Annotated in this window: 53 protein-coding genes; 29 read left to right on the forward strand and 24 right to left on the reverse strand. The window is 65.6% G+C overall.

From position 1 onward, the window contains the following. Nucleotides 1–509: 509 nt before the first annotated feature. Nucleotides 510–1,292: a universal stress protein gene (locus ACI3K3_RS07055; RefSeq protein WP_404912898.1), complete on the reverse strand. Its 783-nt coding sequence runs from the start codon at nt 1,290–1,292 to the stop codon at nt 510–512. A gap of 62 nt (nt 1,293–1,354) precedes the next feature. Beyond that, nucleotides 1,355–2,248 carry a LysR family transcriptional regulator gene (locus ACI3K3_RS07060; protein WP_404912899.1) on the reverse strand — a complete coding sequence of 298 codons (894 nt, stop codon included), beginning with the start codon at nt 2,246–2,248 and terminating at the stop codon, nt 1,355–1,357. 86 nt (nt 2,249–2,334) lie between these two features. Here ACI3K3_RS07060 and ACI3K3_RS07065 point away from each other — a divergent pair, with 86 nt between their 5' ends. The 4 genes from ACI3K3_RS07065 to ACI3K3_RS07080 all read left to right on the forward strand — a co-directional run bounded on the left by ACI3K3_RS07065 (nt 2,335) and on the right by ACI3K3_RS07080 (nt 5,142). Beyond that, a complete protein-coding gene (locus ACI3K3_RS07065; RefSeq protein ID WP_404912900.1) occupies nt 2,335–3,042 on the forward strand; it encodes a CoA transferase subunit A in 708 nt (235 codons plus the stop codon). Then, nucleotides 3,042–3,677, forward strand: coding sequence for a CoA transferase subunit B (locus ACI3K3_RS07070; RefSeq protein ID WP_404912901.1), 636 nt, complete (start codon nt 3,042–3,044; stop codon nt 3,675–3,677). Before ACI3K3_RS07065 ends, ACI3K3_RS07070 begins: the two co-directional genes overlap by 1 nt. Nucleotides 3,678–3,803: 126 nt before the next feature. Continuing rightward, nucleotides 3,804–4,493 carry a glutathione S-transferase family protein gene (locus ACI3K3_RS07075; protein WP_404912902.1) on the forward strand — a complete coding sequence of 230 codons (690 nt, stop codon included), beginning with the start codon at nt 3,804–3,806 and terminating at the stop codon, nt 4,491–4,493. Nucleotides 4,494–4,596: 103 nt separating this feature from the next. Further along, complete coding sequence (locus ACI3K3_RS07080; RefSeq protein WP_404912903.1) at nt 4,597–5,142, forward strand: glutathione peroxidase; 546 nt, start codon at nt 4,597–4,599, stop codon at nt 5,140–5,142. 27 nt (nt 5,143–5,169) lie between these two features. On the opposite strand, the gene ACI3K3_RS07085 is transcribed toward ACI3K3_RS07080, so the two are convergent. The 8 genes from ACI3K3_RS07085 to hisS all read right to left on the reverse strand — a co-directional run bounded on the left by ACI3K3_RS07085 (nt 5,170) and on the right by hisS (nt 16,919). After that, nucleotides 5,170–8,121: a CHAT domain-containing protein gene (locus tag ACI3K3_RS07085; protein WP_404912904.1), complete on the reverse strand. Its 2,952-nt coding sequence runs from the start codon at nt 8,119–8,121 to the stop codon at nt 5,170–5,172. 149 nt (nt 8,122–8,270) lie between these two features. Further along, the gene (locus ACI3K3_RS07090) at nt 8,271–9,119 is read right to left on the reverse strand and encodes a sulfurtransferase (protein WP_404912906.1); all 849 of its coding nucleotides are present in this window, start codon (nt 9,117–9,119) and stop codon (nt 8,271–8,273) included. 158 nt (nt 9,120–9,277) lie between these two features. Next, complete coding sequence (gene metK / locus ACI3K3_RS07095; protein WP_404912908.1) at nt 9,278–10,495, reverse strand: methionine adenosyltransferase; 1,218 nt, start codon at nt 10,493–10,495, stop codon at nt 9,278–9,280. 41 nt (nt 10,496–10,536) lie between these two features. Continuing rightward, nucleotides 10,537–12,210, reverse strand: coding sequence for an apolipoprotein N-acyltransferase (gene lnt, locus ACI3K3_RS07100; RefSeq protein WP_404912909.1), 1,674 nt, complete (start codon nt 12,208–12,210; stop codon nt 10,537–10,539). Nucleotides 12,211–12,394: 184 nt separating this feature from the next. Next, nucleotides 12,395–13,405 (reverse strand): DUF4167 domain-containing protein, encoded by a 1,011-nt coding sequence (locus ACI3K3_RS07105; RefSeq protein ID WP_404912910.1) that lies wholly within the window; start codon nt 13,403–13,405, stop codon nt 12,395–12,397. Nucleotides 13,406–13,641: 236 nt separating this feature from the next. After that, entirely contained in the window at nt 13,642–14,484 is an 843-nt protein-coding gene (gene prmC / locus ACI3K3_RS07110; protein WP_404912911.1) for a peptide chain release factor N(5)-glutamine methyltransferase, read from the reverse strand. After that, nucleotides 14,477–15,547, reverse strand: a complete 1,071-nt coding sequence (prfA, locus tag ACI3K3_RS07115) for a peptide chain release factor 1 (protein ID WP_404912912.1) — start codon at nt 15,545–15,547, stop codon at nt 14,477–14,479. Before prfA ends, prmC begins: the two co-directional genes overlap by 8 nt. 127 nt (nt 15,548–15,674) lie before the next feature. Continuing rightward, complete coding sequence (gene hisS / locus ACI3K3_RS07120; RefSeq protein ID WP_404912913.1) at nt 15,675–16,919, reverse strand: histidine--tRNA ligase; 1,245 nt, start codon at nt 16,917–16,919, stop codon at nt 15,675–15,677. Between the two features lie 369 nt (nt 16,920–17,288). On the opposite strand from hisS, the gene ACI3K3_RS07125 reads away from it, so the two are divergent. Both ACI3K3_RS07125 and ppa read left to right on the forward strand, forming a co-directional pair. Then, nucleotides 17,289–19,232: a M61 family metallopeptidase gene (locus ACI3K3_RS07125; RefSeq protein WP_404912914.1), complete on the forward strand. Its 1,944-nt coding sequence runs from the start codon at nt 17,289–17,291 to the stop codon at nt 19,230–19,232. Nucleotides 19,233–19,466: 234 nt separating this feature from the next. After that, on the forward strand, nt 19,467–20,015 hold the full coding sequence (gene ppa / locus ACI3K3_RS07130) for an inorganic diphosphatase (protein WP_404912915.1): 549 nt from the start codon (nt 19,467–19,469) through the stop codon (nt 20,013–20,015). 97 nt (nt 20,016–20,112) lie between these two features. On the opposite strand, the gene ACI3K3_RS07135 is transcribed toward ppa, so the two are convergent. The 6 genes from ACI3K3_RS07135 to panC form a co-directional block, all read right to left on the reverse strand. After that, nucleotides 20,113–20,862: an SDR family NAD(P)-dependent oxidoreductase gene (locus tag ACI3K3_RS07135; protein ID WP_404912916.1), complete on the reverse strand. Its 750-nt coding sequence runs from the start codon at nt 20,860–20,862 to the stop codon at nt 20,113–20,115. Between the two features lie 164 nt (nt 20,863–21,026). After that, entirely contained in the window at nt 21,027–21,560 is a 534-nt protein-coding gene (locus ACI3K3_RS07140; RefSeq protein WP_404912917.1) for a hypothetical protein, read from the reverse strand. 56 nt (nt 21,561–21,616) lie between these two features. Then, entirely contained in the window at nt 21,617–22,984 is a 1,368-nt protein-coding gene (locus ACI3K3_RS07145; RefSeq protein WP_404912918.1) for an ATP-binding protein, read from the reverse strand. Nucleotides 22,985–22,988: 4 nt separating this feature from the next. After that, the gene (locus ACI3K3_RS07150; RefSeq protein ID WP_313437606.1) at nt 22,989–23,675 is read right to left on the reverse strand and encodes a response regulator transcription factor; all 687 of its coding nucleotides are present in this window, start codon (nt 23,673–23,675) and stop codon (nt 22,989–22,991) included. A gap of 72 nt (nt 23,676–23,747) precedes the next feature. Further along, nucleotides 23,748–24,533 carry a CsgG/HfaB family protein gene (locus ACI3K3_RS07155; protein ID WP_404912919.1) on the reverse strand — a complete coding sequence of 262 codons (786 nt, stop codon included), beginning with the start codon at nt 24,531–24,533 and terminating at the stop codon, nt 23,748–23,750. A 130-nt stretch (nt 24,534–24,663) separates the two neighbouring features. Next, the gene (panC, locus tag ACI3K3_RS07160; RefSeq protein WP_404912920.1) at nt 24,664–25,524 is read right to left on the reverse strand and encodes a pantoate--beta-alanine ligase; all 861 of its coding nucleotides are present in this window, start codon (nt 25,522–25,524) and stop codon (nt 24,664–24,666) included. Between the two features lie 190 nt (nt 25,525–25,714). On the opposite strand from panC, the gene ACI3K3_RS07165 reads away from it, so the two are divergent. From ACI3K3_RS07165 to pgmG, 3 genes are read left to right on the forward strand one after another with little or no spacing between them, the layout of a single operon-like run. Then, entirely contained in the window at nt 25,715–26,527 is an 813-nt protein-coding gene (locus ACI3K3_RS07165; protein ID WP_404912921.1) for a division plane positioning ATPase MipZ, read from the forward strand. Continuing rightward, nucleotides 26,524–26,832 carry a molecular chaperone DnaJ gene (locus ACI3K3_RS07170; protein ID WP_404912922.1) on the forward strand — a complete coding sequence of 103 codons (309 nt, stop codon included), beginning with the start codon at nt 26,524–26,526 and terminating at the stop codon, nt 26,830–26,832. The genes ACI3K3_RS07165 and ACI3K3_RS07170 overlap by 4 nt, the downstream gene beginning before the upstream one ends. Before the next feature lie 2 nt (nt 26,833–26,834). Beyond that, complete coding sequence (gene pgmG, locus ACI3K3_RS07175) at nt 26,835–28,253, forward strand: phosphoglucomutase/phosphomannomutase PgmG (protein ID WP_404912923.1); 1,419 nt, start codon at nt 26,835–26,837, stop codon at nt 28,251–28,253. Nucleotides 28,254–28,298: 45 nt separating this feature from the next. On the opposite strand, the gene ACI3K3_RS07180 is transcribed toward pgmG, so the two are convergent. Beyond that, nucleotides 28,299–29,591: an MgtC/SapB family protein gene (locus ACI3K3_RS07180; protein WP_404912924.1), complete on the reverse strand. Its 1,293-nt coding sequence runs from the start codon at nt 29,589–29,591 to the stop codon at nt 28,299–28,301. Between the two features lie 146 nt (nt 29,592–29,737). Between ACI3K3_RS07180 and ACI3K3_RS07185 the strand changes: the two genes are divergently transcribed. Beyond that, on the forward strand, nt 29,738–32,224 hold the full coding sequence (locus tag ACI3K3_RS07185) for a ligase-associated DNA damage response DEXH box helicase (RefSeq protein WP_404912925.1): 2,487 nt from the start codon (nt 29,738–29,740) through the stop codon (nt 32,222–32,224). 80 nt (nt 32,225–32,304) lie between these two features. On the opposite strand, the gene ACI3K3_RS07190 is transcribed toward ACI3K3_RS07185, so the two are convergent. From ACI3K3_RS07190 to ACI3K3_RS07205, 4 genes are all read right to left on the reverse strand, one after another. After that, the gene (locus tag ACI3K3_RS07190; RefSeq protein ID WP_404912926.1) at nt 32,305–32,739 is read right to left on the reverse strand and encodes an ExbD/TolR family protein; all 435 of its coding nucleotides are present in this window, start codon (nt 32,737–32,739) and stop codon (nt 32,305–32,307) included. 27 nt (nt 32,740–32,766) lie between these two features. Then, nucleotides 32,767–33,297, reverse strand: coding sequence for a biopolymer transporter ExbD (locus ACI3K3_RS07195; RefSeq protein ID WP_313442275.1), 531 nt, complete (start codon nt 33,295–33,297; stop codon nt 32,767–32,769). A gap of 118 nt (nt 33,298–33,415) precedes the next feature. Beyond that, the gene (locus ACI3K3_RS07200) at nt 33,416–34,189 is read right to left on the reverse strand and encodes a MotA/TolQ/ExbB proton channel family protein (RefSeq protein ID WP_404912927.1); all 774 of its coding nucleotides are present in this window, start codon (nt 34,187–34,189) and stop codon (nt 33,416–33,418) included. A 71-nt stretch (nt 34,190–34,260) separates the two neighbouring features. Further along, complete coding sequence (locus ACI3K3_RS07205; RefSeq protein WP_404912928.1) at nt 34,261–34,932, reverse strand: energy transducer TonB; 672 nt, start codon at nt 34,930–34,932, stop codon at nt 34,261–34,263. A gap of 361 nt (nt 34,933–35,293) precedes the next feature. Between ACI3K3_RS07205 and ACI3K3_RS07210 the strand changes: the two genes are divergently transcribed. Further along, entirely contained in the window at nt 35,294–36,205 is a 912-nt protein-coding gene (locus tag ACI3K3_RS07210; protein WP_404912929.1) for a hypothetical protein, read from the forward strand. 79 nt (nt 36,206–36,284) lie between these two features. Then, on the forward strand, nt 36,285–37,592 hold the full coding sequence (locus tag ACI3K3_RS07215; RefSeq protein WP_404912930.1) for a homoserine dehydrogenase: 1,308 nt from the start codon (nt 36,285–36,287) through the stop codon (nt 37,590–37,592). Between the two features lie 52 nt (nt 37,593–37,644). On the opposite strand, the gene ACI3K3_RS07220 is transcribed toward ACI3K3_RS07215, so the two are convergent. Next, entirely contained in the window at nt 37,645–37,986 is a 342-nt protein-coding gene (locus ACI3K3_RS07220; RefSeq protein WP_404912931.1) for a hypothetical protein, read from the reverse strand. Nucleotides 37,987–38,199: 213 nt separating this feature from the next. Here ACI3K3_RS07220 and glpX point away from each other — a divergent pair, with 213 nt between their 5' ends. Beyond that, entirely contained in the window at nt 38,200–39,183 is a 984-nt protein-coding gene (glpX, locus tag ACI3K3_RS07225) for a class II fructose-bisphosphatase (protein ID WP_404912932.1), read from the forward strand. A 203-nt stretch (nt 39,184–39,386) separates the two neighbouring features. After that, entirely contained in the window at nt 39,387–40,322 is a 936-nt protein-coding gene (locus ACI3K3_RS07230; protein WP_021232726.1) for a ribose-phosphate pyrophosphokinase, read from the forward strand. Between the two features lie 122 nt (nt 40,323–40,444). Here the strand turns inward: ACI3K3_RS07230 and ACI3K3_RS07235 are convergent, their stop codons facing one another. Beyond that, nucleotides 40,445–41,389, reverse strand: a complete 945-nt coding sequence (locus ACI3K3_RS07235; protein WP_404912933.1) for a helix-turn-helix domain-containing protein — start codon at nt 41,387–41,389, stop codon at nt 40,445–40,447. Nucleotides 41,390–41,566: 177 nt separating this feature from the next. On the opposite strand from ACI3K3_RS07235, the gene hisN reads away from it, so the two are divergent. The 14 genes from hisN to ACI3K3_RS07305 all read left to right on the forward strand — a co-directional run bounded on the left by hisN (nt 41,567) and on the right by ACI3K3_RS07305 (nt 55,169). Then, nucleotides 41,567–42,349: a histidinol-phosphatase gene (gene hisN / locus ACI3K3_RS07240; RefSeq protein WP_404912934.1), complete on the forward strand. Its 783-nt coding sequence runs from the start codon at nt 41,567–41,569 to the stop codon at nt 42,347–42,349. Nucleotides 42,350–42,369: 20 nt separating this feature from the next. Next, on the forward strand, nt 42,370–42,804 hold the full coding sequence (locus ACI3K3_RS07245; protein WP_404912935.1) for a gamma-glutamylcyclotransferase family protein: 435 nt from the start codon (nt 42,370–42,372) through the stop codon (nt 42,802–42,804). 10 nt (nt 42,805–42,814) lie between these two features. Further along, entirely contained in the window at nt 42,815–43,579 is a 765-nt protein-coding gene (locus ACI3K3_RS07250) for an SDR family oxidoreductase (protein ID WP_404912936.1), read from the forward strand. A 180-nt stretch (nt 43,580–43,759) separates the two neighbouring features. Next, on the forward strand, nt 43,760–43,963 hold the full coding sequence (gene rpmI / locus ACI3K3_RS07255) for a 50S ribosomal protein L35 (RefSeq protein WP_021232722.1): 204 nt from the start codon (nt 43,760–43,762) through the stop codon (nt 43,961–43,963). A 13-nt stretch (nt 43,964–43,976) separates the two neighbouring features. Continuing rightward, on the forward strand, nt 43,977–44,339 hold the full coding sequence (rplT, locus tag ACI3K3_RS07260; RefSeq protein ID WP_132264618.1) for a 50S ribosomal protein L20: 363 nt from the start codon (nt 43,977–43,979) through the stop codon (nt 44,337–44,339). A gap of 184 nt (nt 44,340–44,523) precedes the next feature. Then, nucleotides 44,524–45,366, forward strand: a complete 843-nt coding sequence (locus ACI3K3_RS07265; protein WP_404912937.1) for a helix-turn-helix domain-containing protein — start codon at nt 44,524–44,526, stop codon at nt 45,364–45,366. 85 nt (nt 45,367–45,451) lie between these two features. Continuing rightward, nucleotides 45,452–46,549 (forward strand): phenylalanine--tRNA ligase subunit alpha, encoded by a 1,098-nt coding sequence (pheS, locus tag ACI3K3_RS07270; protein WP_404912938.1) that lies wholly within the window; start codon nt 45,452–45,454, stop codon nt 46,547–46,549. Between the two features lie 20 nt (nt 46,550–46,569). Next, nucleotides 46,570–48,993, forward strand: coding sequence for a phenylalanine--tRNA ligase subunit beta (gene pheT, locus ACI3K3_RS07275; RefSeq protein ID WP_404912939.1), 2,424 nt, complete (start codon nt 46,570–46,572; stop codon nt 48,991–48,993). Between the two features lie 138 nt (nt 48,994–49,131). Beyond that, nucleotides 49,132–50,013: an aldose 1-epimerase family protein gene (locus tag ACI3K3_RS07280; protein ID WP_404912955.1), complete on the forward strand. Its 882-nt coding sequence runs from the start codon at nt 49,132–49,134 to the stop codon at nt 50,011–50,013. Nucleotides 50,014–50,026: 13 nt separating this feature from the next. Continuing rightward, nucleotides 50,027–50,776: an SDR family NAD(P)-dependent oxidoreductase gene (locus ACI3K3_RS07285; RefSeq protein ID WP_404912940.1), complete on the forward strand. Its 750-nt coding sequence runs from the start codon at nt 50,027–50,029 to the stop codon at nt 50,774–50,776. Between the two features lie 99 nt (nt 50,777–50,875). Then, nucleotides 50,876–52,411, forward strand: coding sequence for a peptide chain release factor 3 (locus ACI3K3_RS07290; RefSeq protein ID WP_404912941.1), 1,536 nt, complete (start codon nt 50,876–50,878; stop codon nt 52,409–52,411). Nucleotides 52,412–52,599: 188 nt separating this feature from the next. Further along, on the forward strand, nt 52,600–53,304 hold the full coding sequence (locus ACI3K3_RS07295; protein ID WP_404912942.1) for an endonuclease/exonuclease/phosphatase family protein: 705 nt from the start codon (nt 52,600–52,602) through the stop codon (nt 53,302–53,304). 150 nt (nt 53,305–53,454) lie between these two features. Continuing rightward, on the forward strand, nt 53,455–53,793 hold the full coding sequence (locus ACI3K3_RS07300; protein ID WP_404912943.1) for a P-II family nitrogen regulator: 339 nt from the start codon (nt 53,455–53,457) through the stop codon (nt 53,791–53,793). A 29-nt stretch (nt 53,794–53,822) separates the two neighbouring features. Continuing rightward, nucleotides 53,823–55,169, forward strand: coding sequence for an ammonium transporter (locus ACI3K3_RS07305; protein ID WP_404912944.1), 1,347 nt, complete (start codon nt 53,823–53,825; stop codon nt 55,167–55,169). Between the two features lie 347 nt (nt 55,170–55,516). Here the strand turns inward: ACI3K3_RS07305 and ACI3K3_RS07310 are convergent, their stop codons facing one another. Beyond that, the gene (locus ACI3K3_RS07310; protein WP_404912945.1) at nt 55,517–55,945 is read right to left on the reverse strand and encodes a TIGR01244 family sulfur transferase; all 429 of its coding nucleotides are present in this window, start codon (nt 55,943–55,945) and stop codon (nt 55,517–55,519) included. Between the two features lie 300 nt (nt 55,946–56,245). On the opposite strand from ACI3K3_RS07310, the gene ACI3K3_RS07315 reads away from it, so the two are divergent. Continuing rightward, a complete protein-coding gene (locus ACI3K3_RS07315; RefSeq protein ID WP_404912946.1) occupies nt 56,246–57,019 on the forward strand; it encodes a cold-shock protein in 774 nt (257 codons plus the stop codon). The last annotated feature ends 41 nt before the right edge of the window (nt 57,020–57,060 follow it).

The raw sequence follows: 57,060 nt of genomic DNA on the forward strand, positions 1-57,060 counted from the left end.
TAGGTATCGGCTCCCCGGATTTCAAACCAACCAACGGCCACTGCGGATGTTTCCGATGGAACTGTTTGAGAACGACGTTCTCAAACAGGCAAAAAGAAGGCCCGGAAGTTTCCAACCGGGCCGTGAAAGTTTTGGGAGAGGATGCCTGAAAGGCACTGTCTGTATGACTCCGACTCGGCTTTTGTGCAAGTGCGAAATGCCGATTTGACGGTTGCGAAACGTGCAAGCAACATTGCGTTGTATCGAACTACGCAGGGTATTCACCACAAAATCTCTTTAAAACAACGTGATGAAATATGAGTCGAGCTTCATCTTCAGCTTGACGCAATCGTCAGGGCGATTGCCTGTCGCTTCGGCTTGCAATGGTTGCTTGTTGCGCTGCGCCATTTACTCAACATGCTGAGTATCTGGCGGAAAAATGTCCCTTCGGCGGAATTCCCGGCCGGTCGAAACGCAAAAAGGCGCCGATGTCCTGCACCGGCGCCTCATGTCGATTTATCCGTTATGGTTCAGTGAGAAAACAGCACCGCCGGTGCGCTGGCATCCGAAAGGAAGTGGGCGGTGACGCCTCCGAACAGGAACTCCCTGAGGCGGCTCTTTCCATAAGCACCCATGACCAGCAGTTCCGCGTGGGTCTGGTTCACGGCCAGCGCCAGGGTTTCCTCGGTAGACCCGCGCCTTTCGTATTCCTCGTATTCGGCATGGACGCCGTTGCGCGAAAGGTAGCGCAGGGCGTCGGTTGCCGGAAAGCCGCCGGACTTTTCGATCACGGTCACCAGCTTCACCACCTGGCAGCTTTGCAGCAGGGGAATGGCTGCCTTGAGCGCGCTGGCCGCCTGCTCGCCGCCGTCCCAGGCGATCACGGCGCGGCGGATCGGCAGCGAGAGCTTGCGGCCTTTCGGCAGCGCGAGCACCGGGGCCCGCGCCACCATCGCCAGTTGCCCGGCGATCCCGCTGGAACGCGAAACGACCACCAGGTCGGAAAGCCGCGCGGCGCCGGCCAGGGCAGGAACCGGGTCCTGTTCGCTGCGGATCACTTCGAAGGCGATGTCTCCGCGCGTGAGGCGGGCCTCTATGGCCTCGGCGGCGGCGTCATCCTCCCCCCGCGCCTTGTCGAGCGCTTCGGAGATCACGTAGCTGCCTCCCATGGGATCCATGGCGATATAGCGCGAAACCGGCGTATCGACGAGCACGGTGACATGGCCATCCAGATGGCGGGCCAGTTCAAGCGCGGTGTCGATGCGGGCTTCGCTGTCGGCCTTGCGGTCGGCGTTCACGAGTATCGAGCGCATGGTAATTCTCCCGTTGATGCGGGGTAACCTATCGCAAGGTCATGGAATTGCCATGACGAAGATCAAAGTTCGCGATTGGATTCGATCGAGAGCCGCGCGGCGCGCTCGAATAAGTCGAGGATGACGGGATCTTGCTCTCGCGTGCGGATGGCAGCTTCGAAATGGACCTTGTGCCTCGGCCGAGGCAGGACTTCCGCGAGCAGGCCGCGGGCCAGTTCCGTTCGTACCATGGTCTCCGGCAGGACGGCGGCGCCTTGCCCGCGTGCGACGATCTCGATCAACATGCGCACGTTGTTGCAGGTGTTGAGCGCGCGCGGCGTGATGCCGTGTTCTTGCAGAGCGGCCAGGGTGACGGCGTGGAGCGGAGAATGATCCGGCAGCGACCAGATAGGCAGGAGGTGGTCTCTTTGAGAGAAATCGCCCGCTCCGGCGACCTGCGGGCTGGCCGCCCAGACAAGTTCCACCGAGCCGATCGGCGTCGTGCGCAGCCCCGGGCTTGCTACCGGCCCGGCAAGGAAAACGATGTCTCGCGTGCCCGAGAGAACCTGCTGGAGCAGCCTGGCGGTGAGATCCAGTTCGATCTCCAGCGTCACGCCGGGCCGCTCGCGCTCGATGGCGCCGATGAAGTCGGGCAGGCAGGTGGCCGCGGCGATCTCTCCCGAGCCGATGCGCACGGTGCCGGTCGCCCCGGCGAAGTCGCTGGCATCGAGCAGCACGCGCTCCAGGCCCTGCCGAAGCGGTTCGCATTCCTGCACGAGGCGGCGGCCCCGTGCGGTCAGGACCATGCGCCGTCCATCACGCTGGAAAAGCGGGACTCCCAGCTGCTCCTCGATCTCGCGCACGCGGGCGGAAATCGCGGGCTGCGTCGTATTGAGTCTTTGCGCTGCGCCTGCGAACGTGCCGAGCCGATCGATCCACATCAGCGTTTCCAGATGGAAGAGAGCGATACGTTTCATAACGACGGATTATCGGTTCTGATAAAAAACAATCGCTATTCGTAATGAGATCGACTGTCTAGCTTTGCCCCAAACGGGAGAATGGCATGAACAAGATTTATCCCAGCGCCCAAGCCGCGTTGGAAGGGCTGTTGCAGGACGGACTGCTGGTTGCGGCCGGTGGATTCGGCCTTTGCGGCATTCCCGAGCGGCTGCTCGATGCGGTGCGCGATTCGGGCGTGAAGAACCTGACTTTCGCCTCCAACAATGCCGGCATCGACAACGAAGGCATCGGCAAGCTGCTGCGCACCAAGCAGGTGAAGAAGATGATCTCGTCCTACGTGGGCGAGAACAAGGAGTTCGAACGCCAGTTCCTTTCGGGCGAACTGGAAGTGGAATTCTGCCCCCAAGGCACCCTGGCCGAGCGTATGCGCGCCGGGGGCGCGGGCATTCCCGGCTTCTACACGAAGACCGGCGTCGGCACCCAGGTGGCCGAGGGCAAGGAAGTGAAGGTGTTCCGGGGCGAGGAGTATATCCTTGAGGAAGGCATCTTCGCGGACCTCAGCTTGGTCAAGGCGTGGAAGGCGGACGAAACCGGCAACGTCGTGTTCCGCAAGACGGCGCGCAACTTCAACGTGCCCGCCGCCACCTGCGGCAAGGTCTGCGTAGTGGAAGTGGAAGAGATCGTCCATACCGGCTCGCTCGATCCCGACAGCATTCACCTGCCCGGCGTCTTTGTGCAGCGCCTTGTTCTGGGCGCGCCTTACGACAAGAAGATCGAGTTCACCACCACGCGCGAAAGGGAGACCGTCTGATGAGCTGGACTCGTGACGAAATGGCCGCCCGCGCGGCCAAGGAGCTTCAGGACGGGTTCTACGTGAACCTCGGCATCGGAATTCCGACGCTGGTGGCCAATCACGTCCCCACCGGCATCACGGTGACGCTTCAGTCGGAAAACGGCATGCTGGGCATCGGCCCGTTCCCCTATCCGGACGAAGTGGACCCGGATCTGATCAACGCGGGCAAGCAGACGGTGAGCGAACTGCCGCAGTCTGCCTACTTCGACAGCGCTACCAGCTTCGGCATGATCCGCGGCGGCCACATCGACCTGGCCGTGCTGGGCGCGATGGAGATTGCCGAGAACGGCGACATCGCCAACTGGATGATCCCCGGCAAGATGATCAAGGGCATGGGCGGCGCGATGGATCTCGTGGCGGGCGTGAAGAAGATCATCGTCGTCATGGAGCACAACGCCAAGAACGGCGATCCCAAGTTCATCCCGGCCTGTACCCTGCCGCTCACCGGCAAGAACGTGGTCGACATGATCGTCACCGACCTCTGCGTGTTCCAGCGCCCCGACCACCAGAGCCCGTTCAAGCTGATCGAACTGGCGCCGGGCGTGACGGCGGAGGAAGTCGCCGCTAAGACCACGGCACATTATTTGACTTGAAGGTCGCGGCACCGGCCCTCTCCCCCACCCGACCTCCCACGAAGTCTACCCTGTCGGGAGGTCGGGTGGGGGAGAGGGCCGGCGCCGCGAAATCCAATAAATTTCACCTGCCTGGGAGAGTTCCGAGTGGCCTACACGCTGATCACCGCCAACCGGAACTACTCCAGCTGGTCGCTCAGGCCCTGGGTGCTGATGAAGGCGCTCGGTATCGATTTCACCGACCGGATAGAGCCTTTCGCGGCCCCCGTGAACTACGAGGCCTTTCGCGACTTTTCGCCCACCGGGCAGGTTCCGGCCTTGCTGGACGGCGAGCGGACGATCTGGGATTCGCTGGGCATCACGCTCTATCTGGCCGATCGCCATCACGGCGTCTGGCCGCAGGATGAAGCGGCGCGGGCCTATGCCCAATGCGCCGTGGCCGAGATGCATGGCGGATTCTCCGCGCTGCGGGGCGACTGCACGATGAACGTCGGCGTGCGGGTACGCCCGCGCAGCATGCGTGCCGAGCTGCTGCGCGACATCGCCCGCCTGCGCGAAATCTTCGGGGAGGGCCTTTCGCGTTTCGGCGGGCCCTGGCTCGCCGGCGATAGCTTCACGGCTGTCGATGCTTTCTTCGCGCCGGTCGCCTTCCGTATCCGTACCTATGGCCTCGATGTCGGGACATGCCAGTCCTGGGTCGACCAGGTGCTGGAGCATCCGGCGATGCGGCAGTGGGAGGAGGAAGCCCTGGCGGAAACCTGGCGCGAGGAAGGACACGAGGCCGAACTGGCGGATTGCGGCGAGGTGATAGCGGACTATCGCCGCACCGCCGGCTGATCGCTCGCCGGAGCGAAGCCTGCGGCTGGGGGGCTGCGTCGTCTTGCGGTGGTCATGACCTTGCGCCATGTTCCGGCTTCAGACTTCCCGGGAGACCTTCTTCATGGCCGACATCTCAGCAATTCCCCTGAACCGCATCGACGGCAAGGCAGACAGCCTCGGCGAACATAGCGGCAATGTCCTGCTCGTGGTCAACGTCGCGTCCAAGTGCGGCCTTACCCCGCAGTACGAAGGACTGGAGAAGCTCTACGGCGAATACAAGGCGCAGGGCTTCGAAGTGCTGGGCTTCCCCGCCAACGATTTCGGCGCGCAGGAACCGGGCAGCGACGAGGAGATCGTCGAGTTCTGCCAGGTCAACTATGGCGTATCCTTCCCTCTCTTCACCAAGGCCGATGTCACCGGCGAGGGCAAGCAGCCGCTTTACGCGGCGCTGACCGAAGCGATCCCCACCAAGCAGGGCGATGTCGATGGCATGAAGGAGCGCTTCAAGGGCTATGGCATGACCCCGAACGAAGATCCCGAGGTGCTGTGGAACTTCGAGAAGTTCCTGGTATCGCGCGATGGTGAAGTGGTGGGACGTTTCGCGCCCGGCACGGCACCGCAGGATCCGCTGCTGGTGAACGCCATCGAAGCCGAACTGGCGAAGTAAGCGGTCGTTCTCAATCGCCGACGACTCTCAATCGCCGACTAGGACGAAGGGCGCCCATGTCGCGGGATGGGCGCCTCCCGGCAGTGCCGTGTCCGCCAGAACCTCCAGCTGCGCGCGGCGCAAGGCCTGCGCGCGGCTGGTGCTGCCTCGTGCGCCGGTGACGGTGCGCAGGGTGAGGCGGCCCGCTACGTCGTCCCGCACCGGCCAGTGCGACAGTAGCAACGATCGCGCGCCCGCCGACACGAATGCGCGGGCGAGGCCGGAGTAAGTCGGGGCGTTTTCGCTCTCACCGGCATCGGTGTTGCAGGCCGACAGGATCACCCAGTCCGCGTCGAGATTCAGGCGGGCGATCTCCGAGGCGGTGAGCAGGCCGTCTTCGCCGTCGCTGTCGTCGCCGTCGCTGCCGGGGGGCGTCGGCGTCAGCACCAGCGCCGGTTCCACGATGTTTCGATAGGCGCCGCCGACGAGGCCGTGCGTGGCGAAGGCGATGACGCCCGCGCCTGCCAGCGGGGCGGCCTTGACCGCTGCTTCGGTCGCCTGCGCGCCGACGAGGATGCGGCGGTCGCCGGCAATGCTATCGGCCATGGCGCGCAGTTCGGCCTCGGCGCCGGGCAGTTGCGGAAGCGGCGGCAGGGTCCGCAAGGGCAGTTCAACATCCCCCGGCGCGGCGGCCTCGGCCAGCAGCGGCGCGCCGACCCCTACGAAACCCTGCGGCGGGCTTGTGCGCTTTCCGGCTTTCGACAGCGAGGCGGCGCTCACCAGTGTGCTCACGGCGTGGCGGCGCACCAGCCAGGCCGTGCGGCGCAGCGCCAGCGGGTCGGCGTCGTCACCGCTGGGCAGCGCGGTTACCAGCGCGTCGAAGGGCAGGGAAGCGAGCATCCCCGGCGCAAGGATCGCCACTTGATGGCTGTGGCGCAGTGCCTCCGCGATCGGGTCGGGAAACAGGAGCGTGTAGAGCCGATAGGCCGACTGTCGGTCGAACCCAGAGGTGCCGTCCGTCAGCAGGCCTTCCTCGATCGAGGCACGCAGCTTGCGCTGGAGAGTGGCCAGGCGGCGCGCCGGGATCGGCGTGGTTGCGGACGTCACGGTGTCGCGGGTGATCGCCATGACGACCAGCCCCTGCGCGTCCTGCCCGTAGAGAAGCATGGCCTGGTCTTTCGCCAGCCGGGATCGGGCTGCCGCGAGCGTCGCGGGCTCGAAGCCGGTCAGCGCGGCATAGCCCGGTACCAGCGCGCCGATCCGCCCGTCCAGCGCCTGCAAGTCCCGTTCGGTGTCGGTGATCCGCCGGGCCGTGTCGAAATCGCCACGGTCGTCGCCATCCTGGCCGATCTCCCGATCGCGCTGCTTGAGCAATTCGCGCAGGCCTGCGGCGGTGGAGAGGTAGGCGCGGATCGCGGCATCCGCTTCCGGTCCGTAGCGGTCATGGATCGCGGCAAGAGAGGTGAAGGCCGTTTGCAGGTCGCCCATTCCGGCCATCTGCAAGGCGTCGAAAGCCGCCTGTCCGTCCCCGGCGGCCATGGCGATCCTCGCGTTGAGGACGAACGTGCCGGCAGCCTGGTCGCGTAGCCGCACGGCGCCGGTGGAGGCGCTGGTGCGATCGAGCAGACGGGCCCGCAAGGCGGCAATGCCGGGGCGGGCCCGGGCGAGGGCGCCGGCGGGGTCGCCCCGGCGGGCATCGATCGCCGCGCGCAAGGTTTCGGCGGCAACCCGATCGAGATTCGTGTCCAACGCGCGCCGGGAATATGCGGCGGTAACATGGTCCAGCAGCGCTTGCGCGGCGTCGAGATGCTCTAGCGGCGCTTCCAGCGAAATCAGCAGCTTGGCCAGGCTCAGCTCGGCGCGAAGCACCTCGGGATCGTCGGACGAGGATGCAAGGCGCCGCGCCATGGCCAGCGCCTTGCGGTTCAGTTCGAGCGCCTTCTCGGTCTGCCCATCATCGCGGACAATGCGGGCGATCTGGCCGAACACGTTGGCCCCCGACATGGGTTGCTGCGATGCCGGGAGAGTCTCGAAGATGGCGGCCGACCTTTCGTAGAAGGCCAGAGCCTCTTCCGAGAAGCCCGCGAGGTCGAGAGAATAGGCCAGCGCGTTGAGTGAATAGCCGAGGTCGCGGGGATCGGGATCGGCCTTCGCCATCCGCATGTCCAGCGCGCGGCGCAGGATCGGCGTGGCCTGCCCGTAGAGCCCGGCATCGTTGAGCGCGGCACCCAGGGCATTGAGCGCGGCCAGCGTCAGGCGGTGCGTCTTGCCCAGATGAACGTCTGCCCAGTCGGCCGCGGCCCGCGCTGCAGACACGGCGGAGGTGGCATCCCCCGCCTGGATCTGCAAGGTGCTGAGCGTGATGCCGAACAGCGTCGGATACTCGGCGTTCCGTCCGCTCTGGCTGCTGGCCATCGTGGCGATCGCCACGGCCTGCTCCACCTTGGGGATAGCTTCCAAGGGAAGCCCCCGGCGGTAATCGATCAGTGCAAGGCCATAGAGCGCTGCGGCATATTCGACGCTGTTCTTGCCGGTCAGGCTCTCGCTAAGGTCCAGCGCACGCTGCTTGTAGAGCCGCGCTTCGTCCAGTCGGCCGAGGCTGGAGAGCGCGGAGCCGATGTTGTTGACGATATCGGCATGGCGCGGCGTCATCGGTTGCCCCAAGGCCGTCATCCGCGTGTCGAAGTCTCGAAACACCGCGAGCGCTTCCTCGTAGCGGCCGAGCCAGAACAACGCCTCACCGCGTGTCGCCCGGACCAGCAGCACGGCCTTGGGGTCGGCATTTCCCACCTTGCCTGCCGAGGCGAGGGCGGCATCGATCCGGCGCAGCGCCTTGTTCGGATCGCCCGAGGTGTCGTAATCGGCAAGGGCGCGAAGTTCGCCGGCGATCGATGGACCGGATACGCCGGTTGCCGGCTCGTCCGCGCGCCGGGGCGAAGCGCCGACCGCGCTCTGCAAGAGAAGACCGGCCGTCAGGCCGATCCAGAACCGCTTCCTCATCGGTGCCCCCAGCCGCAAGGCAAAGGGCCGGGCAGGTTGCTCCGGCCGCCTTCCGGCACTCCCCTTTCAAGCGCATGATTTGGCGAGCGGGGCAAGCAGGCAATTGTTTTTCGGCTAAAACTCGCCTTTCGCGGTCCTGTCAGCTCAGGTCAGTTTCCGGTGGCGACGGGCCGGGCCGGATCGGCGATCCATTCGCTCCATGACCCTGGATAGAGCCGTGGCTGGGGCAGTCCGGCGACCGCCATGGCGAGGGCATTATGGCAGGCCGTCACTCCCGATCCGCAGGAGAGCAGCGCCGGCTTTCCGGCCAGGAGCGGCGCGAATGCGCGCGCAAGTTCCTCGGCCGGACGGAAGCGTCCGTCCTCCGCCAGATTGTCCCGGAAGAAGCGGTTGCGGGCGCCGGGAACATGACCGGCGACCGGGTCGATCGGATTGGGTTCGCCCCGGAAGCGCAAGGGATCACGGGCGTCGAGCAGCTGCATCTCTTGCGTGGCGATGTTGGCAAGCACTTGCCGGGCGGTGACGGGAATGGGAACCAATGGTTCGCCGGGCGTAAAATCCCCGGGAACGGCGACCGGGGAATCACCGGTCTCCATCGGCAGGCCCGCCGCCACCCAGGCCTGCTTGCCGCCATCGAGGACGGCTGCGTTTTCGTGACCCATCCACCGCAACATCCACCAGGCCCGCGCCGCCCAGGCACTGCCGCTGGAATCGCAGGCGACCACCTGCTGTCCGCGCTTCAGGCCTTGCGTGCGCAGCCAGGCCGCAAAGGCGACCCGGGCGGGTAGCGGATGCCGCCCGTTGGTGCCGTCGGACGGTGCGGCAAGATCGTCATCGAGATGGGCGTAGCGGGCACCGGGCAAGTGTCCGGCGCGATAGGACTCGCGGCCCTTGTCGGGCACGCCAAGCTCGAAGTCGCAATCCAGGATCAGGACATCGGTGCCGGCCGCGAGGAGGCCGTGCAGTTGCGAAACCGAAATGAGCGTGTCGTAAGCCATGATGCCGCCTCGATGATGTCGGGCTGCCCTTAGAAGGCCGCGCTGCTCCTGTCGACGCGGCCTGTCCCGAAACGCGGCCGATCGGTCGAGTGCAAACGAAATCGGGCCGGGCTTCCGATAAGGAAACCCGGCCCGCTAGAGCGTTCAGGTGCGCCGGATCAGGCCAGAGCGGCCTTCAGGGCATCGGCCAGATCGGTACGCTCCCAGGGGAACAGATCGCCCTCCGGCTTGCGGCCGAAGTGGCCGTAGGCGGCGCTGGGACCGTAGATCGGCTTGTTGAGGCCCAGGCCCGTGCGGATGCCGCGCGGGGTGAGGCCGCCCAGCTTGTCGGCAGCGACCTTGGTGATCGCCACTTCGAGGTCGGCGTCGCTGGCCGTGCCGGTGCCGTGGGTATCGACGTAGAGCGAAAGCGGCTCGGACACGCCGATCGCATAGGCGATCTGGATCGTGCAGCGCTTGGCGAGGCCCGCCGCGACGACGTTCTTGGCGAGGTAGCGCGTCACGTAGGCCGCCGAGCGATCGACCTTGGTGGGGTCCTTGCCCGAGAAGGCGCCGCCGCCGTGCGGGGCTGCACCGCCGTAGGTGTCGACGATGATCTTGCGGCCGGTGAGGCCGGCATCGCCGTCAGGGCCGCCGATTTCGAACTTGCCGGTGGGGTTGATGTGGAACTTGGTGTTATCGGTGACAAAGCCGGCGGGCAGGATCTCGCCCACGGCCTTCTTCACATAGGCCTTCAGTTCCGCGTCCTGGGCGCCTTCGTGGTAGCCGGGCTTGTGCTGGGTGGAGACGACCACGGCGGTGGCTTCCACGGGCACGCCGTCCTTGAAGCGCAGGGTCACCTGGCTCTTGGCGTCGGGCTCCAGGAACGGGGCCGCGCCCGAATGACGGTCTGCGGCAAGGCGTTCGAGGATCTTGTGGCTGTAATCGAGGGTGGCGGGCATGAGGTCCGGCGTTTCGTCGCAGGCGAAGCCGAACATGATGCCCTGGTCGCCGGCGCCTTCGTCCTTGTTGCCGTCCGAGTCCACGCCCTGCGCGATGTCCGCGCTCTGCGGGTGCAGGTGGTTCTCGAACAGCAGGTCCTGCCAGTGGAAGCCGGCCTGTTCGTAGCCGATGCGCTTCACGGTTTCACGGACGATGTGCTGGATTTCCTCCTGCGCGCCGTCTTCCCAGTGACCGTCCTTGTCGATCATGCCCTTGCCGCGCACTTCGCCGGCAAGAACGACGCGCTGGGTGGTGGTCAGGGTCTCGCAGGCGACGCGCGCTTCGGGATCCTTCGAGAGGAAGAGATCGACGATGGCGTCGGAAATCTGGTCCGAAACCTTGTCGGGATGGCCTTCCGAGACGCTCTCGGAGGTAAAGACGTAGTCATTTCGCATCGTGATACCACATATAAAGAAATCTTTATGTGGGTAAGGGTCTAACGACGACGACGGCGGAGCGCAACACCGGAAAGTGCAAGCGTCCAGAAAGCTGCGGCAAGCGCAAGCGGCAGCAGGTTTCCGAAAATTGCGAAAGCGGTGGGTTCATGTGGCGGCGGAATGCGTCCGTCCAGCCTTCCGGCCTGATGCCAAGGCACGTGGGCGCGCACCAGTCCATCCGCGTCGATCACGGCGCTGATGCCGGTGGTGGTGGAACGCATGACCGGCAGGCCTTCCTCGATCGCGCGCAGGCGCGCCTGCGCTAGGTGCTGCGGGGGCCCCCAGCTTCCGAACCAGCCGTCGTTGGACGGATTGAAGATATAGTCCGGGCGGACGCGCGGATCGACGATCTGCCCGCTGAAGATGATCTCGTAGCAGATCTGCACGCCGACCTTGCCCCAGCGGCCGAGGTCGAAAGTGCGCGGTCCCGGTCCGGGCCAGAAGTCCATCGCGCCCGGTACCAGTCGGGTGGCGCCCAGCGGTTCGAGCAGCCAGCGCAAGGCGAGATATTCGCCATAGGGCACCAGATGCGCCTTCGAATAGCTGGACAGCAGGTTGCCGTTGCCGTCGATCATCGACACCGAATTGCGGGCGGCGATGCCTTCGCCGTCCTTCAGGACCAGATCGACCGCGCCGGTCATCAGCACCGCATAGGGACCGATCACCCGGCCGATGCGCTCCCGCGCAAGCACGGGATCGCCCGCATAAGTATACATGCGGTAGAGGAACGGCGGGTAGCCGTCGCGGATGTAGTCGCCCAGTCCCGATTCCGGCCAGAACACCACGCGCGTTTCTCCCGGCGAACGGGGCAGCGACAGGCGCGCGAGCTTGACGAAGTTGGCCTCGTACTGGCGCGGATCGTCGATGAATTCTTGGCGGATGTCGGGCTGGACAAGGGTGTAGCGGACTGCGCCTTCGGTGCGCTGTGCCCAGGGATCCGGCAGGGCCATGAGCGCCGCCAAGGCCCCGAACAGCGCCAGGCCAGGGATCGCAAATGCGATCGCCCATGCCCAGCGCAGGCCGCCCCTGGCGTTGCGGGAAAGCCGCCAGAGCAGCGCGGGGACGCAAGCGATCAAGGTGGCGATCCCGGATAGTCCGTAAGTGCCGACCCATGGCGCCGCCATCGCCAGCCCCCGGCTCTCGTATCCGCCGAGCAGAGTGACGCCCAGCGGATTCCAGGCGAAGCCGGTGAAGACCCAGGATCGCAGCCATTCGCTGACGATCCAGGCCGCCGCGAACGCGAGCGAAAGCAACAGGAAGGCGCCGCCGTCCGGCCCTCCTTCGCGCTGTCCTTCGTGCCTGCGGTCAAGCCGCATGACCAGCCAGGCAGCCAGGGCCGCAAGACCGGGATAGATCGCGAGATAGAGGGAGAGCAGGAACACCGCGATCATGCCCAGCCAGCCCGGCATCGAGGCCTGGTAGGTGAATGCGGTCGCGATCCAGTTGTCGCCGAGGGTGAAGTGTCCGAGCCCGAAAAACCAGCCCGCGAAGAAGGCGGATCGCCAGCCGGGAGCACGGGCGACCAGTTCCGCCAGAACCGCCACGCCGAGCAGGGTAAGTGGCCAGAGCGCGAGGGGTTGGAAGCCGCAGGCGGCGATCGTGCCGGCCAGGATCGCGGCAAGGCCTGTCGCGAGCCGCGGGCGGCGCTTGAGGATATCCAGTACGGGGTTCACGGCCGGTCCTCGCGCCGAAAGGGATGCAGTCGCGCCGCTATGTAGGGGTAAGGTGGTGCGAGGCAAGCGAAGTTCGCAAAAAGCGAAGACGGCGGTGCTGCGTCGCGAGCCCCTGACAGCAGACGACCCGCGCCTTGCCTTGCGGCGAGACGCGGGTCGCTAAAATCGGGAGGCCTGTCCGCTCTTACGAGTTGACGGCTTCCAGAGGGCTTTCGCCGCCTTCGTCAGCCGAAGGGGCCGCCTTGCGGGTGGTGCGGCGGCGGCGCGGCTTTTCCTCGGCCACGGCGTCGTCCACCGGCTGCTCGGGAGCCGTGGTTTCGGCCGGTTCGGCCGCCTTTGCGGTCTTCGCGGCCGAAGCCCTCGTCTTGCGGACGGGTGCCGCCGAAATCGGCGGGGGAAGGGTGGCCGGATCGAGATTGCCGTTGGGCTCGCTCTCCGCAGCGGGAGTATCGTTCCCGGTAGCTTCCGCCGTTTCTTCCTCGTCCTGGCGGCGACGCGGCTTGCGCTGCTTCAGCCCGCGCGAGACGCGATTGTCACGAACGAAGGGATTTTCGGCCGGCTCGTAGACGGTCGGTGCGCCGGTGGCTTCCGCCTCGTTTCCGGGAGCGGCAACTGCATCTTCCTCGACGGCCTGAGCGCGGGGAGCGCGATCCTCGCGCCGGCTTTCGTCCCGGCGACTATCGTCGCGGCGCCCATCTTCACGACGATTGTCATCACGACGGTTCTCGTCACGACGGTTTTCCTCGCGCCGACCATCTTCACGGCGCCCATCTTCACGACGGGGCTGGCGTTCCTGACGGTCATGGCTGCGTTCGGACCGCTCCTGGCGTTCCGGCCGCTCCTGGCGCTCTTGGCGTTCCGGCAAAGGCGCAGATTCGTAATCGCCGTAATCGTCCGATCCGAAATCATCGCCATATTCCGAACCGCGATCGTCGCGGCGGGGTTGGCGCGATTCGTCCTGGCGCTGCTTCTGGTCGGCAAGGACGCGGAAATAATGGTCCGCGAACTGGAGGTAGTATTCCTCCTGAACGCGATCACCGTTGAGGTGCGCGTCATGGGCCAGCTTCTTGTACTTCTCCAGCAACTGCGGCGCGTTGCCGCGAGCCCTGCTGTCGATTCGGTTGATCTGCTGACCGCCCTGCTGGCGATTGTTACCGCGGCCACGCCGACGGTTATTACCACGATTATTATTCAAGGATTATTCCTCAAAACCCAGGGCATCGGCCTGTTCCTGTCAGGCCGATCTGCCACACGTCACATGATCACGGATCGCCCCCGAGTGCCGTGAACTCCACCGTTTGCCGTGCCGAGGCGCTAAACGCCGCGACGATCTGCAAAGATTGGAGGCGAGCCGCCCACATGGGAAATTCCATCCATGTGCCGGTTCGCCATGATCATTAGGCATTCCAGGCCAGAATTCCAAGTGAAAACTTATGTAGCTGTTGAAAACTCCAGGACGCGGGGACGATTGCCCAGATCGCGGTGCAGGCGGCTGGAAAGGCCGCATTCCGCTCCGATCGCGGCCACGGCCTCGGCCTGCTGGTGCCCGATTTCGACCAGTGCGATCCCCCCCGGGGCAAGCAGGCCGGGCAATTGCGGCACCAGCACGCGGTAATCGTCCAAGCCCAGTTGCCCGGAATAGAGCGCGCTCGCCGGCTCGAATCCCGCCACCGACCGGTCGAGCGTCACCGTGGTTTCCACGTAAGGCGGATTGGCAAGTATCAGGTCGAAGGGACCACCCAGCGATTCGGTCCAACCGGGGACATGCCAGTCGGCCGCGATCATTCGGGCGCGTTCAGCCAGGCCCAGCGATGCGGCATTGCCGGTCGCGACTGCCAAGGCGCCGGGCGAGCTGTCTATTCCCACGCCCCGCGCCTCGGGCAAGTTGGCGAGAACCGCCAGCAGCAGGGCGCCGGAGCCCGTGCCGCAGTCCAGCACCTTTCGCGCATCGGGGCGGGCGGCAAGCGCAGTCTCCACCAGAACTTCGGAATCGCCGCGCGGGATGAGGACATCCGGGCCGACCGTGAAAGGCAGGCCGAAGAATTCCTGGGAGCCGGTGATATAGGCGACCGGTTCGTGCGCGGCACGACGATCGACAAGCGTTGCAAAGCCTTGCGGTGCCGGATCGCGCATGCGGGCCAGCAGCATCGAGGACCGCGACGTGGCGAGGGCATGGGCCATCAGCACTTCGGCATCGAGCCGGGCCGTGTCGCTGCTCGCGGCGAGGCGCTCCGCTGCCGCGCGGATCGCTTCGCCGACCGTCGGCTCAGGCATCCATGGCGGCAAGGCGCTTGGCCTCGTCCTCTGCAAGCAGGGCATCGATCATTTCGGCAAGGCCCGGGCCTTCGAGAATTTCGGGAAGGCGGTGCAGGGTGAGGTTGATGCGGTGGTCGGTCACGCGGCCTTGCGGGAAGTTGTAGGTGCGGATGCGTTCCGAACGATCGCCGGAGCCGACCATGGCCTTGCGTGCCTCGGCCTCGGCGCCGTGGGCTTCCTCGCGCATCTTTTCGTAGAGGCGGGCGCGCAGGACCTGCATGGCCTTGGCCTTGTTCTTGTGCTGGCTGCGCTCGTCCTGGCAGATCACCACCAGGTTGCTGGGCAAGTGGGTGATGCGCACCGCCGAATCGGTGGTGTTGACGTGCTGGCCGCCTGCGCCCGATGCGCGGAAGATGTCGATCTTGAGGTCCTTGTCCTCGATCTGCACATCGACTTCGCTGGGTTGGGGCAGCACCGCGACCGTCGCCGCCGAAGTATGGATGCGTCCGCCAGATTCCGTCACCGGCACGCGCTGGACCCGGTGAACGCCGCTCTCGAACTTGAGCTTGGCGAAGACGCCCGCGCCGGCGACGTTGGCCACAACTTCCTTGAAGCCGCCCAGATCGTTGGCGTTGACGGAGATCATCTCCACCCGCCAGCCCTGTTCGGCGGCATAGCGTTCGTACATGCGATAGAGGTCGGCGGCGAAGAGGGCGGCTTCGTCTCCCCCGGTGCCGGCGCGGATTTCCAGCATGGCCGGGCGCACGTCGGCCGCATCGCGCGGCAGCATGGCGATGGCAAGCTGCCGCTCGGCCTCGGGCAGTTCGCCCTTGAGGCGGATCGCTTCCTCCTCGGCCAGGGCGCGCATGTCGGGATCGGGGTCTTCCAGCGTCTGGAGCGCTTCCAGCTCGCCGCGCATGGACGCCACTTGCGCCGCGACGCGGGCCACCGGCTCCAGCTCGGCATAGTCACGGCTGGCGGTTACGAAGGCGTCGCCCTCCAGCGTGCCGGAGGCCAGGCGCGCCTCAAGTTCCGAGAAACGCGCGGCGATCTGCGCCAGACGGGTGTCGGAGATCGACATCAGGCGGGTGCTCCATCGTCATGCTGAACGTGTTTCAGCATCCATGGCGCCGCCGAAGCCGAGGCTCGGTGCCGAGGGGTGGACCCTGAAACAAGTTCAGGGTGACGAGGGAATGGGGAGACGTGGCTCACGGATGGACCGACTGGAGGACCTGCTCGACCGCGAGAGATTCGGCGGTCGGTTCGGCCGCGCGCAGGTTTGCGACAGGCGTGCCGTCCCTGGCGCCGAACGAGACGAGCACCTTGGCGCCCATCTTCACGGCCTTGTCGAAGCGCTTGCGGGCGCTGCCGGTGGCGACCATTTCCGCGTCGAGCCCCTGGAAACGCAGCGCGGTGATGACCTTCTGGGCGTAGGCCAGCGCGGCATCGTCCTCTACCGCCAGGACCACGGTCAGCGGCGTTTCGGTGAGCAAGCCCGCATCGGCGACCAGCATGGCCAGGCGTTCGATACCCGCTGCCCACCCCACGGCCGGGGTGGCAGGGCCGCCGAGGCTTTCCATCAAGCCGTCATAGCGACCGCCGCCCAGGACCGTGCCCTGCGCACCGAGTCGGGTGGTGACGAATTCGAAGGCGGTGTGGCGATAATAGTCGAGCCCGCGCACCAGCGAGGGCGCGCGTTCGTAGGCGACGCCTGCCGCATCGAGGCCCGCGGTCACGGCGGCGAAGAAGTCCTGCGCCTCGGCCGAAAGGAAAGCGTCGATCATCGGCGCATCGGCCACGAAGACCTTGTCGCGCGGATCCTTCGAATCGAGGATGCGCAGCGGGTTGCGTTCGAGGCGGTCCTGCGAATCCTCGGACAGTTCCGCCTTGTGGCCCCGGAAATACTCGATCAGAGCCGCACGCCAGGCATCGCGGCTGGCGACATCGCCCAGCGTGTTGAGCTGGAGCGTCACGCCGTCCGAAATGCCCAGTTCCTTGAGCAGCTGGTCGGCCATGACCAGCAGTTCCACGTCGGCCAGCGGTTCGGGCGAGCCGATCAGTTCGGCGTCGATCTGGTGGAACTGGCGGTAGCGGCCCTTCTGGGGGCGTTCGTAGCGGAACAGCGGACCGTGGGTCGCCACCTTGAGCGGGGCGAACTGCTTCCAGCCGTCGGTCAGGTAGGCGCGGGCGAGCCCGGCGGTGAATTCGGGGCGCAGGGTCAGCGATTCGCCGCCGCGATCCTCGAACGAATACATTTCCTTGGACACCACATCGGTGGTCTCGCCGATCGAGCGCGAAAACACTTCGGTCTTCTCGAAGACCGGCATTTCCACGCGGCGGAAACGGTAGAGCTTGCGGACCCGCTCGAATGTCTCGACGACATGGGCGAAAGCCTCGGCATCGGTGCCGAAGATGTCCTGGGTTCCGCGAATAGCCTGTGGTGTGGTGCTCATGACGCGCGCGCTTAGCCCGATTGCGGCGGCGGGGAAAGTGGCCCGCACCGCTTTAGGCCGTAAACTCATAAATGGCACCATCGAGGCGTCCAAATGGCGAACAGCTCGGGCCGAAGCGACCGCCGGGCGGGCTGGTTGCCCGTCCAAGGTCGTTTCGGTTCGAGATGGAAGCCATTTGGACGTCCTTCGGATTTGACGCAAAATGGCCCATCGCGGCGTCGGCAGGACTTGAAATATCGACATATTCCTGCGCCCTGCCTTCTTGCGCTGAGCCATTTTGCCTCAAACCTCGATGGTGCCATTTATGAGTTTACGGCCTGGTGGATTGGACGGTTGCCAAATCGGGCAACAGTCGCAAAGACTGGCGACATGAAATATCGTAACGCGGTCGTCACGCTCTTCGCCCTCCTTTCGGTTTCCACCCCTGCTCTGGCGCAGGATTCGGCGCAGCGAAGCCGTCCGACAGCGCCTGCGCTGCCCGCGCCGCTGCCGGCCGCGCAGGACAAGGCTTACCCGGGGACAATCTCGCTCGATATCGATGCCAGCGATGTCGTCCACGGCGTCTACCGCGTCACCCAGCAGTTTCCGGTCGCGGCCGGTACGGACAAGTTGATCCTCGTTCAGCCGAGCTGGCTGCCGGGCAACCACTCGCCCACCGGCCCCGCCGCGCTGCTGGCGCAGATCCACTTCCTTGCCGACGGCAAGGAGATCAAGTGGCAGCGTGACACCGTGGCCGTGAACGCCTTCCACCTGAACCTTCCGGCCGGAACGCAGGTCGTCACCGCGAAGTTCATCCACACCTCGCCGGTGCAGGCCCGCGAAGGCCGCATTACGATGACGCAGGAAATGCTGAACCTCCAGTGGGAGAAGATGAGCCTCTATCCCTCCGGCTACTACACGCGCGGCGTGACCGTGAAGCCGACCGTCAAGTTCCCGGCGGGCTGGACCGTCTACACCGCGCTCGACGGCAAAAGCCAGCAGGGCGACACCGTCACCTGGACGCCGACCGACTACGAACGCCTGGTCGACGAGCCGATCTTCGCGGGCAAATATGCCCAGCGCTGGGATCTCGGGCATGACGTCGGCATGGCGGTGGTCGCGGACGAGGCCAAGCTGCTCGGCATCAAGCCCGAGAACATGAAGGTCTATCGCAACCTCGTGTCCGAAGCGCTGCTGACGTTCGGCGCGCGGCACTTCGATCACTACGACTTCCTGCTGGCACTGACCGACCGCATGGGCGGCATCGGCCTCGAACACCACCGTTCGAGCGAGAACCAGATGGAGCCCAAGGTCTGGACCGAGTGGGACAAGATGGACTGGGATCGCAACGTGATCCCGCACGAATTCGTCCATAGCTGGAACGGCAAGTATCGCCGCCCGGCCGACCTGTGGACGCCGGACTACCAGCAGCCGATGCAGAACACCCTGCTCTGGGTCTACGAAGGCCAGACCCAGTTCTGGGGCTATATCCTGGCCGCGCGTTCGGGCGTGCAGACCAAGCAGACCATCCTCGACACGCTGGCCGGCGCCGTCGCGCGCTATTCGGAAGCGACGCCGGGGCGCGGCTGGCGCTCGGTGGAGGACACCACCTTCGCGCCGGTGCTCAACATGCGCCGCCCGCTGCCCTACACTTCGGTGACCCGCACCGAGGATTACTACGTGGAAGGTGCGCTGACCTGGCTGGAGGCGGACCAGATCATCCGGCAGGGCACCGGCGGCAGGAAGGGCCTCGACGATTTCGCCAAGGCCTTCTTCGGCGTGCGCGATGGCGATTGGGGCGAGCTGACTTACGACTTCGACGAAGTGGTGAAGACGCTGAACGGCGTCTATGCCTACGACTGGGCCAGTTTCCTCAAGACGCGCATCTACGAAACCAACCAGCCCGCGCCCACCAAGGGTGTCGAGATGGCCGGGTACAAGCTGGTCTGGAAGGACACGCAGAACGGCTATGAGAAGGGCGTTTCGGAATCGCGCAAGTCGCTGGACCTCAGCTATTCACTGGGCGTGACGCTGGACAACGAAGGCACCGTGACGGGCGCCGTGTTCGATGGCCTCGGCTACAATGCCGGGCTCGTCAGCGGCGTGAAGGTCATGGCGGTGAACGGCACGGCCTATAGCGGCGAAACGATCAAGGACGCGATCACGGCAGCGAAGACGGCAAAGACGCCGATTTCATTGCTGGTGAAGCGCGGCGATGCCTTCAGCACCGTGGCGCTCGACTATCACGGCGGCTTGCGCTGGCCCTGGCTGGAAAGCACCACGCCGGGCAAGATAAACGGCCTGGACCGCTTGCTGGCGCCGCGCGGCAAGTAAGCGTTGCCGCCTGGGCGACGCCTTCGCCCGATGGATGGCCCGGTTCGGGATTTCGATCCCGTCCGGGCTTTTCCTTTTTTCTTTCCGGAATTTCGTCGATCGCAGCGGCGTATGTGTCGCAAACTGGCTGCAACTACCACGATAAGGCAGTTGCGATGCATAACTCGCAAGGCTAAGCCCCGCGGTCAAAGACTAACCGGCGCGCTTCTGCCGTGCCAGTAATGAAGGACCAACATGCGCATCGACATGATTCCTGTCGGCAAGAACCCGCCGGAGAGCCTGAACGTCATCATCGAGGTTCCCGTCGGCGGTGAGCCCGTCAAGTACGAGTTCGACAAGGACTCCGGCGCGCTGTTCGTCGATCGCATTCTGCATACGCCGATGCGTTACCCCGCGAATTACGGTTTCGTGCCGCATACGCTTTCGCCCGACGGCGATCCGCTCGACGCGCTGGTCGTCGCCCGCTCGCCGTTCGTGCCCGGCTCGGTCGTGCGCGTTCGCCCGATCGCGGTGCTGAACCTGGAAGACGAGCACGGCGGCGACGAGAAGCTCGTCTGCGTGCCTGACGACAAGACGTTCCCCTACTATTCCGACGTTCAGGAACGGGGCGATCTGCCGCCGATCGTGTTCAGCCAGATCGAGCACTTCTTCACCCACTACAAGGATCTCGAAGCCGAAAAGTGGGTGCGCGTCGGCACCTGGGGCGGCGCTGAGGAAGCCCGCCAGATCGTGCTGGAAGCGATCGAGCGTTACGAGACCGAAGGCAAGAAGGTCGAGGCCTGATCTGCTATAGAGTTCCACCACCCCCCATGTGGAACGAAGGGCCGGCGGTGCGAACCGTCGGCCCTTTATGTTTGCCCCTCTGCAAACGGCACCAGGGTCAGGTCACCACGCGGCCGCCGTTCACGCCGATGGTCTGGCCGGTGACGTAGCCCGAATCCTCATGGCATAGCCAGGCGCAGGCATTGGCGATATCTTCCGGCTCGCCCAGGCGCCGCACGGGCACGGACTGGAGCAGCACCTCGGTGGGGATCTGGAAGCGATCGCGATTCGCCTCCGACATGATCGTGCCCATGACGGAGCCGGGCGGGATATTGTTGACGGTGATGCCGTAGGGCCCGAATTCCTGCGCCATGGAGCGGGTCATCGTCACCACCGCGCCCTTCGAGGACGAGTAGGGGATCATGTTGATTGCGCCGGTCTGGGCGCTGGAGGAGGAGATGTTGACGATCCGGCCCCAGGCCGCCGCCTTCATATCCGGCAGGCATTCCTGCGTCATGACGAACAGGCCGCGCACGTTGACGGCATAGATGAAGTCCCAGCGTTCGTCGGTCAGTTCCTCGAACGGGGTGAAGTCGGTGACGCCGGCATTGTTCACCAGGATCGAGATCGGCCCCAGGGTCTCGCGAACCAGCTCCACGGCGGCCTTGACGGAGGCGCGGTTTGAAACGTCAGCCCCCACGGCCAGAGCCGTGCCGCCCGCCTCGCGAATGGCGGCCACGGTATCGGCGCAGCGTTCGGCGTCGAGGTCGAGCACGGCTACCGCAACACCCTGCTTTGCCAGCCGCCTGGAACAGGCCGCGCCGATGCCGGCGGCGGCGCCGGTGACGATGGCTACCCTGTAGGACACACGCATTCTCCCGATTTTGGCGCCTTGGCCCGATCCGGTTGGCGCGTCTCCGCACCGGGCTAGACCGAATCCGGCATGATCAGAAGATGTGCGCTGAACTCATGTTCAATTTTTCGCCGGGGCGAAGCGTGGTCCTGCCCCTAAGCCCGCGCACTCAGCCGCGATCAATCGACGACGAGGAAGTAATTCGCTTGGCTCTGGCCGCCGTTGCGGACTTCGATCAGATAGCGCTGCGTGAAGATCGGCACCCAGCGGCAGGCGCGTCGCAGGGCGTCCGCCACGCAGACCGGCTTGTGCGACGCATCCACGACCCGCAGGCTGAGCGGCTCGGTCCCGGCACTGGACAGCGCGATGCTGGCCTTGCGTCCGGACAGGAACACCTGCTGGAACGAATCGCTTTGCCCCGCGCCGATCCGGCCCGATCGATAGCCGGGCCCGAGCGGGCTGCCGCGCAGCGGAGAACCGGCCGGAGGCGCCAGCGCGCGCCAGCCGGGAACCGGATCGGTGCCGTTCCAGCCGTCCATGGGATGCGCCCCGGCACGCTCGATGATGCGCAGCGCTGCCGCGAGGGCCGCCGGATCGGCAGCCTGTTCGGCCTTCTGTGCCGTGGCGAGTGCTGCCGCCACCCGCTCGTCCAGGCCGGTTTCGCCGGTTGCAGCGGCCACCGACGGCATGGCGCCGACAAGCAGTGCCCCCAAGACAATCAGGCTTCGGCCAAACACGTTTAGGGCAGTCAGAACGGCTCTGGCCGCAATCATGATTTCGACTCCGGGGCGATCGTGAAGCAAGCTCCCTTTTCGGAGGGTGTCAGCACGATTTCAAGGTGATGACGTTCCGCGATGGCGCGGCACAAGGCCAGGCCCAGGCCCGAGCCGCCTTGCCCGCCATGGTTGCCGGCGCGGCTGAACTTGTCGAAGATTCGCTCGCGATCTTCCTCGGGCACGCCGGGACCATCGTCGCGGACGATCAGGCGCGGTCCCTTGAGCAGTTCCAGCCTGACGGTGCCGCCGGGGGGGACGAACTTGAAGGCGTTGTCGAGAAGGTTGGTGATCAGCCGGGTAAGCTGCATTTCCTCGCCTTCCAGCACGATGCCGGGCGTGATCCGGAGTTCGAACGCATGGCCCGATTCCTCCGCGCTGTCCGCGTAGAGTTCGCCGAGCCGTTCGGCGAGCGCGCTGAGGTCCACGGGGGCGAGGCCGTGGCGATCGCCGCGCCGCGCCTGGCTGGCGGTGATGTCCAGCAGCGATTCCAGCATGCGGATGATGCCGCGAATTTCGTGGCGGGCGTCGGCGATGCGGGCGGCGGTTTCGCCTTCCGGCCCGCTGTTCGGCAGCGCGGCGAGCGCGCGGAGCAACCGGTTGTCGAGGTGCATGAGCGGCGTGCGCATCTCATGCGCCACCTGGTCGGTGGTCTCGCGCTGGGCGCTGGCAAGGCGGCGCAGACGGGCCAGGGCGTCGCCGGAATGGCGCATCAGTTCGTCGATCTCGTCGCGATCCTTGGAGCCCTTTGCCAGGCGGTCGAGAGCCCGGTCGTCCGGGTGACGGAATGCGGCGTTGATGCGCTCGATGCGCCCTGCGAGGCGGCGGGCGGCAATCCAGCCTGCCAGCGCCACCGCGCCCACCGCAAGCAGGCCGCCTGCAAGGAAGGCCAGCGCCACTTGCCGCAGCAGGAGACCGAGATCGCGGTATTCATGCGCGACCATCAGCCGCAGGTCGGGGCCGAGTTGAGTGGCGCGGGCCAGGGCGCGTTGGCCGTCGGGCAAAGTGACGTCGCCCACTTCTGAAACCCCGGCATGGAGGCCCGGCCAGGCGCGGAGATCACCGGCGAGCGGCGTGCCCTTGGCATCCGCGAGCAGGTAGTGGGCCGGGTTGGCGTCACGCGGCTGGAGCGCGAGGCGGTCGTTGATGCGGTTGGACAGCTCTACCGCGCCGCCGCTTGCGAAGATATCGACCATACCCGCAAGATCGACGTCCACCGCGCGTTCCAGCGCCAGGCGGTTCGTGCGCTGGATGGTGGTATCGGTCAGCAGCCAGAGCCCGGACGTGATGAGCACGGCGATCAGGATTGCCCAGGCGACGATCTGGGTGAAGATCGACCGATGGATATCGACTAGGCGAGCCATTGGCCTAGCGCCCGTCCAGCAGGCGGTAGCCCGATCCCCAGATCGTTTCCAGCGCGGGGGCATCGAAGCCGTCTTCCAGCTTGCGGCGCAATCGGCCGATATTGACGTCCACCACGTTCGTCTGCGGGTCGAAGTTCATTTTCCAGACGTCGCGCAGCAGCATTTCGCGGGTGAGCACTTCGCCGGCATTCTCCATGAAGTACCGGAAAAGCTCGAATTCCTTGGGGCTCAGGGCAAGATGGCGGTTGTTGCGGAAGGCGGTGCGCGCCTTCACGTGGCACTCGAAGGCGCCGTAGAGGATCACCGCGCTGTGCTCGCGCCCGGACGCGCGACGGTGCAGCGCCCGCAGCCTGGCAAGCAGTTCGGGCGCCTCGAAGGGCTTGGCGAGGTAATCGTCCGCCCCGGCATCGAGGCCTTCCGCGCGGTCGCTGGTACGTCCGAGCGCGGAGAGCATCAGCACCGGCGTACCGATCCCGCTTTCGCGCAGGCGGGACAGGATCGTCAGCCCGTCAAGGTCGGGCAACATGCGATCGAGGATGATGACGTCGAAATTCTCGACCCCCGCAAGCCGCAGGCCGTCCTGGCCGCTGCCCGCCCAGACGAGCGTGATGCCCGCCTGTTCGGCCAGCTCCCTGACCTGGAACGCGGCGCGGGCATCGTCCTCGATGTAGAGGGTCTTGGGGCCGCTCATGGCAAGGCTCGCGACCGCGGAACCGCTCGCCGGAATAAGCCCGGCGAGCGAAGTTCCGGATCTGGCGATCGATCAGTGGGCCGAGGCGTTGGTGGCCTGCGGGGCCGCCGCCGAAGCGTCCTGGGGCATGCCGCCGAGCTGGGTGACCAGCTTGGTATAGGCATCGAGATAGGCGAGCACGATGATCTGGCCGATCTGCGTGTTCTGGTATCCGCCGCCGCCGGCCCCGCCGAAGGTACCGCCGAAGAAGCCGCCGCCGGCCCCGCCGAAGCTGACGTCCGACTTGCGGGCATAGCCCTCGGTCAGCGCTTCCTCCACCGTGGTGCGCGCATTGACGATGGAGAGCGTGACGTTGGCTTCGCCCTTCTTGACGTTGAGGCCGCCGGCGATCGCGCCGATGCCGCGACCGAACAGGCCGCCGACGCCGCCGAGCACGCCGCCGATGCCGCCGCCGCCGGAATTGTTGTTGGTGGAAACGATGTCGGGCTGGATGAAGTAGTCGGCCGCCTTGATCTGGCCCTTGCCGATGTTCGAGCCCTTCTGAAGCTCACCCTGTTCGGCCAGCGCGCGTTCCATGGCGCTGTTCTGGAGCGAACGGCCGCGATTGACCATGGTGAAGCAGCCGGACTTCTGCACGAAGACGCGCAGGATCGCCTCGGGGCTGCCCAGGCTGAGTTCGCGCCACCACTGGGTTTCCGGTTCGACGATGGCAACGGTGCCCAGGTTCTTGCGGCAGACCGGGATCTGCTGGACGCCCTTGTCCTGGATCTTGCGGGCGGACGAGCGATCTTCGGCGAATGCCGAGGGGGCTCCAGCCACGGCGACGAGCGCGGCGAGCGCACATACGAATTTCTTCATGACGACTTCCCTCTGTTGCACCGGGCAGCATGGCACGACCATACCCGGCCTTTCCCAACCCGCTGCGGAACTTAAGCGGGAATCCCGTCTGTGCAAATGACTATTGCTGTGAGATTTCCCCTCCGAGAAATCACCACTCGGCAGCGACCGCCATGTTGTCGATCAGGCGGGTGGCGCCGATCCGGGCCGCGACGAGCAGGCGCATGGGCGCAGCGCCGCGTTCCTCCAGCTGGATAAGGCTGCTGGCGTCGCGCAGTTCGGCATAGTCCACGGCGGAAAATCCGCCGGCCAGCAATGTTTCCTGCAGCCGCGCAAGCGTGGCGGAGACGGGCTCGCCGGCCTCTATGCGCGAGATCGCGTCCTTCATGGCCGTCGGCAGGGCGACCGCCTGGGCACGCTGTTCCTGCGAGAGGTAGGCGTTGCGCGAGGACTTCGCGAGTCCGTCCTCCTCCCGCACGGTGGCCACGCCGATCACCGCATCGACATGCGGCTGGACGAGATCGAGGTCGCGCGCCATGCGGCGGATCACCGCAAGCTGCTGCCAGTCCTTCTCCCCGAACAGCGCGACGTCGGGCAAGACCTGATGGAACAGCTTGCAGACCACGGTGGCGACGCCGTCGAAATGCCCGGGGCGCGAGGCGCCGCAAAGGCCTTCGCTGACGCCCGAGACGGAAATGTTGGTGGCGAAGCCCTGCGGGTACATCGCCTCCACGGTAGGTGCCCAGACCAGCGCCACGCCTTCGGCCTTCAGCAGCGCGCAGTCGGCTTCCAGCTGGCGCGGATACTTGTCGAGATCCTCGTTGGCGCCGAACTGGAGCGGGTTCACGAAGATCGAGACGACCACATGATCGGCCTGCCTGCGGGCTTCGCGCACGAGTGTCAGATGGCCTTCATGGAGCGCGCCCATGGTCGGCACGAGGGCGATCTTTCCCGATTGCCTCAACACGGCAACGGCACGGCGCAGTGGATCAAGGCTGTTGAGGGTTTGCATTGGGTGTCACTGCTCCGATAGGATGCACTTGACCGGGGGTCGCGCCTGCCCTTAGCCGCACCGCGCCGCTAAGAGCAATGGCCGTGATCAATGGGCTTGAGCAATGGGTTCGACCCGCTCCGGCGGTTAAGGATTTGATTTCGCTTTCCGGACTACTGTCCGGGGGCAACAGGGAAAGCGAACAGGGTCCGTGACAGCGCATCGTATCGTCTTCGCCAACGAAAAAGGCGGCACCGGCAAATCCACGACGGCCGTCCATGTGGCCATAGCACTCGCCTATCAGGGCGCCAAAGTGGCTGCGATCGACCTCGATCCGCGCCAGCGCACCCTGTTCCGCTATCTGGAAAACCGCGTCGAAACAGAGCGTCGCCGCGAGATCGCGCTGCCGGGCGCCCGCTTCGCGGTCTATGACGGCGAGGACATCGGCGAACTGGACGAACTGGCCGAGGCCATTGCCGAAGGCTACGATTTCCTCATCTTCGACACGCCGGGCCGTGACGACACTTTTGCCCGCCATGTCGCGGCGACCGCCGACACGCTCGTCACCCCGCTGAACGACAGCTTCATCGACTTCGACCTGATCGGCCAGGTGGAGAGCGAGACCTTCAAGGTGAAGAAGCTTTCGTTCTATGCCGAACTCATGTGGGAAACCCGCAAGAAGCGCGGCCTCAAGACCATCAACGAAGGGCGCCGCGAGCTGGACTGGGTGGTGGTGCGCAACCGCGTCCAGCACGTCGAGGCGAAGAACATGCGCCGCCTCGAAGGCGCGCTGCTCGAACTGTCCAAGCGCGTGGGCTTCCGCATTTCCAACGGCCTGTCCGAGCGCGTCATCTTCCGCGAACTGTTCCCTTCGGGCCTGACGCTGCTGGACAAGGGGCATCTCGGCGAACTGGGCACCAGCCATCTCGTGGCACGGCAGGAATTGCGCCAGCTTGTAGCCGGCCTCAACCTGCCGATCCCGGCCAGCCGCGAAGCCGACCTGCAACTCGCCGCCGACGAATGAAGCTGCTCTGGCTCATCGCGCTCGCCTGCATCGCCTGGCGGCTGATCAAGGGGCGCTGGCCCTGGCAGGCTCTGGGGCAGAGCAAGCCGTTGCGTGGGCCCTCCTTCACCGAGCTTCACGCAAGTGCGCAGGCGCGGGCCTTGCTGGGCGTGGACGAGAAAGCGGATCGCCGCGAAATTCTCGACGCCCATCGCCGCGTCGTCGCCAAGGTCCATCCCGACCGGGGCGGCACGAACGAGAAGGTCCACGAGGCGAACGCCGCACGCGATCTTCTTCTTTCCGGGCTGGGCGACGCGCGGGGCTGATCATGGGCCATCGGTTCGACCCCACGATCCTGCGCGAATACGACATTCGCGGCGTGGTCGGCCGGGATCTCGGACCGGAGGACGCCCATGCGCTCGGTCGCTGCTTCGCAACCGTCGTGCGTCGCGCCGGCGGGCGCAAGGTCGCGGTCGGCTATGACGGGCGGCTCAGTTCGCCCATGCTGGAGACGGCACTGGTCGAAGGGCTGACCGCCAGCGGCGCGGATGTCCTGCGGGTCGGGCTGGGACCGACGCCGATGCTCTATTATGCCGAGGCTTCGGCCGAAGATGTGGACGGGGCCATCCAGATCACCGGCAGCCACAATCCCGTCGATCACAACGGCTTCAAGATGGTGCTGGGCGGCCGGCCCTTCTTCGGACCGGACATCGTGCGGCTTGGCGAGATGGCGGCCAAAGGCGACTGGGACCGCGGTGACATCGAGATGGGCGAAGGCGGGGTCGAGAGCCGTGACGTGCTGGACGCCTATGTGTCCAGGATCGCCCAGGGCCTCGCCGGTCTCGGCACTCAGGCGCTGTCGGACCTGCGCATGGGCTGGGATGCGGGCAACGGCGCGGCCGGACCCGCGGTGGAGCGGCTGACGGGAATATTGCCCGGCGAGCACCATCTGCTGTTCACGCAAGTCGACGGCACGTTTCCCAACCATCATCCGGATCCCACCGAAGACGCGAATCTGGCGCATCTCAAGGCTCTCGTGGCCGAGCGGAAGCTGGACTTCGGCGTGGCTTTCGACGGCGACGGCGATCGGATCGGCGTGGTCGATGGTCTTGGCCGGGTGATCTGGGGCGATCAGCTGCTGGGGATATTCGCCGAAGACCTGCTGGCGCGCATGCCCGGTGCCACCGTGATCGGGGACGTCAAGGCATCCGGCGCGCTGTTCGATACGATCGCCCGGCATGGAGGGCAGCCGCTCATGTGGAAGAGCGGGCACTCGCACATGAAAGCCAAGATGCACGAGACCGGCGCGCCGCTGGCCGGCGAAACCAGCGCCCACGTCTTCTTCGCGGACGACTTCTACGGCTTCGACGACGCGCTCTACGCCGCCGTCCGCCTCATCGCCGCGAGCGCGCGGCTGGGGCGATCGGTCACGCAGCTGCGCGGGGCAATGCCGGAGATGCTCAATACCCCGGAACTCCGCTTCCAGGTGAGCGAAAGCCGCAAGTTCGCGGCTGTCGAGGAAGTCCGCGAACGATTGGTGGCGGCCGGGGCCGAGTTCGTCGACATCGACGGGGTTCGCGTCACCACGCCGCAGGGATGGTGGCTGCTCCGGGCGTCCAATACCCAGGACGTGCTGGTGGCGCGGGCGGAGAGCGCGACGGCCGAGGGGCTGGCGGCCCTGATCGCGCAGATCGATGAGCAACTGGCGGCGTCAGGCCTGCGGCGCGGTCCGCAAGCGGGGCATTAGAGCATTTTCTAATCAGATGGGACATCTGATGACTCGGAAAATGCTCTAACGGAGCGCGAGCCAGGCCAGCCCGACTGCCACGGCGCTGGCGGCCAGCGGGATCACACCATCGCGGCCCTTCCTCGGACCCGCGACGCTGGCGACGACGCCTGCCTTGAACAGCGTATTGAGCGCGACCGGAACGGCCAGCACCAGTCCGGCGGTGCGGGGATCGAGCGTCCGGCCTGCCAGGCCGCCCATGGTGATGATCGCGGAATCGACGTCCACCGTTCCCGAAATCGCCAGCACCAGCGCGAGGCCGCGATTCCCGAAATTCTCCAGCACCCAGAGCGAGGCCACCGTAAGCACCATGACCAGGCCCGTCAGCATCAAGGCCGGTGCGATGTCGAACGGGTTGCGAATCGTCATTTCGTGACTGGTGTCTCCCACTTCCACCTGACGCGTGCGATGCAGATGCCATGCCGCGAAGCCGAGGCTGACGACCAGGCCCGGCGCCACCAGCTTCACCAGCATCGGCAGCGCGGGCGGCGCCAGCAATCCGGTGAGGACCATGACGCGCAGGAACATGACCACCGAGGAAACCGAGATGGCCGAGGCCAGCACCGGTGCAGGGATCGCCCCTTCCTTCAGGCGGTTGGCGAGCGAGGCGGTAACGGCGGTGGAGGACACCAGCGCGCCTGCCGCGGCGGTGGCGATGACTCCGCGCGCGGCGCCGACAATCCGGGTTGCGAAATAGCCGGCGAAGGAGAAGCCCGAGACCAGCACCACGATCAGCCAGAGTTTCCGGGGGTTCCACGCACCGTACGGCCCGAAGTCCTCATTGGGCAGCAGCGGCAGGATCACCAGCGCGATCAAGGCGAAGCGCGCGATCGAGAGCACCTCGCGGCGGCTCAGCCTGTCGATCCAGTCGTGAAGCTGCTCGCGCATCGCCAGCAGCAGAACCATGACCACGGCGACGGCGGTGCCGATCAGGCGCTCTCCCATCCCCACCAGCAGGCCGCTGGCAAGGGTCAGCAGCGCAACCATTCCGGAAGTGCCGCTGACGCTGTCGTTGAGGCTGGCATCGCGCCAGTAGCCGACGATCACCAGCACACCGGCCGCTGCCAGCAGCACGGTTGCGGCACCGGGCGCGGGGGCCAGGAGAACGCCGGAGAGCCCGCCCGCAAGCCCCATCAGCGCGAATGTGCGAATGCCTGCGAAACGCGACCCCTCGGCCTGTTCGCGCCGGGCCCAGCCGCGTTGGAGCCCGACCAGCAACCCCAGCGCCAGGCTGACTCCAAGGGCGACCAAATGTCCGAGATCGAGATCGGTCTGCATCGTCCCTCGCGTGCCAGGCAACGGCAAGAACATCCGCGAAGGCAGGCAAGTACGCAAGAAGAATGGCGCAACCGGTTTGCCTGCTCGGGCTTTCCTGCTTCATGGGCCCGTGCTTCAACGGGAACTAGCCGCAGCATCCCGAGCGAAATGGTGCCGAGATCGACTTCATGAATGACGTCCCGATGTCCGGCCCGGATTCTGACCCGGCCATCCCCCCGGAACTCGCAGCCTGGTTCGCCGGGCGCGACTGGCGCGTGCGACGGCACCAGGCCGAGATGCTGGCCGCCTCCGATCGCGGCCTCCATGCGCTGCTGGTGGCGGATACGGGGGCGGGGAAGACCCTTGCGGGGTTCCTCCCCACCTTGGCCCGGTTCTGCCCCTCGCGGCTGGGCGACGGGCCTGTTCCAGAGGGCTTGCACACGCTCTATGTCTCGCCGCTCAAGGCACTGGCCCACGACGTCCAGCGCAACCTCCTTACGCCGGTGGAGGAGATGGGCCTGCCGATCCGGATCGAAACGCGCAGCGGCGACACACCGTCCGACCGCAAGGCCCGCCAGCGCGCGAAGCCTCCGCACGTGCTGCTGACGACGCCGGAATCGCTCTCTCTCCTGCTCAGTTATCCCGAGGCTCCGACGCTGTTCGCGGGCCTCCGCCGCGTTGTGATCGATGAGATCCACGCTTTCGCCACTGGCAAGCGGGGCGATCTGCTGGCCTTGGCACTCTCGCGCCTCCAGGCCCTTTCGCCGCAGCTACAGCGGGCCGGTCTGTCCGCCACCCTTGCCGATCCCGATGCCTTTCGCGGCTGGCTGGCGCCCTGGGGAGAGATCGATTCCGTCGCCCTCGTGGAAGGCGAAGCGGGCGCGGAACCGGAAGTGTCCATTTTGTTGCCGCAAGAAGAGCGCATCCCCTGGAGCGGCCATGCGGCGACATGGGCGATCCCCCAGTTGATTGAGCAGGTGAGGGCGCACCGCACGACGCTGATCTTCACCAACACGCGGTTTCTGGCCGAATATATCTTCCAGGAGCTGTGGGACGCCAACGAGGAGAACCTGCCTATCGGCATCCACCACGGCTCGCTCTCCAAGGAAGCGCGGCGCAAGGTGGAAGGGGCCATGGCCGAGGGGCGGCTGCGCGCGCTCGTTTGCACTGCCAGCCTCGATCTCGGCGTGGACTGGGGTGACATCGATCTGGTGGTGCAAATGGGGGCGCCGAAAGGCTCGTCCCGCCTGCTCCAGCGGATCGGTCGGGCGAACCACCGGCTCGACCAGCCGAGCAAGGCCCTGCTGGTGCCCGGCAACCGCTTCGAGTTCCTGGAAGCCTTCGCGGCGCAGGAGGCGGTGCATGAAGGCCAGCGCGATGGCGAGCCCTTCCGGCCCGGCGGGCTGGACGTGCTGGCCCAGCACGTCATGGCGATGGCCTGCTCGCAGCCGTTCCGCGAGGAGGATTTGCTTTTGGAAGTCCGATCCTCGCTGGCTTATGCCTGGGTGGATGAAACGGTGTTCGCCCGCGTGCTCGATTTCGTGGCGACCGGAGGCTACGCCTTGCGCTCCTACGATCGCTTTCGGCGGATCGTGCGTGAGCGGGACGGCACTTGGCGGCTGACGCACCCGGAACATGCCGCTCGCCATCGCCTTAACGCGGGCATCATCGTCGATGCCGAAATGCTCGACGTGCGCTTCCGCAATGGCCGTTCGCTGGGGAAAGTCGAGGAAGGCTTCGGCGCCAGCCTGAAGCCGGGCGACACGTTCCGCTTCGCCGGCATGGATCTGGAAGTCGAGGCGATGCGCGAACTGGAGCTGGTCGTGCGCGCCGCCAAACGATCGGCGACGATCCCGAGCTACATGGGCCAGCGCATGCCGATCTCGACCCATCTGGCCGATCGGGTACGATCCATGCTGTTCGACCGCGCCGGATGGTCCCGATTCCCCGACGATGTCCGCGAGTGGCTGGAAGTGCAGGACTGGCGTTCGCACCTTCCCGCGCCAGGACGCTTGCTGGTGGAAAGCTTCCCGCACCACGGCAGGGCCTATACCACGTACTACACGTTCGAGGGGTGGCCGGCGAACCAGTCGCTGGGCATGCTGGTCACCCGCCGCATGGAGGATCGCGGGCTGGGGCCACTCGGCTTCGTGGCGACCGACTATTCGCTGGTGGTCTGGGGCCTGAAGCCGGCCGAAGATCCCGCAGTGCTGCTGTCTCCCGATATCCTGACGCACGAGTTTGTGGATTGGGTGCAGCAGTCCTACCTTCTGCGCCGCGCCTTCCGGGAAGTCGCGGTGATTTCAGGCCTGGTGGAAAGGCAGCAGCCCGGCAAGCGCAAGTCGGGACGGCAGGTCACGTTCTCGACCGACCTTATTTACGACGTGCTGCGCAAGTACGAGCCGGATCATCTGCTGATCGAGGCGGCTTGGGCCGATGCGCGTGCGCGGATGACCGATGTCGCCCGTGTGGCGGACGTGCTGGACCGCGCCGCTCGCGAAGTGGACCATGTCCTGCTTGACCGGATCAGCCCGTTGTCGGTTCCGGCGATTTCGATGATCGGCCGGGAGTCTCTGCCGTCCGGTTCCGCGGACGAGGACTTGCTGGTGGAGGCGGAAAGCCTGGCCTCGATGGCGATGCGGGTAGACCCCGAGGTCGAGCCGGAAAGCGAATAGCGAAGGGACGGGGCAACAAAAAAGGGGCGGATTACTCCGCCCCTTGATTGGTCCTTGAGAGACCGGTTCCGGTGTTCGGCTTACTTGCCGAAGTCGCGGAACTGTTCGTTGCCGACGAAGCCGAACTTCGTGACCTGCGCCGCCTTGATCACCTGCAGCACCTGGGCCGAGAGATCGTAGCTGGCGTTGGGCTCGGGCTGATACTGCAGCTCCGGCTCGACCGGGTAGCTGAGCGACTGCTTGAGCAGGTTCGCGAGCCCCGGACCGTCGACCTGAGTGCCGTTCCAGAGGATCTTCTCATCCGCGGTGAGAACCACCTTGTTGCGGATCGGATCGACCGGGGGCGGCGTGTTCGTCGGAGGGGTTGCAACCGGAAGATCGATGTCGATCGAGTGGGTCGCAACCGGGATGGTGATGATGAACATGATGAGGAGAACGAGCATGACGTCGATCAACGGCGTCGTGTTCATTTCCATCATCGGCTCGCCATTTTCCTTGCCGCCTGACATTGCCATGGAAAGTTACTCCTGTTCCTGCCGACGTCAGGTCGGGTCGACCGGGTTGGTGATGAAACCAACCGTCGGATAGCCCGAGATCTGGACGTTGTAGATCGCACCGGCAACGCAGCGCCACGGGGCGTTGACGTCACCACGGATGTGGACCTGCGGCACGAGTTCGGGGTTCGCCTGAAGGGCTTCCGGGCCGCCTTCGCGCTTCACGATGTTATCGAGACGCTTGAAAGCCTGGTCGCGCAGTTCCTGCGAGGTCACCGGCGTGATGTTGTTGAAGTAGACGCGGCATTCGCCGTTACGCGAAGCGCCGACGTAACCGGGTTCACCCGCTGCCTTGCCCGCATCGTCAGTGGTCGAAACGGTGAGGAGAAGGTTTTCGACCTTGTCCTTCGATTCGACGGCTTCGATGACCGGGATCTTCAGCTTTTCGATCGTCTGGATCGCAACCGGAACCGCGATCAGGAAGATGATCAGAAGCACCAGCATGACGTCGACGAGCGGCGTCGTGTTGATGTCGGACATCGGTGTCTCGGCACCGCCTCCGCCCGAGGATATCGCCATAGTCTTATCCTAATCCTTGCGTTGCCCTGGGCAGGCGGCGGACGCGCATGCTACGCACCGCCGCCTGGTTCCCTGGAGCCCGCCTGGCCGCATGGCGACCCGGCGCGCCCCGTGCTGCTTACGGCTTGGCCGGAGCAGCAGCCGGCTTGGCCGGAGCGGCGGCGGGCTTGACGGAGGCAGCGGCAACGACGGGCTTCACGGCGCCCTTCGAGTTGATGTTCGCGAGAACGTCAGCCGAGAAACCGGTCAGGTCTTCAGCGATGCGCTTGTTGCGGCTCTGGAGGTAGTTGTAGGCGAGAACGGCGGGAACAGCCACGATCAGACCGAGAGCGGTCATGATCAGCGATTCACCGACGGGGCCGGCAACCTTGTCGATCGAAGCCGAACCGGCGATGCCGATGGCGATCAGGGCGCGGTAGATGCCGACGACGGTACCGAACAGACCGATGAACGGTGCGGTCGCGCCGACGGTGGCGAGGAACGGCAGGCCCGAAGCGAGGCGAGCGTTGATCGAGGCTTCCGAGCGAGCGAGCGAAGCGTGCATCCAGTCGTGGGCTTCGAGCGAGTCGGTCATCTTGGCGTGCTGGTCTTCAGCGGCGATGCCGTCGTCGACGAGCTGGCGCCATGCGCTGTTCTTCTCGAGCTTGGCGGCGCCTTCACGCAGGGTGGGGGCCTTCCAGAAGGTCGAGCGGACGACGCCGTACTGGCGCATGATCTTCGACTGTTCGAACCACTTGGTGAACAGGATGTAGAACGAGCCGAACGACATGATGCCCATGATGATCACGGTGGCATACGAGATGAAGCCACCGGCTTCGAGAGCTTCCATGAAGCCGAACTTGTTCTGCGGCGCAGCTTCACCTGCGGCGGCAAGGATATCAACGATAAGCATGCGATTTACCTCTCAAGAAGAATGCAGGTTCTGTTTCCGGCCGGGTGTGGGCCTCAACAGCCTAAAAGGAGTTAGTTCAGCTTGTAGACGATGGCCGTCGTGAACTGGCCGCTCGTCGGGTTGCCGGCATCGTCCAGCGCGGGGTTGAATCGCGCATAGCGGCTCATGCCGTCACAGGCTGCCTCATCCAGATCCGGGCTTCCGCTCGACGTCGTGACCGAGCACGCCGTGACCTTGCCGTCCGGACCGATCCCGACGCGCACACCGACACGGCCTTCACGCTCTTCACGAGCGGCGCGGGTCGGATAATTTGCCTGGATTCGGGCTGCCCAGCTTCCCTGGCCCTTCGGCGAAGCGCCGCGTGCCTTGGACGGACCCGGGGGTGCCGGGGCCGGAGCCGGCGGAGCCGGCGGAGCTGCAGTCGTAATCACCACCGGCGGCGGCGGCGGAGCCGTCACCACGGTCTGCACCGGCGGGGGAGCCGGGGCAATATTGATCGGCGGCGGAGGCGCGACGATCGGCGGCGGCGGAGCTTCTTCCTGCTTCGGCGGCGGCGGCGGCGGCTCTTCCTCCTTCGGTTGTTCTTCCTTGATGTCGACTGTGGTCACCTTCTTGATGACCTGTTGCGCAGCCTGGTAGGCCAGGCCCGTGACGAGCGCATAGCCTACAAAGACGTGGATCAGCGCAACAATGACAAGCGCGGTAATCTTGTTACCGCTCATTTGCTGGTCAGCGTAAGCCATTCAAACGCATCACTCCATTACCAAGCCCCGGACAAGACCAAAGCCGGACAAGTCCAAGGGCGTCCATGGCCCCCGCCCGAAGGAAGGGTCCATGACGAAACTCCAAATTACCCACCCTGACGGCTGACGATCAGCCCATCCGTAAACTTTTGACGGGAGGCGAACCGTGGGGCTTTATCTTTTTTTAGCCCCAATTTGCGAGTTTCCTTAGCCCGACAGTTGCATGTGTGCAACGCCTTATCGGCACGTCAACGGTTAACGGTCAATTCAGGGCGGATAAGTTCCAATCGGAAAAGGGGGATTTTGTCGCAGCCCCCAGAAGCCGCTATAGGCTGGCGTTTTTCCACGGAGAGTCTCCCCCATGTCATCGAAACTGCATCGACTTGTCGCGAATCTGGGACTTGTCGCGAAACTGGCGGGGGTTGCGCTGGCCGTGCAGGCGGTTCCGGTCCTCGCCCAGGGGTCAGCAGGGGGGGTAACCGGTGGCAATGTGGCAGGCCAGGAAGAGGGTCCGACATTCGCGGATATTGCCGACCTGTCCGAATCGGCAGGACTGGTGGTCAAGGCGCAGATAAAAAAGATGGCACGCGTCGAGGATGAGCGCGCGCCGGGGCTGGCTCCGGGAATGGCGCGGTTCTACGTCAACGCGCAGACCCTGGCGCTGATCGCGGGCAAGGCGCCGATCGGCGAATCGTTTGCCTACCTTGTCGACCTTCCACTCGATGCCAAGGGCAAGGCGCCCAAGCTCAAGAAGCAGGACGTGCTGCTGTTTGCACGCGCCGTGCCCGGCCGACCGGGGGAGCTTCAACTGGTGACGCCCACCGCGCAGCAGCTCTGGAGCGAGCAGGCCGAGGCGCGCGTTCGCGGCATCCTGAAGACGCTGCTGTCCGGCGATGCTCCGGTCAAGATCACCGGCGTGCGGGAACTGATGTACGTGCCCGGCAACCTGGCGGGTCAGGGCGAAACGCAAATATTCCTCAACACCAAGGATGGCTCGGCGGCCTCGATCACCGTGCACCATGAGCCTGGCTCGCCAGCGGCCTGGGGGGTTTCGTTCTCCGAACTGGTCGCCGACATCGGCAATCCGCCGCGGCCCGAGACCGTCGAATGGTATCGTCTGGCATGCTTCCTGCCGAACAATCCCCCGCCCGGTACCAATGTAGCCGAAGGCGTCGAGCAGCGCCGACAGGCGGCGTCCGATTACCGCATGGTGATCGGCGAACTGGGCGAATGTCGTCGAACCCTCAACCAGGGCGCCAAAACCGCCGGTTGAAGTTTCGCGGGGACGAGACGCGAAGGTACTGGAATTTCGCCGTGGGCTACCCTAGGGCCCGGACCCGAAAGGGTAGTCCATGGTTGAACCGCTGAATATTGCGCTGGCCGGTCTCGGCACCGTAGGAACGGGCGTTGTCCGTCTCATCGAGACCAATGCCGAACTCATTGCCCGCCGCGCGCGGCGCCCGATCCGCATCGCCGCCGTCAGCGCGCGCGATCGGACCAAGGATCGCGGCGTGGACCTTTCCCGCTACGACTGGGAAGACGATCCGGCCGCGCTGGCGGCGCGTGCCGACGTGGACGTGGTCGTGGAGATGGTGGGCGGTTCGGACGGCCCGGCGCTGGCCCTCGCACGCAACGCCATCGGGCAGGGCAAGGGTCTGGTCACCGCCAACAAGGCCATGATCGCCCATCACGGTCTGGAGCTTGCGTCGGCAGCCGAGAAGGCGGGCGTGGCGCTCAAGTTCGAGGCGGCCGTGGCAGGCGGCATCCCGGTCATCAAGGGGTTGAGCGAGGGCGCTGCCGCCAACGCCATCGAGCGGGTCTACGGCATCCTCAACGGCACCTGCAACTACATCCTCTCCACCATGGAGGACACCGGGCGCGATTTCGGCGACGTTCTCGCGGAGGCGCAGCGCCTGGGCTATGCCGAGGCGGACCCGACCTTCGACGTCGAGGGCATCGATGCCGGGCACAAGCTCTCGATTCTCGCCGCCATCGCCTTCGGCTCGCGCCTGCGCTTCGATGCCGTGGAAACCACCGGCATTTCTCGCGTGAAGGCGGCGGATATCGAACAGGCCCGCTCGCTGGGCTACGTCATCCGCTTGCTGGGCATGGGCGAGATCGACCGCACCAGCGGCAGTGCCCGCCTGTTCCAGCGCGTGCATCCGCATCTCGTGCCGATCGATCATCCGCTGGCCCACGTCGACGGCGCGACCAATGCCGTCGTGGCCGAAGGCAATTTCATGGGCAGGCTGCTGTTCCAGGGCGCCGGTGCGGGCGACGGCCCGACGGCAAGCGCGGTGGTGGCCGACATCATCGACATCGCGCGCGGAGAGAAAGGCGCGGCCTTCTCGATGCCAGCGCATGAACTGGAAGCGATGGAGCCGGCCGAAACCGGCCATCGTCGCGGCCGCAGCTATATCCGCTTCACGGTGCCGGACCGCCCCGGCGTGCTGGCGGACATCACCGCTGCCATGCGCGATGCCGGCGTTTCGATCGCCAGCATGATCCAGAAGGGCGAGGGCGCGCAGAGCGGTGAAGTGATCCTGGCGATCGTCACCCACGAAGGCCCCGAATCGGCCGTGACCGAGGCGCTGCGCATTCTCGACGGATCGGACAGCCTCGCCGCCCGGCCGCTGGTGATGCAGATCATCGAAGGTTGATCGAAGCGGGCGCCGATGGGCGCCCGCTTTTCATTGTGCTCCGATTCGTCGCTCAGTGGGCGCGCATTTCGCCCTTGGCGACCTTGTCGGCGTCCGAGCCGGCAGGAGCCTCTGGGATGGCGGAAAGGTCGATCAGGTAGGGCTTTTCCACTTTGCCGAAGGTGGCCGTGGCCTTGCCCTTGAAGATGCCGTTGCCGGCGACGTCCGGCGGCGTCAGCCTGCCGTCGTTCAGCGCCTGGTCCGACAGGGGATCTTCCTGCGAGGTCGACTGGGCGCGATACTTGTCCTCGTCAGGCGCGCAGACCACGATTTCTCCCGGCTTGGCGTTGCGTGTGTCCCGCAGGCATTTCTGCCGCGAGGTTTCCGGCACCACCGTGCCGCCACCCGACATCATGCGTTGGGCGATCGCCCGGTCTTCTTCCGAAACCGCCCCGCTTCCCGTAGTATTCGCCGTACTCGGAGAGGCCCCGCCGGAAGGCTGGGCAATCGCCGGAGCGGGGGCTAGTAATGCGATTGCGAACAGGATCCGCCCACTTCTCGACAATTGAAAATCCTCTGTCTAAGCCGCTCCCAGAACCTTTCCTCCTCGGATTAATCCGGAGTGAACATGCCTGAAAACAAGACGCCTGCAAGTAAAGTTCTCGACCGTGTTCTCGTGCTCGAAATGGTCCGCGTTACCGAAGCGGCGGCCATCGCCGCCTCGCGGCTGGTCGGGCGCGGAGACGAGAAGGCGGCAGACCATGCCGCAGTCGAGGCGATGCGCAAGGCCTTCGATACGCTTTACATGGATGGCACCGTCGTGATCGGCGAAGGAGAGCGCGACGAGGCGCCGATGCTCTTCATCGGCGAGAAGGTGGGCGGGGCGCCGGGTAGCGGTCCCAAGATCGACATCGCGCTCGATCCGCTGGAAGGCACCACGATCACCGCCAAGGCAGGCCCCAATGCGCTGGCCGTGCTGGCCGCCGCCGAGGAAGGCTGCCTGCTGAACGCGCCGGACGTCTACATGGAGAAGCTGGCGGTCGGCCCCGGCTATCCCGAGGGCGTGATCGATCTCAACCGGACGCCGACCGAGAACGTGGCCGCCGTGGCTGCCGCAAAAGGCGTTCGTCCTGACGAGATCATCGTCTGCGTGCTCGACCGTCCGCGCCATGCCGATCTCATCGAAGAACTGCGCGAAATCGGCTGCGGCATCCACCTGATCCCCGATGGCGACGTGGCGGGCGTGATCGCGGTGACCGACGAAGAGACCACGATCGATATCTACATGGGCTCGGGCGGTGCGCCGGAAGGCGTGCTCGCGGCGGCGGCGCTGCGCTGCGTGGGCGGCCAGATCCAGGGCCGCCTGCTGTTCCGCAACGAGGACGAGCGCAGCCGCGCCCGCAAGTGGGGCATCAAGGATCTGGAAAAGATCTACACGCTCAAGGATCTCGCCAAGGGGGACTGCATCTTCGCGGCCACCGGGGTGACCGACGGTTCGTTGCTGTCCGGGGTCAAGCGGCTCAAGGGCGGCAAGATGACGACCGAAAGCGTGGTCATGCGCGCCAGCTCCGGCACGGTGCGCTGGATCAAGGGCGAGCATCGGGGGCGGTAAGCTGCCATGCTCGTTTCAGGACTTGCCTTTTCGTTTCAGGGACTTGGCCATGAAAATGGCCGGCGGCAGGCGTTCCGGGACTGGGCGTTTCGCATCGGCGTCACGGTTACGGCGGACGCTTTCTGTTGCAATCCGATGACTCATGGCTAGAGGCGTCCGCGTCCAGCCTAACCCATCACCACAAGCCGTCTCGGGGATTCGCAATGAAGATCATGTCCGGCAACAGCAACCTTCCGCTCGCACGTGCGATCGCGGGATATCTTGAGCTGCCGCTCACCGATGCGGCCGTGCGCCGCTTCGCCGACGAGGAGATCTTCGTCGAAATCCACGAGAACGTGCGCGGTGAGGACGTCTTCATCGTCCAGCCCACCAGCTACCCGGTGAACGACAACCTGATGGAGCTGCTGATCGGCATCGACGCGCTGCGGCGCGCCTCGGCCAAGCGCATCACGGCCGTCATCCCCTACTTCGGCTACGCCCGCCAGGACCGCAAGCCGGGACCGCGCACGCCGATCTCGGCGAAGCTCGTGGCCAACCTGCTGACCGAAGCCGGCGCTGACCGCGTCCTCTCGGTCGATCTGCACGCGGGCCAGATCCAGGGCTTCTTCGATATCCCGACTGACAACCTGTTCGCCGCACCGGTCATGGCGGCCGACATCCAGGCGCGCTACGGCGACCAGTCGCTCATGGTCGTCTCGCCCGACGTCGGCGGCGTGGTGCGCGCCCGCGCGCTGGCCAAGCGCCTAGACAATGCGCCGCTCTCGATCGTCGACAAGCGCCGCGACAAGCCCGGCCAGTCCGAAGTCATGAACATCATCGGTGACGTGAAGGGCCGCGCCTGCATCCTGATCGACGACATCATCGATTCGGGCGGCACCCTGTGCAACGCCGCGCAGGCGCTGATGGACGAGGGCGCCACCAGCGTCACCGCCTACATCACTCACGGCGTGCTTTCCGGCGCGGCGGTTTCGCGCGTGACCAACTCGGCGCTGAAGGAACTGGTGATCACCGATTCGATCCAGGCCACCGAAGCGGCGCAGCAGTCCGACAAGATCCGCATTTTGACGATCGCGCCCCTGATCGGCGAGGCCATCCGCCGCATCGCCGACGAAAGCTCGGTCTCCAGCCTGTTCGACTGATCGAGCCGCTGATCCGGCACGATCCGGTCAGTCCGCAGACCATGAAGGCGCGCCCTTGGGGAAGGGCGCGCCTTTTTGTTTCATGTGGAACTTTTCCGCTCTGACCGGGCAATGCGTTCGCGTCACTCCCAGGGACGGATCTGCCCGGGCTCCAGGCGGTGCAGCGCTTCCAGCCGCCGCGCCTGGCGCATTTCCAGCGTCAGGGTGAGGATCGGCTGCGGCGTTCGCGCCAGTTGGCGCGGCGACATTCCGAACAGTTCCTGGAATTCGTGGATCAGATGGCTTTCGTCGTAGTAGCGCAGCGCCATCTCGTCGGCCTCGTTCCGGTCGGCGACGCCCCGCAGGTAGCTGGCCATGTCCAGCGCGCGGGCGCGGCGCAGCACCTGCTTGGGGGCCATCCCGAAATCCCGGTTGACCACACGCTCCAGCTTGCGCCGCTCGACGCCGCAGACGATGGCCGCATCCGCGATTGTCATGCCGGGATCGCGATAGCTGATCTCTTCGAAGCGCGCGCTGACCGGGTCGGGCACCGGGGCGCCGATAGCCTCGATTCGCTGGCGGACCATCGCCTCCAGGACAAGCAGCCATTCCTCCGGCTCGGCATGGGGTTCGAGCCGGGCCAGGATTTCATCGGAGGGCATGGCGATCACGTCTGTCGGCACCAGGCGGTCCAGGTGATCTCCGATGCGCGGCCCGCGCAGGGCCGTGCATGCTCCCGGACGGAAGGCGATGCCGACGCTGATGAAGCTGCCGGTGACGCGGATCGGCATGTGCCGCGAGTGCGGGCCGAAGAACATCGCCGCATTGCCCGCCTCGATCCGTCCGGCGGCTGTCTCGGCCTCCCAAAGCCCGGCAAGCTGGACGCGCAGAAACGCCGCGTCGCTGAAGAGCCCGCACTGGAGCGTATAGTCCGCGGGTGCGGCCACCTTGGTGGCGTAGAGCCCTGCTACCCAGGGCGCCAGCTCCGGCGCGGGTGCGCGGTTGTAGCTGAGAGGCTGGCCTCCCCTGGTAACGCCCTGTTCCGGTGCGATCGCGTGATCGATGGCCGGCCGTACTTTATGGTACATGCTCCTGCTTTCGTGATGCGTTCCGTTTCGGCCCCGTCTTCGGATAGGAGGAGGCCGGATCGGCCGCAATGTGGGAGAAACCCATAGTGGTCTTCCACAGGCGCGATTTTCCGCCGGATCGAGGGATTTTTCGATGATCGCTTGACCGGCCGTCGCCGGGGCGGGCAGAGCAGGGGCATGAAGCTGGACAACGACATTGCCCTCGCCCTGCGCCTTGCCGATGCTGCGGGCGATGCCATCCGACCGCATTTCCGCTCTGGCGTGGGGGTGGAGATAAAGGGCGATGCCTCTCCAGTGACGGTAGCCGACCGCGCGGGGGAGGAAGCGATACGCCGCATCCTCAAGGCGGAAGTCCCGCAGGACGGGATCATCGGGGAAGAATTCGGCAGCGACGAAGGAACGTCGCGCCGCACCTGGGTGCTCGATCCGATCGACGGCACCGTTTCGTTCATCGCCGGTCGCCCGATCTTCGGCACCCTCATCGCGCTGCTGGTGGACGGTTGGCCGGTGCTGGGGATCATCGACCAACCGATCCTGGGTGAGCGCTGGGTCGGTGCCAGCGGCTTTCCCACCACCTTCAACGGCCGGGAAGTACGCACGCGCCCCTGCCGCGAACTGTCCCAGGCGATGCTGGCCACGACCGGCCCGCACTATTTCGACGACCACCAGGGCGAGCACTTCATGGCGCTGGCCGCGAAGACGGACCACAAGCGCATGGTCATGGGTGGCGACTGCTACAACTACGGCCTGCTTGCCAGCGGCCATCTCGATGTCGTCTGCGAGGCGGGGCTGAAGCTGCACGACTGGGCCGCGCTGGTCCCGGTGGTGGAGGGCGCCGGCGGCACGATGTGCGACTGGAACGGAGAGCCCCTCCATGCCCAGTCCGATGGCCATGTCCTGGCGATCGGCGACCCGGCCCGCCTCGAAGACGTGATCGAGGCGCTGGTCTGCGGCCACTGAGGTTGGCTTCGGGGCCTGCTGTGCGCAAGCTGCGCCTGTTCGTCTACGGGACGCTTCAACCGCACGCGGGCACCGGAATGGGCGGCTGGGTGAAAGCCCGGATGACGTCCGCCGAAGCGGCCGAAGCGGCAGGCCGGATCCATGCCGTTCCGGGCGGCAATGGCTGGTTTCCGGCGCTTGTCCCCGCTAAATCCGGTGTGCGGGTAAGCGGCACGCTATGCGAGCTGGTGCTGCGGCCCGGCGATCTTGCCCTGCTCGACCGCTACGAGGGCCGCGAATATCGCCGCACGACCGTGACCGTCCGCACCGTGACCGGACGGCGAGTGCGGGCGCAAGTATACCTCTGGCGAATCGCCATGCCGCAAGCGGCGCTGCCGATCCCGTCCGGCGACTACCTCTCCTGGCTGGAACAGACGGGGCGACAAGCCTTCACCACGCCGCGTAACGGGGCATGAGGAGACGACGATGAGCGAGAGAACGGCGATCGTGACCGGCGGCGGTGCGGGGATCGGGCGAGGGCTGGTGGTCCATTTCGCAGGACTGGGCTGGCGGGTTGCGGCGCTGGACCTCGATGGCGAGGCGCTGGAGGAACTGGCCGCGCTGCTGCCGGAAGACCGCTTCCTGCCCCTGAAATGCGACGTCGGTAAGGAGAAGGACGTCCGCGCCGCCTTCGCGCGCATCTGCGCCTGGACCGATGCGGCGCATCTGCTAGTCAACAATGCCGGGATTGCCGATCCGGTGTCGGGTCCGCTGGAAGACCTGGCCCTGGAAGCGTGGCAGGGCTGGATGGATTCGAGCCTTACCGCAGCCTTCCTCTGCACGCGGGAGGCCCTGCCGCTGTTGCGGGCCGCCGCCCCCGCAGCCGTGGTTCACATCGCCTCGACCAGGGCCCTGCAATCGGAACCGCATACTTACGCTTATGCGGCGTCCAAGGGCGGGCTTTGCGCCCTGACCCATGCGATGGCGGTGGGCTTGGGGCCGGAGATCCGGGTCAATGCCGTACTTCCCGGCTGGATCGAGACCGGGCCTTGGCAGAAGGTCGCTAAACGCCATGAGCCGAATCACTCGGCGGAGGACCGCGCCCAGCATCCCGTGGGCCGCGTCGGCACGGTGGAAGATATCGCTGCCACCGTGAAGTGGCTGGCAGGCGAGGGGGCCGGCTTCGTTACCGGCCAGCAGATCGTCGTGGATGGCGGCATGATCCGCAGGATGATCTACGCGGGCGAATGAGCGCCAAGGACGGATCGACGTCGCTTCCTTGCACTCTGGCCTTGCGCTCGGGGCGTTCTCCCACTAAAGGCGCGCCCTTCAATCGACACGGTTGAGTCTTTACCAAAGAGATTCGCGCGTCCGCCTGGCGAAAAGGGCTGCCATGGCTGACCGGACGTGTCCCTGTGAAAGGAGACGAAAATGCCCAAGCTGAAGACCAAGAGCGGTGTGAAGAAGCGCTTCAAGCTCACCGCCACCGGCAAGGTGAAGCACGGCGTAGCCGGCAAGCGCCACCGCCTGATGAGCCATAACGGCAAGTACATCCGCCAGAATCGCGGCACCGAAGTCATTTCCGACGCCGATGCCAAGACGATCAAGAAGTGGGCGCCCTACGGGCTCAACTGAGGAGTACTGACCTATGAGCCGTATCAAGAGGGGTGTTACCACCCGCGCCAAGCACAAGCGTCTTCTGGAACAGGCCAAGGGTTACCGCGGCCGTCGCAAGAACACGATCCGCGTTGCCCGTCAGGCCGTCGAAAAGGCCGGCCAGTACGCTTACCGCGACCGCAAGATCAAGAAGCGCACCTTCCGCGCTCTCTGGATCCAGCGTATCAACGCTGCCGTCCGCGCCGAAGGCCTGACCTACTCGCAGTTCATGCATGGCGTTAAGCTCGCCGGCATCGAACTCGACCGCAAGTCGATGGCCGACCTCGCCATGAACGAGGGTTCGGTGTTCTCGGCCGTGGTCGCTCAGGCGAAGGCCGCCATTCCGGCCGCCTGAACTGCGCTACCTGAACTTGTAAGGCCCGGGGCCTGAGCCCCGGACTGAACAGGTCACGCGAATAAAAACGGGCGTGGGTGTCAGTCACCCGCGCCCGTTTTTGTTGTGCGGTAAACGTTTGCCCTCCGTCCCGAGTCTGATACGACCGACGAGGGGGCGTCGTTGGGGGAAGATATAGACAGCGATGACGGCAAGGCGTGTCATCATTCAGTATTGTCCCGTACCCTCGGGGCTCGATCACTATGTCTCGGCCCTGTTCTATTGCGAAATCGATCTGGGTGACGGCGAGCGTCTGCACGACGTGCTGCCCCCCGATTGGGCCAGCTTCCGCTTTCATTTCGGAGCGAGCGTGAAAGGGGCGATGCGCAACGGCGCGTCGATCGAGGGTTGCAGGTTCACCATCGCCGGGCCGCGATCGCAGGAAGTCCGGTTTTCCATGGGCGTCGCGCGGCAATGGGGCTTTCGCCTCACGCCGCTGGGCTGGGCGGCGCTGGTCGGTGCTCCCGCCCACCGCTACGCCGATACTTTGATAGACGGCGATACGGACGACGCCTTCACGCGCTTTCGCCCGCTCTACGATCTGCTGCGGCAGGATGAATCTCCCGGAGACCAGCTCGACCTGCTCACCGCTTATCTGGAAGCCATGCCCCGGCGGTCCGTGCCGCACGAGGCGATGATTCTCGCCATCTGTGCGGCCTTGGCAGACCCGGAAGTACGCTCGGCAAGCGATCTAGCGGTGCACGTCGGCGCGCATTCGCGAACCATCGAGCGGGTCTGCCGCGCGGCTTTCGGGTTCTCGCCCAAGCTGCTGCTGCGCCGCCAGCGCTTCCTGCGCAGCATCGACCAGTTCACCCTGGATCCCAAGCGCAGGTGGATCGGCGCGATCGACGCGGCCTATCACGACCAGGCCCAGTTCGTCCGTGATTTCCGCGCCTTCATGGGCATGACGCCGCGCCAGTATGCCCAGCTTGAGAAGCCGGTGACCGGGCAGGTCATGCGCGAGCGCGCGCGCCGTCTTCGTGTGTAGAGGGTGATTGCCGCCGTTGCGATTTGGCCGCCGTCCCCGTAAGGACCGCGCTTCCAGATATCAGCAACAGTCAGGCAGACCACCAGTGGACTACGCAGCAACCGGCCAGGAGGCGCTCTCGCGGATTGCGGAAGCATCCGATCTCGATACGCTGGAGGCGCTGCGTGTAGAGTTTCTGGGCAAGCAGGGTTCGATCTCCGGCCTGCTGAAGACGCTGGGCAAGCTCGATCCCGAAGCGCGCAAGGTCGAAGGGCCGAAGATCCACAGCCTGCGCGAAAGCGTGAGCGACGCGCTGACCGCCCGCAAGGACGCGCTGGAAACGGCGGCGCTGACCGCCCGCCTCGCCGCCGAGACCATCGACCTGTCGCTGCCCGCGCCCGAAGCGCCGCGCGGCACCGTGCACCCGATCTCGCAAGTGATGGACGAGATTGCCGAGATCTTCGCAGACCTTGGCTTCTCGGTCGCCACCGGGCCGGAGATTGAGGACGACTGGCACAATTTCACCGCGCTCAACATGCCGGAAAGCCACCCGGCGCGCGCGATGCACGATACGTTCTACTTCCCGGACCGCGATGCCCAGAACCGCGAGATGCTGCTGCGCACGCACACTTCGCCGGTGCAGATGCGCACGATGCTCGCGCAGGGTGCGCCGCTGCGCATCATCGCGCCGGGCCGCGTCTACCGTTCGGACAGCGACGCCACCCACACGCCGATGTTCCATCAGGTCGAAGGCCTGGTGATCGACAAGGACGTCCACCTCGGCCATCTGAAGTGGACGCTGGAAACGTTCCTGAAGGCATTCTTCGAGCGTGAAGACATCGTCCTGCGCCTGCGCCCCAGCTATTTCCCTTTCACCGAACCCTCGGTGGAGGCGGACATCGGCTTCACCCTGATCGACGGCAAGCGCGTGATCGGCGGCGATCCGTCGAAGGGCGAGGGCGGCTGGATGGAAGTGCTCGGCTCGGGCATGGTCAACCGCCGCGTCATCGAATTCGCCGGGCTCGATCCGAACGAATGGCAGGGTTTTGCCTTCGGCATCGGCATCGATCGCCTTGCCATGCTGAAGTACGGCATGGACGACTTGCGCGCCTTCTTCGACGGCGATGTGCGCTGGCTCTCCCACTACGGTTTCTCCGCCCTCGACGTGCCGACCCTTTCGGGCGGCGTTGGCACTCCGGCTTGAGCGCGGGAAGGATTTAGAAAATGAAGTTCTCGCTTTCCTGGCTCAAGCAGTACCTTGAGACCGACGCCTCGCTTGAGGATATGGCGCTGAAGCTCAATGCCATCGGGCTTGAAGTCGAAGGCATCGAAGACCCCGCTGCCAAGCTGGCCGGCTTCCGCGTGGCCAAGGTGCTGACGGCGGACAAGCATCCGCAGGCGGACAAGCTGCAGGTCCTCACCGTCGATACGGGTGAGGGCGTGCTCCAGGTCGTCTGCGGCGCGCCCAACGCGCGTGCGGGCCTTGTCGGCGTGCTCGGCTTGGCTGGCGCCACGGTGCCCGCCAACGGCATGGTGCTGAAGGTGGCCGCCGTGCGCGGCGTCGAATCGAACGGCATGATGTGCTCCACGCGCGAGCTGGAGCTGGGCGAAGACCACGAGGGCATCATCGAACTGCCCGAGGACGCGCCGGTCGGCACGCCTTTCGCGGACTACCACGGCGCCGATCCGGTGATCGAGGTGGCCATCACTCCGAACCGTCCGGACTGCATGGGCGTCTACGGCATCGCGCGCGACCTCGCCGCCGTCGGCATCGGCACGCTGAAGCCGATCGAAACGCTGGACATTCCCGGCAGCTTCCCCTGCCCGGTGGACGTGCGCACCGACGATGCCGAAGGTTGCCCGGCGTTCTACGGCCGCGTGATCAAGGGCGTGAAGAACGGTCCCTCGCCGCAGTGGCTGCAGGATCGCCTGAAGGCGGCCGGTCAGCGTCCGATCTCGGCGCTGGTCGATGCCACCAACTATCTGATGCTGGCCTATGGCCGCCCGGCGCATGCCTATGACCTGGCCAAGCTGAACGGTCCGGTCGTGGCACGCCGTGCTAAGGACGGCGAGACGGTCGTCGCGCTGAACGAGAAGACTTACACGCTCGATGCCGAGATGACCGTGATCGCCGACGATTCGGGCGTTCACGACATTGCCGGCATCATGGGCGGCGAGCATTCGGGCTGCGGTGACGCAACCACCGACGTTTTGCTCGAAATCGCCTACTTCGATCCCGAGCGCATCGCCAGGACCGGCCGCAAGCTCAACCTCACTTCGGACGCGCGCAGCCGTTTCGAGCGGGGGATCGATCCGAACTTCCTCGACACCGGCCTCGACCACCTGACCCAGTTGATCCAGACGCTGTGCGGCGGTGAAGCCTCGCAGGCGGTGCGCAGCGGCGCGGCCCCGGCCACGCCGAAGATCGTCCATTTCGATCCGGCGCTGACCGAGAAGCTGGGCGGTGTTCGCATCGAAGAGGCCGAACAGCAGCGCATCCTTGAAAGCCTGGGCTTCTCGATCGTGGCCGAGCAGGCGAAGTTCGACAAGGCCTGGGCCGTCACCGTTCCCGGCTGGCGCCCGGACGTGGACGGCGCGCCCGACATCGTCGAGGAAGTCGTCCGCATCAATGGCCTCGACAAGGTGACGAGCGTCGCCCTGCCGCGCGGCGCCAAGGGAAATGAGGGGGGCGTCGCTCGTCCGACCGCGACGCCGACGCAGGCGCTGGAACGCCGCGTTCGCCGCGCCGCTGCCGCGCGTGGTCTTCACGAGGCGGTCACCTGGTCGTTCCTGCCTAGCGCCGAGGCCGACGCTTTCGCGGACGGCAATGACCTGTGGTCGCTGGCCAACCCGATCAGCGAGGACATGAAGGTCATGCGGCCTTCGCTGTTGCCGGGCCTGTTGATGGCGGCCAAGCGCAACCTCGATCGCGGCGCGTCGTCGCTGCGTCTGTTCGAACTCGGCCGTCGCTATCTGCGCGGCGCGGGCGGTGCGAGCGACGAGCGTCTGGCGCTGGGCTTCGTGCTCGCCGGTGAGAAGGTCTCGCGCGGCTGGGCGACCGGCAAGGCGACCGTGTTCGATGCCTACGACGCCAAGGCCGAAGTCACCGCGCTGCTGGCCGAGGCCGGCGCACCGGTCGAGAAGTTGCAGGTCATGGGCGAGGCGGGGCCGCAGTTCCACCCCGGCCAGTCCGCCACCTTGCGTCTTGGCCCCAAGAACGTGCTGGCGCGCTTCGGCATGCTGCACCCCACGGTCGCCAAGCAGTTCGACATCGAAGGCCCGGTGGCCGTGGCCGAGATCTATCTCGACGCGATCCCCGGCAAGAAGGGCGCCGCCACGTTCGCCCGCACCCGCTATGCGCCACCGGCGCTTCAGGCAGTGACGCGCGACTATGCGTTCCTGGTTCCGGCGGAGCTTGCCGCAGGCGATCTCGTCCGCATGGTGGCAGGCGCGGATAAGGCGAACATCGTTTCGGCCCGGCTGTTCGACGACTTCCGTGGGGCAGGCGTGCCCGAAGGCCAGAAGTCGCTGGCGCTCGAAGTCACACTCCAGCCGCTTGAAAAGAGCTACAAGGAGGAAGACCTCAAGGCGATCAGCGACAAGGTGACCGCCGCCGCCGCCAAGCTGGGCGCGGTACTGCGCGGGTAAAGCAATGCGTCGTCCCGGACTTGATCCGGGACCGCTGGCAAATCTTTAGGCGCTCGCTCGCGAGCAAGGCGCAGCTAGGCCAGCGGTCCCGGATCGGGTCCGGGACGACGATGATTTCGGAGAAAGACGGTGATTGACGTGGAATTCGTGACCATCTCCTCCGGCGACCTCACGGCGCGCATCGCCACGTTCGGGGCCGAACTCTGGTCGCTTACCGACCGGACCGGCCGCGAATACATGACCGATGCCGATCCCGCGTTCTGGACCGGCCATGCGCCGATCCTGTTCCCGATCGTCGGCGCGCTGAACGGAAATCGCTACCGGCTGGACGGCAGCGAATACGAATTGCCCAAGCACGGCTTCGCGCGCCATTCGCTGTTCGAAGTGGTCGAAACCGCGCCCGACCACGCCCGCCTGCGCCTTCGCGACAGCGAGGAAACCCGCAAGGTATATCCTTTCGCTTTCACGCTGGAGCTGGGGTTCCGCCTGGAAGGCATGAGCCTGCACACAACGGCAACAGTAACCAATGCCGGAGCCGGCGCCATGCCCTTCAGCTTGGGCTATCATCCGGCCTTCGCCTGGCCGCTGCCCGGCGGCGCCGCCAAGGCCGACCACACGATTGCCTTCGAGCAGAGCGAACCTCAGCCGATCCGACGCATCGACATGCCGACCGGCCTCGTCCTGCCCAAGCCGGTAGCCACGCCGGTCGAAGGCCACCTGCTCACGCCCGACGCCGCGTTGTTCGAGACCGATGCCGTGATCTGGGACCGGCTCGCCAGCCGCTCGCTCACCTTTGGGGCGCCGGGCGGCACGCAGCTTGCCGTCGCTTTCCCGGACACGCCGATGCTGGGCATCTGGCAGAAGCCCGGCGCGAACTATCTCTGCATCGAACCCTGGCAGGGCATCGCCGATCCGCTCGGCTACACCGGAGACTTCCGCGCCAAGCCCGGCGTGCTCTCGCTCGAGCCCGGCGCCAGCCGCAGCTTCCGCATGGACGTCAGCGTCCTCACCGCCGATTGAAGGAGACTTTCCGATGAAGACCGCACTCGTGACCGGCGCCACGTCCGGTATCGGTGAAGCCTGTGCCCGCGCTTTCGTGGCAGCGGGCTGGCGCGTGATCGGCACCGGCCGCCGCGCGGAACGTCTGGACGCGCTGAAGGCCGAACTGGGCGCCGACACGTTTCACGCAGCCATTTTCGACGTGCGCGACGAAGCCGCGCGCGATGCCGCCTTCGCCGCGCTTCCGGCCGAGTTCGCCGGGATCGACTGCCTCGTCAACAATGCCGGCCTGGCGCTCGGCACCGAACCGGCCCAGAGCGCTTCGCTCGATAGCTGGAAGACGATGATCGACACCAACGTCACCGCGCTGGTCTCGCTCACCCACAAGCTGCTGCCCGCGCTGGTCGAGCGCAAGGGCGCGATCGTCAACCTGTCCTCGGTGGCGGCGACTTATCCTTATACCGGCGGCAACGTCTACGGCGGCACCAAGGCCTTCGTGCATCAGTTCTCGCTCGGTCTGCGCTCGGACCTCGCGGGTACCGGCGTGCGCGTGACCTCGATCGAGCCGGGCATGGTGGAGACCGAATTCACGCTCGTGCGTACCGGCGGCAACCAGCAGGCCTCGGACAACCTCTACGGCGGCGCCAATCCGATGACGGCAGAGGACATCGCCGGAACCGTGCTCTGGGTCGCCACGCTGCCCGCGCACCTCAACATCAACACGCTGGAACTCATGCCGGTGAGCCAGTCCTTCGCCGGCTTCCAGGTCGCGCGCGGGGGCTGAGGCGGTACTACCCGGCGCGTAAGGGGGAGAGGGCACGCCGCGCTTCCCCTTCTATCTGGCCCCTTTCCATCTTGCCCCGCGCCCACTAATAGCGCGCCGATGAGCAATGTCCCCCACCAGTCCCGGCGCACTTTCGCGATCATCTCGCACCCAGACGCCGGTAAGACCACCCTGACCGAGAAGCTGCTGCTGCAAGGCGGCGCGATCCATCTGGCCGGGCAAGTCAAGGCACGCGGCGCCGCGCGGCGCGCGCGGTCGGACTGGATGAAGATCGAGCAACAGCGCGGCATTTCCGTAACCAGCTCGGTCATGACTTTCGAGCGCGACGGGATCACGTTCAACCTGCTCGATACGCCGGGTCACGAGGACTTCTCGGAAGACACGTACCGCACGCTCACCGCTGTCGATTCGGCGATCATGGTCATCGACGCGGCCAAGGGCATCGAGCCGCAGACCCGCAAGCTCTTCGAGGTCTGCCGCCTGCGCTCGGTGCCGATCATCACTTTCATCAACAAGGTCGACCGCGAAGGCCGCGCCTGCTTCGACCTGATGGACGAAGTGGCCGACATGCTGGCGCTGGACGTCTGCCCGATGTCCTGGCCGGTCGGCATGGGCGGGCAGTTCGAGGGCATTCTCGATATTGCCACGGGCAAGGTCAGCCGCCCGGAAGGGCCGAGCAGGGAATTCCTCGGCAAGGTCGATGAAAACGTGACGCTGCCCGAAGCTGTGGCCGAGGAACTCGAACTGGCGCAGGCTGGCTATCCCGAATTCGACGTGGAAGCCTATCGCGGCGGTGACCTTACTCCGGTCTACTTCGGCTCGGCGCTCAAGAACTTCGGGGTCAGCGAACTGATCGACGCGATCGAGAAGTTCGCACCGCCGCCGCGTCCGCAGCCTTCCAACGAAGGCACGATCGAGCCGGACAACAAGGAAGTCACCGGCTTCATCTTCAAGGTCCAGGCCAACATGGACCCGATGCACCGCGACCGCATCGCCTTCATGCGTCTGGTCTCGGGCACCTTCAAACGCGGGATGAAGCTGACCCCCTCGGGCCTCGGCAAGCCGATCGCGGTGCACTCCCCGATCCTGTTCTTCGCGCAGGACCGCGAGATTGCCGACAATGCCGAGCCGGGCGACATCATCGGTATCCCCAACCACGGCACTCTGCGCGTGGGCGACACCCTGTCCGAGAAGAACCAGGTCCGCTTCACCGGCCTGCCGAACTTCGCGCCGGAAATCCTGCGCCGCGTGGCGCTGAAGGATCCGACCAAGACCAAGCAGCTCCGCAAGGCACTGGACGATCTCTCCGAAGAGGGCGTGATCCAGGTGTTCTACCCGGAGATCGGTTCGCAATGGATCGTCGGCGTGGTCGGCCAGCTTCAGCTCGACGTGCTGATCAGCCGTCTCGAAGCCGAATACAAGGTGGAAGCCGTGCTGGAGGGCTCGCCCTTCGACACTGCCCGCTGGATCAAGGGCGACGACAAGGCGCTGCGCGACTTCGGCGAGTTCAACAAGATGAACCTCGCCAAGGACCGCGACGGCGACCCGGTGTTCATGGCCCGCTCCGCCTGGGACGTCAGCTACCAACAGGAACGCAACCCGGACCTGACCTTCAGCGCGACGAAGGAACGCTGAGCATATCGTCGTCCCGGACTTGATCCGGGACCGCTTTCAGTTCGTAAGGCGCGAACTTGCGACAGGGCGCTCTACCGCGTCGTGGGCCGTTCACGGCCAGCGGTCCTGGATCAAGTCCGGGACGACGAACCGGGAACATCCTGCTATTCCGATGGATTGATACCCTGCCAGTCGCCGGAAGTCCCTCGTTGCAGATCAAGTTCGCCAGCTACAACATCCACAAGGCCGTCGGTCTCGACCGGCGGCGCGATCCCGAGCGCATCCTGACGGTCCTGCGCGAGATCGACGCGGACGTGGTGGCGCTTCAGGAAGTAGACCGCCGCTTCGGCCGCCGGATGAGCGCGCTGCCGCTCGATGCGATCCACACGACGACCGACTACGTTCCCGTGCCGCTGACGATGAAGCCGGACAGCCTGGGCTGGCACGGCAATGCGATATTGGTACGCAAGGGTATCGAATTGCTCCAGGCGGAGGCAGTGCCGCTGCCGGTGCTGGAGCCTCGCGGGGCGATCCGTGCGGACCTCTCGCTCGATGGGCAACGCTTCCGCGTCGTGGGCATGCACCTCGATCTCTCCGGCCTGCGCCGCCGGTTGCAGGTGCGAAGCGTGCTGGCCCATGTCCACGATTGCGAGGCTGACGTGCCCACGGTGATGATGGGCGATCTCAACGAATGGTCGGCCGGAGGTGGCTGTTTTCGGGAATTCCATGCGCCATGGCATGTGCTGGCGCCGGGCCGGAGCTTTCCCTCACGGCGGCCGCTGGCCAGGCTCGATCGCATCATAGTGTCTGAACAATGGGCGGTTTTGGGAACAAACGTTCATCATAGCCCCCTTGCCGCGATAGGATCCGACCACTTGCCGGTCTTCGCGTCGCTCGAGTTGCCTAAAAAATAGGCAACTGCTTAGGAATCGAGCGGCGGTTCATGCTGCATCTGCGTTGAGCTGAAGAATTTCGCCCCTGAATCCTGCCGATTGGTAAATTGGCACGCCCCTTGCTTATTCAGTTTCAACCGGCGCGGGGCCGGCAGGAAACAGGGGATAGGCATGAAGTTTATCATCGCCATCATCAAACCCTTCAAGCTCGACGAAGTTCGAGAGGCGTTGGGCTCGATCGGAGTCGCCGGGATGACCGTGACCGAAGTGAAGGGCTTCGGGCGCCAGAAGGGTCAGACCGAAATCTATCGTGGGGCCGAGTATTCGACCAACATGCTCCCGAAAGTGAAGATCGAAGTGGCCGCGCAGGACGATCTGGCGCCGAAGATCGTGGAAACGATCCAGCAGGTCGCCAGCACCGAAGCCATCGGCGACGGCAAGATCTTCGTCCTCGACCTTGCCTCCGCCGTGCGCATCCGCACCGGCGAGTCCGGGGACACCGCGCTTTGACCGGCGCTTTCGACAGGAGGGAAACCACGATGAACCGCAAGATTCTTTGCGGCGCGGGCGCACTGGGTGCGTCGCTGTTCGCCGCCATGCCTGCCTGGGCGCAGGAAGCCGCCGCCGCGCCGGCTCCCGTGCCCAACCCCGGCAACAACGCCTGGATGATGACCTCGACCCTGCTGGTCCTGCTCATGATCATTCCCGGCCTCATGCTGTTCTACGGCGGCCTGACCCGCTCGAAGAACATGCTTTCGACGATGACGCAGATCGGTGCCGCCGCCTCGCTGGCGATGGTGCTCTGGGTCGTCTACGGCTACGGCCTGGCATTCGGGCCCGAGGGCAACGCCTTCATCAGCTGGGGCAAGTTCTTCCTTGCGGGCGTCACGCCAGACAGCACGGCGGCGACTTTCAGCGATGAAGTCATCAGCGAATACATCTTCATCTGCTTCCAGATGACCTTCGCCGCGATCACCCTGGCCCTGGTGCTGGGTTCGACGGTGGAGCGCATCAAGTTCTCGGCGGTGATGGTGTTCGGCATCGTCTGGCTGACAATCGTTTACTTCCCGATCGCGCACATGGTCTGGGCAGCCGGCGGTTTCCTGTTCGAAGGCAAGATGTTCGGCACCGAACTTCCCGCCGCGCTCGACTTTGCCGGTGGCACCGTGGTCCACATCAACGCCGGTATCGCCGCGCTGGTGGCCGCCATCATCCTCGGCAAGCGCAAGGGCTATCCGCAGGAACCGATGCCCCCGCACTCGCTGACGCTCACCATGGTCGGCACCGGCCTGCTGTGGGTGGGCTGGTTCGGCTTCAACGCCGGCTCGGCGCTGGAAGCCAACGGTTCGGCCGCGCTTGCCATGATCAACACTTTCGTCGCCACCGCTGCTGCGGGTCTCGCCTGGATGGTCACCGAGCGTCTCGCCGGCCACAAGGGTTCGGCTCTGGGCTTCTGCTCGGGCATCGTCGCCGGTCTGGTGGCAGTGACGCCGGCCGCCGGCAACTCCGGTCCGTTCGGTGCGCTGATCCTGGGCGCGGTCGCCTCGGTCGTCTGCTTCTTCGCGGTCAGCAAGCTCAAGCCGATGTTCGGCTATGACGACGCGCTCGACGCTTTCGGCGTCCACGGCGTGGGCGGCATCGTCGGCGCCATCGGCACCGGCATCGTCTATTCGCCCTCGCTCGGCGGCCCCGGCGGCGCCGACTTCTCGATGGGCTCGCAGGTCGCCACGCAGGTCATCGCGGTCCTGGTCGCCATCGTCTGGTCGGCCGTCGGCACCACGGTCGCCGTCCTCATCGCCAAGGCAGTCACCGGCCTGAGGGTCGCTCCCGAAGTCGAACTCGAGGGTCTCGACATCGGCGAGCACGGGGAGCGCGCCTACAACTAAATTCAGAGTTTGGCGGCGGCGGAAACTTCTTCCTCTCCTACGATCCGTCGTCGCCTACCGATGTTCCTCCTGCGAACACAAACTGAAAGGCCGGAGCCAGCCGCTCCGGCCCTTTTTTTATACCGCGACGCGTAAGCTGCTTCCGCTGCGCCTTCTGAACACCCAAGCATTCAGTCTGCGGCGACCATCGTGATGGAAATCATCGGCACGACCGACCGCACCGAGAAACTCGGTGGAGCCAGATCCTCGTCTTCGAATCTTGAGGAGCCCTGCGAGGCAGGTCGGGTGAGCAGAACGACAGCGTGCTCGAAAGCCGCGCGCCCGCTCCCCCCGAAAGCCTCTCCGGATCAGTTGCCGGCGGCGAACATGTCGATAAGCTGGCGGATCGGAGAAACGTCATACCCCGCCGCTGCCGCCCTGGAGGCGATCACCGACGGATTATCGCCGGCTTTGGCCCGGGCGAGTGCCCAGAGCAGGGTGGAGCGCGTGCCGGACCGGCAATAGGCGAGCACCGGCCCGTCCGCCGTGGCGAGGGCGTCCGCCATCGCAGAGACCTGGGCCTGGCTGAAGCCGCCATGACCTACCGGGATGGCGACATAGTCGATGCCGGCGGCGCGGGCTTCCGATTCGATCACCTCGCCGGGCGTCTGGTCGTCGCTTTCGCCCTCGGGACGATTGTTGACGATCCGCACGATGCCCATGGCCTTCGCTTCGGCAATGGCGTCGGTGCCGATCTGCGGGCTGGCGAAAACGGTGTCGGTAATCTGGCGGAACATCTAAGCGAGTCTCCGGTATGAAGCGGGAACGTTCGGCTCCGGTTCGGCCTGAAATCCGTCCACGTCAAGGGCCCTGCTTTTGTCAAAAGCAAGCCGGACCGCCATGAAAATACGATATTTCGTCAATCGGGCGGGAATTTGGCACGTAATTGTGTTCGCCATGTGGCAGAACCTCGTGTATGACTCGCGATTGCAGATAGGAACCGGCTTGTCCCGGCTGACCTGCCTGCCGCCCGGCGCGGTTCGTCCACGTGACCGGGTTCATGCTTTTTGGGGCGCAGCGAAGGTACGTTCGTAGACATGGGTTTTGACAGAGGTCGTCGCGGAAGGGGACGCGACAAGCGCGATGGTGGTTTTGGTGAGAACGAGTTCGATCCGTTCTTTGCCGGCCAGGATCGCTTCGGTGGCGGGGACCGGTTTGGCGGCGGCGGCGATCGCTTCGGCGGTGGCGGTGATCGCGGCGGTTTCGGCGGCGGTGACCGCTTCGGTGGCGGCGGCGGCGGTGATCGCGGCGGCTTCGGTGGCCCGCGCGGCGGCGGTGGCGGCTTCGGCGGCCCGCGTGGCGGCGGCGGCGGCGGGATGCCCGCCCAGGTCGTTGGCCAGGGCAAGGGCGTCGTAAAGTTCTTCAACGGTGCCAAGGGCTTCGGCTTCATCCAGCGCGATGAAGGCGGCGAAGACGTGTTCGTCCACATCAGCGCTGTCGAGCGCGCCGGTCTCGAAGGTCTGGCCGAAGGCCAGCAGCTCGAATTCCAGCTCGTCGATCGCGGCGGCAAGATTTCGGCCAGCGAACTCGTGGTCGTGGGCGACGTGATCGCCGTGGAAAAGCGCGAACCTGCACCGCAGCGTCAGCTGACCGGCGAAAAGGCCACCGGCACGGTGAAGTTCTTCAACTCCATGAAGGGCTTCGGCTTCATCACGCGTGATGACGGCCAGCCGGATGCATTCGTTCACATCAGCGCCGTCGAGCGTTCGGGCCTTGGCGCCCTGAACGAAGGCGATCGCGTGGAGTTCGACATCGAGGTCGATCGACGAGGCAAGTACTCGGCGGTCAACCTGGCGCCGCTCCAGGCCTGATCCCGATTGCAATGTCGCCGGTTATTTGACCGGGGGCCTGC

The organism is Novosphingobium sp. ZW T3_23, assembly GCF_044987305.1.
Taxonomy (GTDB): domain Bacteria; phylum Pseudomonadota; class Alphaproteobacteria; order Sphingomonadales; family Sphingomonadaceae; genus Novosphingobium.

Bases quoted from the DNA above. Each gene is read 5' to 3' on its own strand.
- ACI3K3_RS07300 (WP_404912943.1), top strand. From the start codon at position 53,455: ATGAAGTTTATCATCGCCATCATCAAACCCTTCAAGCTCGACGAAGTT.
- rpmI (WP_021232722.1), top strand. From the start codon at position 43,760: ATGCCCAAGCTGAAGACCAAGAGCGGTGTGAAGAAGCGCTTCAAGCTC.
- pgmG (WP_404912923.1), top strand. From the start codon at position 26,835: ATGGGCCATCGGTTCGACCCCACGATCCTGCGCGAATACGACATTCGC.
- ACI3K3_RS07145 (WP_404912918.1), bottom strand. From the start codon at position 22,984: ATGGCTCGCCTAGTCGATATCCATCGGTCGATCTTCACCCAGATCGTC.
- ACI3K3_RS07070 (WP_404912901.1), top strand. From the start codon at position 3,042: ATGAGCTGGACTCGTGACGAAATGGCCGCCCGCGCGGCCAAGGAGCTT.
- hisS (WP_404912913.1), bottom strand. From the start codon at position 16,919: ATGAGCACCACACCACAGGCTATTCGCGGAACCCAGGACATCTTCGGC.
- ACI3K3_RS07210 (WP_404912929.1), top strand. From the start codon at position 35,294: ATGTCATCGAAACTGCATCGACTTGTCGCGAATCTGGGACTTGTCGCG.
- ACI3K3_RS07185 (WP_404912925.1), top strand. From the start codon at position 29,738: ATGAATGACGTCCCGATGTCCGGCCCGGATTCTGACCCGGCCATCCCC.
- ACI3K3_RS07230 (WP_021232726.1), top strand. From the start codon at position 39,387: ATGAAGATCATGTCCGGCAACAGCAACCTTCCGCTCGCACGTGCGATC.
- glpX (WP_404912932.1), top strand. From the start codon at position 38,200: ATGCCTGAAAACAAGACGCCTGCAAGTAAAGTTCTCGACCGTGTTCTC.
- ACI3K3_RS07215 (WP_404912930.1), top strand. From the start codon at position 36,285: ATGGTTGAACCGCTGAATATTGCGCTGGCCGGTCTCGGCACCGTAGGA.
- ACI3K3_RS07065 (WP_404912900.1), top strand. From the start codon at position 2,335: ATGAACAAGATTTATCCCAGCGCCCAAGCCGCGTTGGAAGGGCTGTTG.
- metK (WP_404912908.1), bottom strand. From the start codon at position 10,495: ATGCGAAATGACTACGTCTTTACCTCCGAGAGCGTCTCGGAAGGCCAT.
- ACI3K3_RS07250 (WP_404912936.1), top strand. From the start codon at position 42,815: ATGAGCGAGAGAACGGCGATCGTGACCGGCGGCGGTGCGGGGATCGGG.
- ACI3K3_RS07085 (WP_404912904.1), bottom strand. From the start codon at position 8,121: ATGAGGAAGCGGTTCTGGATCGGCCTGACGGCCGGTCTTCTCTTGCAG.
- ACI3K3_RS07305 (WP_404912944.1), top strand. From the start codon at position 53,823: ATGAACCGCAAGATTCTTTGCGGCGCGGGCGCACTGGGTGCGTCGCTG.
- ACI3K3_RS07220 (WP_404912931.1), bottom strand. From the start codon at position 37,986: ATGATGTCGGGTGGCGGCACGGTGGTGCCGGAAACCTCGCGGCAGAAA.
- pheT (WP_404912939.1), top strand. From the start codon at position 46,570: ATGAAGTTCTCGCTTTCCTGGCTCAAGCAGTACCTTGAGACCGACGCC.
- ACI3K3_RS07315 (WP_404912946.1), top strand. From the start codon at position 56,246: ATGGGTTTTGACAGAGGTCGTCGCGGAAGGGGACGCGACAAGCGCGAT.
- ACI3K3_RS07170 (WP_404912922.1), top strand. From the start codon at position 26,524: ATGAAGCTGCTCTGGCTCATCGCGCTCGCCTGCATCGCCTGGCGGCTG.
- ACI3K3_RS07090 (WP_404912906.1), bottom strand. From the start codon at position 9,119: ATGGCTTACGACACGCTCATTTCGGTTTCGCAACTGCACGGCCTCCTC.
- ACI3K3_RS07285 (WP_404912940.1), top strand. From the start codon at position 50,027: ATGAAGACCGCACTCGTGACCGGCGCCACGTCCGGTATCGGTGAAGCC.
- prfA (WP_404912912.1), bottom strand. From the start codon at position 15,547: ATGTCGATCTCCGACACCCGTCTGGCGCAGATCGCCGCGCGTTTCTCG.
- panC (WP_404912920.1), bottom strand. From the start codon at position 25,524: ATGCAAACCCTCAACAGCCTTGATCCACTGCGCCGTGCCGTTGCCGTG.
- ACI3K3_RS07265 (WP_404912937.1), top strand. From the start codon at position 44,524: ATGACGGCAAGGCGTGTCATCATTCAGTATTGTCCCGTACCCTCGGGG.
- ACI3K3_RS07290 (WP_404912941.1), top strand. From the start codon at position 50,876: ATGAGCAATGTCCCCCACCAGTCCCGGCGCACTTTCGCGATCATCTCG.
- ACI3K3_RS07235 (WP_404912933.1), bottom strand. From the start codon at position 41,389: ATGTACCATAAAGTACGGCCGGCCATCGATCACGCGATCGCACCGGAA.
- rplT (WP_132264618.1), top strand. From the start codon at position 43,977: ATGAGCCGTATCAAGAGGGGTGTTACCACCCGCGCCAAGCACAAGCGT.
- ppa (WP_404912915.1), top strand. From the start codon at position 19,467: ATGCGCATCGACATGATTCCTGTCGGCAAGAACCCGCCGGAGAGCCTG.
- ACI3K3_RS07150 (WP_313437606.1), bottom strand. From the start codon at position 23,675: ATGAGCGGCCCCAAGACCCTCTACATCGAGGACGATGCCCGCGCCGCG.
- ACI3K3_RS07205 (WP_404912928.1), bottom strand. From the start codon at position 34,932: ATGGCTTACGCTGACCAGCAAATGAGCGGTAACAAGATTACCGCGCTT.
- ACI3K3_RS07195 (WP_313442275.1), bottom strand. From the start codon at position 33,297: ATGGCGATATCCTCGGGCGGAGGCGGTGCCGAGACACCGATGTCCGAC.
- ACI3K3_RS07155 (WP_404912919.1), bottom strand. From the start codon at position 24,533: ATGAAGAAATTCGTATGTGCGCTCGCCGCGCTCGTCGCCGTGGCTGGA.
- ACI3K3_RS07060 (WP_404912899.1), bottom strand. From the start codon at position 2,248: ATGAAACGTATCGCTCTCTTCCATCTGGAAACGCTGATGTGGATCGAT.
- ACI3K3_RS07125 (WP_404912914.1), top strand. From the start codon at position 17,289: ATGAAATATCGTAACGCGGTCGTCACGCTCTTCGCCCTCCTTTCGGTT.
- prmC (WP_404912911.1), bottom strand. From the start codon at position 14,484: ATGCCTGAGCCGACGGTCGGCGAAGCGATCCGCGCGGCAGCGGAGCGC.
- ACI3K3_RS07200 (WP_404912927.1), bottom strand. From the start codon at position 34,189: ATGCTTATCGTTGATATCCTTGCCGCCGCAGGTGAAGCTGCGCCGCAG.
- ACI3K3_RS07055 (WP_404912898.1), bottom strand. From the start codon at position 1,292: ATGCGCTCGATACTCGTGAACGCCGACCGCAAGGCCGACAGCGAAGCC.
- hisN (WP_404912934.1), top strand. From the start codon at position 41,567: ATGAAGCTGGACAACGACATTGCCCTCGCCCTGCGCCTTGCCGATGCT.
- ACI3K3_RS07190 (WP_404912926.1), bottom strand. From the start codon at position 32,739: ATGGCAATGTCAGGCGGCAAGGAAAATGGCGAGCCGATGATGGAAATG.
- ACI3K3_RS07080 (WP_404912903.1), top strand. From the start codon at position 4,597: ATGGCCGACATCTCAGCAATTCCCCTGAACCGCATCGACGGCAAGGCA.
- ACI3K3_RS07310 (WP_404912945.1), bottom strand. From the start codon at position 55,945: ATGTTCCGCCAGATTACCGACACCGTTTTCGCCAGCCCGCAGATCGGC.